This is a genomic window from Martinezella sp. CNPSo 3732 (assembly GCF_057784515.1).
In genome coordinates, this window is the sequence record NZ_JBXSOO010000013.1 from 56,494 (window position 1) to 111,155 (window position 54,662).

Consider the following 54,662-nt stretch of genomic DNA (forward strand, 5'->3'; position numbering starts at 1 on the left):
CGGCAGCGAGGCGAAGGTAGCGATCACGCAGTTCGCCGTTCTCGGCCTTCAGCAGCTCAACCGGATCTGGCTGCGACGGCTCAGCCGCATCAATGGTTTCCGCTGCATCCTGCGCGAAATCCGCTGACGTGTCAGCCGCCGTGGCGTCAGGTCCGGTTTTTGTTGTTTCGTCGGTCATGACGGTCTCCGAATTGCTTGGTCTTTGGATGTGCCCGATATCGAGGTTTGGCCGGAAAAAATCAAGGCTTTGTCGAGAAGAACAGCCAATTTGCGGCTTTGCGACGGCGGCAATACCTCTCCCTGCTCATGGCTGCCGCTTGTGACATCGACTGTTCAGCCCTCCTCGCCGGTGGTATTCTGAAATGCATCTCAGCACAGCGGGGGTGACATCAATGTCTAATGGCAAATCCCTTTCAGGCAAGTGTTTCTGTGGCGCGGTGGAAATCGCAGTCGATGGCGAGCCAATGGCGATGGGTTACTGTCATTGTGACTCCTGCCGGGAATGGTCGGCAGGGCCGGTCAATGCCTTCTCGCTCTGGCCGCCGGAAGCCGTGCACGTCACCAAAGGCACGGACAAAATCGGCAGCTACCAGAAGACCGAGAAGAGCGTGCGCAAGTGGTGCACGGTCTGCGGCGGCCATCTTCTGACGGAACATCCGCCGTGGGGCGTGACCGATGTCTACGCGGCCGTCCTTCCCGGCCTCGATTTTCAGCCGGGCGTGCATGTCAACTACGAGACGACGGTGCTGCATCTGAAGGACGGGCTGCCGAAGCAGAAGGATTTACCAGCCGAAATGGGCGGATCGGGAACCTTGCTTCCCGATTGACGGTTATCGTCAGATCGCTTTTCTCACATTCCAGGCCGCGACAGTCTGGAGATCAGCTGCGCGGTATAATCGACCATGGGCACGATGCGGGCGTAGTTCAGCCGCGTCGGGCCGATAACGCCGACAGCACCGACGATGCGATCATCATCATCGCGATAGGGCGCAACGATCAACGAAGAGCCGGACAGCGAGAAGAGCTTGTTTTCCGAGCCGATGAAGATGCGCACACCCGGTCCGCTTTCGGCGAGATTGAGAATCTCGATCAGGCTGTCCTTCTTCTCGAGATCGTCAAAAAGCAGGCGCAGACGATCCAGATCCTCCGCGCCGCCGATTTCGGCAAGCAGGTTGGAATGGCCGCGCACGATGAGCTGCGTCGGCTTGCCGTCGTCATCGCCGCCGGACCAGACGGCAATGCCGCGCTCGACCAGCTGATGGGAGAGGCTGTCCAGCTCCTGGCGCACGCTTTCCTTGAGGCTCTGCAACTGCCGTCGCAGTTCCGGCATCGTCTGGCCGGTCATATGGGCGTTGAGGAAATTGGCGGCTTCCATGAGCTGCGACGAGGTCGTCCCGGCCGGTAGTTCGATGATGCGGTTTTCGACCTGATCGTGCTCGCCGACGAGCACGGCGAGCGCCTTGGTCGGCTCCAGCCGGATGAATTCCACATGCTTGAGAACGGGATCGCTCTTGGAGGTGATGACGAGACCGGCGCCGCGCGAGATGCCCGATAGGACCCGGCTTGCCTCCGACATCATCGATTCCACCGGCTGATCGCGATTGCTGCCGCGCACCTGCCGGTCGATACTGGCGCGGTCCTCGGCAGAGAGATCGCCGACCTGCATGAAGGCATCGACGAAGAAGCGCAGGCCGACCTGGGTCGGCAAGCGCCCGGCGCTCACATGCGGCGAATAGATGAGTCCTAGCTCTTCCAGATCGCTCATGACGTTGCGCACGGAAGCCGGCGACAGCGACATGGGCAAGAGGCGCGAGAGATTACGCGACCCCAGCGGCTCGCCGTTTTCAAGATAGCCTTCGACGATGCGACGGAAGATTTCCTTGGAGCGTTCGTCCAGTGCAGCAATGACATCCGAGACCGACGATGTCGTGAATACCATTTCGCTGTCAGATCCATTCCGTTGAGCCTTAGGCAAAATATAATCATTCAGTTAGCAATGGCAAAAGGGAAAAATGTCGCCAAGTCTGCCGAGGGGCTTTGCAGCCTGCTTTTCCTTTGCAAAAGCGGCCTGTGGGTCGTAGAAGCGGTCAACGAACATTCAGGAGAGTGGAATGCGGCCTTCAGGCAGAAAAACCGACCAGATGCGCAAGGTGTCGTTCGAGCGCAATTTTTCCAAGCATGCGGAAGGCTCCTGCCTGGTGAAATTCGGCGATACGCATGTGCTCTGCACGGCAAGCCTGGAAGACAAGACACCGCCATGGCTGCGCAACAGCGGCAAGGGCTGGGTCACGGCCGAATACGGCATGCTGCCGCGCGCGACCGGCGAGCGCATGAAGCGCGAGGCTGCCGCCGGCAAGCAGGGCGGCCGCACACAGGAAATCCAGCGCCTCATCGGCCGGTCGCTGCGCGCTGTCGTCGATCTCAAGGAACTCGGCGAGCGCCAGATCACCGTCGACTGCGACGTCATCCAGGCCGATGGCGGTACGCGCACAGCCTCGATCACCGGTGGCTGGATCGCGCTTTACGACTGCCTGAAGTGGATGGAAAGCCGCAACATGGTGAAGGTCGAGCGCGTGCTGAAGGATCACATCGCCGCTATCTCCTGCGGCATCTTCGCCGATCAGCCTGTCATCGATCTCGACTATCTTGAGGATTCTTCGGCCGAGACCGACGCCAATTTCGTCATGACGGGCAAGGGCGGCATCGTCGAGATCCAGGGAACGGCTGAGGGTGCCCCCTTCAGCGAAGAGGAATTCGCCACGCTGATGCATCTGGCCAAGAACGGCATTGCCGAACTGGTGGAGCTGCAGAAGCAGGCTATCGCCTGAGGATATTTTGAATGGCTGACCCGGCCCTCGCAGGCGTCCTTGAAACCGCACTCTATGCGGACGATCTCGATGCAGCCGAGGCCTTTTATGGCGGCATACTCGGATTGCAGAAGATCTCGCGCGGCGGCAACCGTCATGTCTTCTATCGCTGCGGACCGGGCGTATTGCTGATCTTCAACAGCGAAGAAACGGTCAAGGCGCATGAGCCGGGTTCCCTGCCCGTGCCGCCGCATGGGACCAAGGGGCATGGTCACGTCTGCTTCCGCGTCGATGGCAATGATATCGAGGCCATGGCCGAAAGGCTGAAGGCGGCCGGTGTCGATATCGAAGCCGATTTTCACTGGCCGAATGGCGGCCGTTCGATCTATTTCCGCGATCCGGCCGACAACAGCCTGGAATGCGCCGAACCCCGTATCTGGGGCCTATGACAGGACAACACATGCGCAAGCTCGACACCAAGACCATTGTCGTCGCCAGCCACAATGCCGGCAAGATCCAGGAAATCCGCGATCTGATCGGTCCGCTCGGCTTTGCCGCCAAGTCCGCCGCCGATCTGAACTTCATCGAGCCGGACGAGACGGGCACGACTTTCGAGGAAAATGCTGCGATCAAGGCACTTGCGTCCGCCAACGCTTCCGGTCTGCCGGCACTCTCGGACGATTCCGGCCTGGTGATCGATGCGCTCGGCGGCGATCCCGGCGTCTATACCGCCAATTGGGCCGAAACGGCTGACGGCACGCGTGACTTCGCCATGGCGATGCAGAAGGTCGAAACCGCCCTGGAAAAGGCCGGTGCCAACACCTCGGAGAGCCGGACGGCTCGCTTCGTCAGCGTGCTATGCCTCGCCTGGCCGGACGGGCATACCGAGCTTTTCCGCGGCGAAGTGGAAGGCACGGTCGTCTGGCCGCCGCGCGGCACCCAGGGCTTCGGCTACGACCCGGTCTTCCAGCCCAAGGGATACGAGACCACATTCGGCGAAATGAGTGCCGAGCAGAAGCATGGCTGGAAGCCCGGCGACGAGCAGGCGCTCTCGCATCGCGCCCGCGCCTTCAAGATCTTTGTCGAAACCTGCCTGGAGGCGTAAGCTAACCCCGTGGAAATCGTGGACACACAGGATCTGATGCGCGGGGCGCAATTGCTGCCCGATACCGGCGAACCCGGTTTCGGCGTCTATGTGCATTGGCCCTTTTGCGCGGCAAAGTGTCCCTACTGCGATTTCAACAGCCATGTCCGCCATCAGCCTGTCGATCAGGAGCGTTTCGCCGCCGCCTTTTTGAAGGAAATGGCGACGATGCGGATGATCAGCGGCCCTAAAACCGTGACCAGCGTCTTCCTCGGCGGCGGTACGCCGTCGCTGATGAAGCCCGAGACGGTGGGCGCGATCCTCGATGGCATTGCCAAGACCTGGCATGTGCCTGACGGCATCGAGATCACCATGGAGGCCAATCCGTCGAGCGTCGAGGCAGAGCGCTTTCGAGGCTACCGCGCCGCCGGGGTCAATCGCGTATCGATGGGCGTGCAGGCGCTCAACGACCGCGACCTGAAATTCCTCGGCCGACTGCACAATGTCGAGGATGCGCTGAAGGCAATCAGACTGGCGCGCGAGATTTTTCCGCGCATGTCCTTCGACCTCATCTATGCCCGCCCAAACCAGACCGTCGAGGAGTGGGAACGCGAGCTGAAAGAGGCGATCTCCTATGCGGTCGATCATCTCTCGCTCTATCAGCTGACGATCGAGGAAGGCACGCCCTTCTATGGCCTGCACAAGGCCGGCAAGCTGATCGTGCCCGATGGCGATCAATCGGCGCTGCTCTATGAGGCGACGCAGGAGATTACCGAGCGTGAGGGCATGCCGGCCTATGAGGTTTCCAATCACGCGCGTCCCGGCGCCGAGAGCCGGCACAACCTCACCTATTGGCGCTATGGCGACTATGCCGGCATAGGTCCCGGCGCCCATGGCCGCCTGACGCGTGGCCCACAGAAGCTGGCGACGGCCACCGAACGCAAGCCGGAGAGCTGGCTCGAGATGGTCGAGCGCGACGGCCACGGCATGATTGACCAGGAAATGCTTGACTTCGACGAACAGGCCGACGAATTGCTGCTGATGGGCTTGCGGCTGCGGGAGGGCGTGGATCTCGCTCGCTGGCAGCAGCTGTCCGGGCGCGATCCCGATCCGCAGCGCGAGGCGTTTTTACTGGAACACGGTTTCATAGAACGGATCGGTAATTCCCGCTTGCGCTGCACGCCGGCGGGAATGCTGGTTCTCGACTCGGTCGTCGCCGATCTCGCTTGCTGACTATCCCCTCCTTGAGGGCAAGGCTATCGCATATGAGCTGAAATCGCGGCCACCCCCTTCTCCCCTCGGGGAGAAGGTGCCGTCAGGCGGATGAGGGGGTGCCCGCCAAGACTACGAAAATCCATGAATTCAAATCGATAGCCCCCTCATCCGACCCTTCGGGCCACCTTCTCCCCAAGGGGAGAAGGAATTTCCGGTGCCGATCCACCCCATAGGCGATACCCCTGCCCTTGAGGGGAGGTCGCCGCAAAGCGGGGGGTGATCCCCGTGTGTGCGATGATGTTCCGGTTCTTGCCGACATCACCCCACCCCGGCACTACGTGCCGACCCTCCTCCTCAAGGGGCGGGTAAGTAAGCGCCCATCGATTGCGGCAAGGCCGACCGCGATCAGCGCCATGCCGATGAAATGTTTCGGCTGCAGGCTTTCGCCGAGGATGAGCGCGCCGAGCAGGATTGCGCTGACGGGGATCAGGAAAGTCACCAGCATCAGGTTGGTGGCGCCGGCCGTCGCCAGGATGCGGAAGAACAGCATATAGGCGATGGCGGTCGACAGGATGGCCAGGCCGGCGAGCGCCAGCCAGGTCTCGGTGGACGGCATTGCCAGCGCCCAGGGGCGATCGACGAAGAGCGCGATCGGCAGAAGCATTATCGCCGAGCCCGTCACCTGGCCGGCGGCGGGAATGATCGGCGCCAGCCCCATACGGCGGAAACGGCGGCCGAATATGCCAGCCAGCGAGTAGCTGAAGGCGGCACCCAGTACGGCAAGCTGCGCCAGCACGTTGGAACCGAGGCTTGCCAGCACCGACGGGCCGATCATCAGGGCGACGCCGGCAAAGCCGACGATGACGCCGATCAGGCGATTGCCGGTCATCTTCTCATCCTCGGTCAGGAAATGGGCGACCACGACAGCAAAGAGCGGCGTGGTGGCATTGAGGATGGATGCGAGGCCGCTGGCGATATGGGTCTGTCCCCATACGATCAGCAGGAAGGGAATGACATTATTGAGGAAGCCCATGCCGAAGAAGGCGAGCCAGGTCTGGCGGTCTTTCGGCATGGCATGGCCGGTGGCGCGTACGATGACATGCAAGGCAATGGCGGCGAGCGCGACGCGTGCGGTGACGATGGTGAAGGGCGGCAGTTCGCGCACCAGAATGCCGTTGAACAGGAAAGAGCCGCCCCACAGGATGGACAGACCCACCAGCATGCCCCACTCGACCGCGCCCATGGATTTCTGTGCCATCTGACCATCTCCAGCATCAGCTGATTGAGTTTTACTTATTGGTGGCCAACCGCGACAATTGCCAACCATCGCCATTGCTGGAATAATCTCGCTATATCGAGCCTCTGGCAAACGAGTCTTTTTCAAATCATGGTTTAGCTGAGCTCAATCATCATGGATCAACTGCCATCCCTTTCGGCGCTGCGCGCCTTCGAAGCCTCCGCCCGGCATCTCAGCATGACACTGGCGGCAAATGAGCTGCATGTGACGCCGGGCGCCATCAGCCTTCAGATCCGCGACCTCGAAAGCGCGCTCGGCGTGCGCCTTTTCGAGCGGCGAGCCCGCAGCCTGGCGCTGACGAGTGAAGGCGCTGAATATTTCGCGACGATGCGAACGGCATTCCGCCTTATCCGCGAAGCAACTTCGGCGCTGGCCATGCGCGCCAAGGATACGGTGCTGACCCTTACCTGCACAGCCGGCTTTGCCACGCACTGGCTGGTGCCGCGGCTGCGACGCTTCGAAGAGGCCCATCCCGATATTGATCTGCGCATCAGCGCCTCCTACCGCATGATGGATTTCCAGCGGGATGGGATCGATATCGCCATTCGCCACGGTCTCGGCGGCTACGAGGGGCTGGCGAGCGAGAGATTTCTCGATGACGAATATGTTCCGGTCTGTACGCCGGAGATGGCGGCCGCACTCGGCCCCTCCCCCGCGGTTGACGATCTCGCCACCCTGACGTTGATCCATGATGTCTACCGGCGTGACTGGGAGCTCTGGCTGAAGGCGGTCGGGGCAACGCGGGTGGATGCCATGCATGGGCCGGTCTTCACCGACGGCATGGGCGCCTACCACGCCATGAAGGCTGGCCTTGGCATTGCGCTGATGCGCCGCTCCTTCGTGGAGCAGGAACTGGCGGATGGCACGCTCGTTGCGCCCTTCCCGACCGGATTTGCAAGCGCGCTTGCCTATCACCTTGTCTATCAACCCGGTGCACTCGAAAGGCCGGCGATCGCGGCGCTGCGCGCCTGGCTATTTTCCGAGGTATCACGCGCGACGCCGCCGACCTAAAGCGCTTGGAGCGCAAAAAGAAACGGCCGGCGATCAAGCCGGCCGTGGACGATGTGATGAATGCTGACGCTCAGCTTACTCGTTGATGAGGCGCTTCAGCAGCTCGATCTCGTGCGACAGCTTGCTGTCACCGGAGATCAGTTCCTCGATCTTACGCACCGCATGCAGCACAGTCGTATGATCGCGGCCACCGAAGCGGCGGCCGATTTCCGGGAAGGAACGCGGCGTCAGCGTCTTCGACAGATACATGGCGATCTGGCGCGGCTTGACGATGACGCGCGTGCGACGGTTCGAGACCAGTTCCTGACGCGAGACATTATAGTGGCGAGCAACGATGCGCTGGATGTCCTCGATGCGGACGCGGCGCGGTTCGCCGGAGCCGACCAGATGCGCCAGCAGCTCGTCGACGCGCTCGACCGTCAGGTTCGGCTCGAAGGAGCGACGGAAGATGAGCTGGTTGAAGGCTCCTTCCAGCTCGCGGCCGCTGGCAGTCACGTTGCGGGCGACATGCGAGAGAAGCTCAGCCGGGATCTCCAGCGAAGGATCGTCCTGGCGGGCAGCATCGAGACGGCGCTTGAGGATCTCAAGACGCATCTCATAGTCCGGCGCCTCGACTTCGATCGCCACGCCGCCCTGCAGGCGCGAACGCACCCGCGGATCGAGCGATTCCAGCTCCCAAGGCGCGCGATCGGCGGCGACAACGACCTGCTTGGCGCTGTCGAGCAGCATGTTCAAGAGGTGGCAGAATTCGTGCTGGATCATCTTGCCCTGCAGGAACTGCATGTCGTCGATGATGAGCAGGTCGATATTGCGCAGCGAGTCCTTCAGCGTGAGTGCGTCATTGTCGCGGATCGCGGTTGCGAAGCGCCACATGAAGTATTCCGCCGTCAGATAAACGACACGCAGGCCGCGCGGGTTCTGTACCGCCGCATTGGCGATCGCCTGCAGCAGATGCGTCTTGCCGAGGCCGACCGTCGCATGGACGAAGAGCGGGTTGAAGCGCACGGCGCCGGAGCCAGCTTCGGCGATGGTCTTCGCAGCGGCCAGGCTGACACGGTTCGAGCTGCCTTCGACAAAGGTGTCGAAGGTGAAGCGGGAATCGAGCGGAGAGCCGAAGAGCGGCGTACCCGCCGTTGCAGGCCGCGCAGCCGCAGCCGCACTCACGGCCTGGGCAACGACTTGCCCAGCGGGCTGGGCGACGGCACGACGGATCGGTGCGACAGCCGCCTGATCCGGCACCGCCGGCTGCTGTTCATCGGCGCTTGGCTTCGTGCCCTGACGGGTCGCGGTGCGCACCAGAATTTCGACTTTGAGAATCTCGGCATCCTCAGCCTGGTACAGGCTGGTGATGAGATCGAGATAGCGATTGTTGATCCAGGACTTAAGAAATGTCGTCGGGACCGTGAGACGAACAACGCTCTTCGATACCGAATGAAGCTTGAGCCGCGCAAACCAGCTGGCATAGACATCGGGTCCGACCTGAGCCTTCAAGCGCGCGCTGACGCGCTCGAACAAATTACTTTGCGCCACGTCGCCCTTTTCCCCCGCCGCTTCTAAGCAAACCGCACCGAACGCCTGCGCATTGTCCCCATTTTCCAACGCACCCGTCGCCCTCGTATGTATCTGCATATAGTGCCGCCTTCCACAGTCTCTTTATAGGGCGGGAGCAGATCACTGCCGCCCTTGGTTCTTCGCCATGGCATGACGATCACGCTCGTTGTCCCAAGCTGCGCCGCATACCGGTTCATCAGCCACGCCCGGCCAGCGGGCTTTACAGGAACACTGTGGCAAAAACCGCTCTTTAAAGCAGTCTTCGTCCCGGCGTCTGTAACCGGAGCATCAATCGGCCCTCGTACTCCGACTGACCGCTCCAATGGCTGTCAATTTTTCTCCCCTCCCCGCAGCCGCGCCAATGATTTGGGCCGCAAAGGACAGACAAGCTTCCTCGTTCCGCAAGCGTCGCCGCTTCCGGTTCTTACTCGTCAACTGTTTGAAAAAACGGAACTGAACCGCTCCGTCACAAGAGACAAAACCACCTCCACCGCCATACGTAACGGTGTTTGCCGAAGCCGTTTAAGGTGAAATCCGCGCCCCTTGTTGAAATCCATTTAGGCAGGATCGAAGGCAGATATCAACGATGAATTTTACACAAAATTAAGAGGCGGCCATTGACTCCGGAGGCCATTTTTGACTGTCACAAGCCCTTCAAAAAAGAATCGCTGTTGAATCAAAGAGATTCCTATCGAACGCGATTCCCACAGCTTTCAAAAGAAAAAAAATAAAAAATCCCTTGACTCAGTTGTGAGCCGGCAATGCGTCATGCAGATCACCCAGCGCTGGGATATCCTGTCGCAAGCCTTTGTTTTCAAAGGCATATTTCTGTCACGTCAATGACATGAACGGCCGGCCATTTTTGGCAATGCGGCATTTTTTTGGCCGAATCCAAAAAGCCCGGCGCGAGGGCCGGGCTTAACTCTAACGATTAAATCGTTAACGAAAGATTACGCGGTCGGGGCCGAAAGAGCCTTCACACGCTTGGCAAGACGCGAAACCTTGCGGGAAGCGGTGTTGGCGTGAAGCACGCCCTTGGTGGCTGCGCGAGCCAGTTCCGGCTGAGCAGCAACGAAAGCTGCCTTTGCGCGATCTGCATCACCCGATGCGATGGCTTCTTCGACCTGGCGAACGAACGTGCGAACGCGCGAGCGACGAGCCTTGTTGACATCGGTGCGGCGGGCGATCTTGCGGGTCGCTTTTTTCGCCGAGGTAGTATTGGCCATGTATGCCTCTCTTAGAATTCGAACAAAACTCCATCGTTGCGGCGTAGGCCCCATGGCCACTTCATCCAGCAATGCGGGAGCAATTGCGGAAAACCAGAGCGGCTTTCCAAACTGTGGCGGGCATATAACCGGAATGAGCCGCGGCGTCAACGCGGATTCTCGCCAAACCCGCGTAATTCCTGAATCCCGGCCTTAGCGGTTCTTGAAGGCTGGCTTGCGCTTCTCGACGAAGGCCGCCATGCCCTCCTTCTGATCCTCTGTGGCAAACAGGCTATGGAACAGGCGGCGCTCGAAGCGCAACCCCTCCTCGAGCGTGGTTTCGAAAGCGCGGTTGACCGCTTCCTTGGCCATCAGTACCGAAGGACGAGAATGAGAGGCGATTTTAGCGGCGGCGGCCAGCGCTTCGTCCAAGAGCTTGTCTGCCGGCACGACGCGCGCCACGAGGCCTGAACGCTCCGCCTCTGCCGCATCCATCATCCGACCCGTCAATACAAGATCCATCGCCTTCGCCTTGCCGACCGCGCGCGTGAGACGCTGTGAGCCGCCCATGCCGGGAATGACGCCGAGCGTAATTTCCGGCTGGCCGAATTTGGCGGTCTCCGAGGCGATGATGAAATCGCACATCATCGCCACCTCGCAGCCGCCGCCGAGCGCGAAGCCGCTCACCGCCGCGATGACAGGCTTGCGGGCATTGGCGATCTCGGCCCAGCCGCTGAAGAAGTCATTCTTATAAGCGTCGACGAAATCGAGCGATTGCATTTCCTTGATGTCGGCGCCGGCAGCAAAGGCCTTTTCCGAACCGGTGAGCACGATCGCACCGATGGCATCGTCAAGATGAAGAGCGGCATAGGCTTGCTTCAGCTCGGACAGGACCGTTGAATTCAGCGCATTCAGCGCCTGCGGCCGATTGATCCGGATGAGGCCGACAGCCCCATGTGTTTCGACGATGAGGGTTTCGTAAGCCACTTCTCTCTCCCTTTAAGTCAGCTCTGGCCCTTTAAATCAGCTTTGGCCCTTCACTCAGTCTTGGCAGGAAGCGCAGTAGAAAGAAGAGCGCCCCGCCTGGACGATGCGACTGACCGTACCGCTGCAGCCGGGCGTACTGCAAGGCTGGCTTTCACGATCATAGACAGAAAAGGAATGCTGGAAATAGCCGAGCGAGCCGTCCGTCTGGATATGATCACGCAGCGACGAGCCGCCAGCGGCGATCGCATCGGCAATGACCTCGCGGATCGCTTCGACCAGCACCAGCAGCGCTTCCGTCGGTTTGCCCGTATCCGCAACCAGCGTGCCGGCGGCGCGCAATGGCGACAGGTGGGAGCGCCACAGCGCCTCGCACACATATATATTGCCGAGACCGGCGATGTTCTTCTGGTCCAGCAGCGCGCTCTTCAGCGGCTGCGCCTTGCCGGCAAAACGCTTAGCCAGGTAATCGGCATCGAGCTCATTGCCGGTGGGTTCCGGGCCGAGGTCGCGGAAGAAGGGGTGACTCACCATGTCGGTCCGTCTAACAATGTCCATAAAGCCGAAGCGACGTGGGTCATTATAGATGACGCGCGCCTCGCCGCTTGTGCCCTCCAGATGGAAGAGGACATGATCGTGCTTCTCGTCCTTGGAGCGGGGGTGATGGAATTCGCCCGACGCTTGTGCCTCCCGACCGGCCTCGACCCGAAACGAGCCGGACATGCCGAGATGCGCGACGATCGTCTTGCCATCGTCGAGATCGATCAGTAGGTATTTGGCACGGCGCGACAGCGACGCGATGCCGCGGCCCGAAACGGCTTGCACGAAATCGGCCGGGAAAGGAAAGCGCAGATCGTTGCGGCGCAGCTCCAGTTCCTTCAGAACGGCACCTTCCATGGTAGGCGCAAGGCCCCGTCTGACAGTTTCGACCTCTGGTAATTCCGGCATGGCTATCCATCTTTATGTTTCAACCGCTTATGATCTGAGCTATAGCCCAAGGCATTGCGGCTGGTGATCTGGCTGATGAGATAGCGTGGCAAACGCGATTTCGCTATGGTCCGCCGCTGAATACTGCATAATTCCTTAGATCGGAATCGATTTAAGAGATCGGAATCGATTTAAGGAGAGAATTATGCAGCAAGTTTAAAGTGTTACAGCGACCTTTGCGCGCCATAAATGACGCGCGGCGCTGTAATGTAACGGAGTTGAGCCGATGGCAGAAAGCCGCACCTCCGCCGATGGCGGCATGGAAACATCCTATGGCTTCCGCGAAGTAGCCGATGGCGAAAAGCAGGGTCTCGTCAACGAGGTATTCCACAAGGTCGCCAAGCGCTACGACGTCATGAACGATGTCATGTCGATGGGCATGCATCGCGCCTGGAAGGACGGGATGATATCAGCGCTCAATCCGCGCAAGGACCCTGCCTACAAGGTGCTCGACGTCGCCGGCGGCACGGGCGATATCGCCTTCCGCATCGTCGAGGCCTCCAACCGGCTGGCGCATGCGACGGTGCTCGACATCAACGGCTCGATGCTGGCCGTCGGCGCCGAGCGTGCGGAGAAAAAGAAGCTTTCCGACAACCTCACCTTCGTCGAGGCGAATGCCGAGGAGCTGCCTTTCGAGCGGAACTCCTTCGACGCCTATACGATCGCTTTCGGTATCCGCAACGTGCCGCACATCGATGTGGCGCTGAAGGAGGCCTATCGCGTCCTGAAGCGCGGCGGTCGGCTGCTCGTGCTCGAATTCTCCGAAGTCGACCTGCCGCTGCTCGACCGCGTCTACGACGCCTGGTCCTTCAACGCCATTCCGAAATTCGGCAAGGCGCTAACAGGCGATGCCGAACCCTATCAGTATCTGGTGGAATCGATCCGCAAGTTCCCGAACCAGCAGGATTTCGCGACGATGATCCGCGAGGCCGGCTTCTCGCGCGTGAGTTTCACCAATTACACCGGCGGCATCGCGGCGCTGCACTCCGGCTGGAAGCTCTGAAGCATGATGTCGAGCCATATCATGCGGCTGACGGCCTCCTCTCTTCGAGACCTTGAGACGCTATGAGTGCTTTCAGCGCATATTTCGGCCTTGTTCGGGTCGGCTGGGTGCTCGTGCGCGAAGGCGTGGTCATGGCACTGCCATCGGAAGGGCTGCCGCCCTCCGTCAGTCTCGCCAAGTCCTTCGTCAGCATCTTTGCGCGCAGGAAGGCGAAGAGCCAAGCGCGCAGCGACCGGCTCGCCCAGGCGGTCGAGCGGCTCGGGCCCTCCTATGTGAAGATCGGCCAGTTCCTGGCGACCCGACCCGATGTCGTCGGCGTCGACATGGCCAATGACCTGTCGAAGCTGCAGGACCGGATGGCCTTCTTTCCGCATGAAACGGCGACGGCAGCCATCGAGTCTTCGCTCGGGCGGCGGATAGATGACCTCTATGCCAGCTTCGATGAGCCGATCGCCGCCGCTTCGATAGCGCAGGTGCATCCGGCGGAGGTCGACACGGCCGAAGGGCGCAAGCGCGTTGCCGTGAAGGTGGTCCGGCCTGGCGTGCGCCAGCGTTTTTCCAACGATATCAAGGCGATGTATCTCGTGTCACGGCTGCAGGAGCGCTTCATGCCGTCCAGCCGGCGCCTTCGTCCGGTGGAGGTGACGAAGACGCTCGAGCAGACCACGAAGGTCGAGATGGATCTGCGGCTGGAAGCAGCCGCGCTGTCCGAAATCGCCGAAAATACCGAGAAGGATCCGGGCTTCCGCGTTCCAAAGGTCGATTGGGAACGTACCGGCCGCGACGTCATCACCATGGAGTGGATCGACGGCGTCAAGATGTCCGACGTTGAGGGGCTGAAGGCGGCCGGCCACGATCTCAACGCGCTCGCCGATACGCTGATCCAGTCCTTCCTGCGCCATACGCTGCGCGACGGCTTCTTTCATGCAGACATGCACCCGGGCAATCTCTTCGTCGATGCGACCGGCATGATCGTTGCCGTCGACATGGGCATCGTCGGACGCCTGGGGAAGAAGGAACGCCGTTTCCTTGCCGAAATTCTCTACGGTTTCATCACCCGCGATTATATCCGGGTGGCCGAAGTGCATTTCGAAGCCGGCTACGTACCTGCCCATCACAATATAGAAAGTTTTGCGCAGGCTATCCGTGCCATCGGGGAGCCGATCCACGGCCAGCCGGCCGAAACCATCTCCATGGGCAAGCTTCTGACCCTGCTCTTCGAAGTGACCGAACTCTTCGACATGGAGACTCGGCCCGAGCTGGTCATGCTTCAGAAGACCATGGTCGTGGTCGAGGGCGTATCGCGCATGCTCAATCCACGCTTCAACATGTGGAAGGCTTCCGAACCGGTCGTCGGCGACTGGATCCGCACCAATCTCGGCCCGAAGCGGATCATGACCGATCTGAAGGATGGTTTGAAAGCGGCTGTGAAGCTTGCCGAAGCCGCACCCGAGATTGCGGCGAAGACCGAGAAATTCCACCACGAACTGCTGCATATGAGCGAAAACGGCCTGCGTTTCGATCCGCAGACTGCCGAAGCAATCGGCAAGGCCGAGGCCAAGCACAGCCGTTCCGGCCGCTTTGCGCTTTGGGTAATTGCGCTGACGCTGCTCTATGTCGCCTGGCACCTGAGCTGATCGCGAAGTTTTCGGATGCTTCGTCCTCGTCTCGGCCAAAATAGCTGGCCGGTGCAGGAAGCCCCATGCGCGCGCAAAAACATAGAGTTGCGCAACGTACGCACTCGCCTCAAAATCAGTCTGTCCGGCACGGATCGAGGTGTTCGCCATTTGGGATATCCCATTGACGACAAGGCTCGCATAGCCTTGCAAAAAAGGAGAACAGCAGAGATGGAGCGTCAGAGAGCCGGCATCGAACTCACCGGGCAGCCCCTTGGGTTCAGCGATCTGGTGCGGATCGGTGCGGGAGCCGTCCTACCATCGGCGTCGGAAAGCGGCATGGCCAGGGTGCGGCTGGCGCGCGGCGTTCTCGAAAGCACCATTCAGTCGGGCATGCCCGTCTATGGCTCCACGACCGGTGTCGGCGCCATGAAGGATGTCGAATGGTCCCCCGAAGATCTCGATGCCTTCAATCTCGGCCTCGTGCGCGCTCATCATTTCGGCACTGGCGCGCCCTTCTCCATGTCGGTCGTCCGCAATGCGATGGCGATCCGGGTCAACACCGCGCTCACCGGCCAAGTAGGTTGTTCGCAGGAGCTGATTGAAGCCTATCTGCAGCTGTTGAGCTCGGATGTCATTCCCGTCGTCAGGCGTACGGGCTCGATCGGCTGCGCGGATATCGGCCTGATGGGCCAGATCGGCGCGGTTCTGACCGGCGTTGGCGAGGCCGTCTATCGCGGCCGCCGCATGCAGGCTGCCGATGCCTTCGATGCCGCCGGCATCGCTCCCGTCAGGATGATGCCGCGCGACAGCCTGGCCTCGCTCAGCGTCAATGCGGTCAGCTTTGCCGCCGCCGCCGAGACGACCCGCAATGCCGCCGCCTCTATCCGCGTGCTGCTTGCGACGGGCATGATGGCGGCCGGTGCACTCGGCGCCTCGCGCGATCCGTGGATTGCCGTGCGCCATGTCGGCACCGCCCGCGAGGCACTGATCGGTGCGTGGCTCTGCAACGCTTCGGATGAATGGCCCTGGCCGGTCGCGACCCATGTGCAGGACCCGCTGAGCCTGCGCATGATCGCCCAGGTCTTTGGCGCCGTCATCGAAAACCTTTTGACGGCCGGCCACAAGATCCTGGCAGCCACCGGCCGCTCGGATGACAATCCGGTCATCGTCGATGGCCGTGTGATGACGTCAGGCGGCTCCCTTCCGCTCGATGTCACCGTACTTCTGGAAGCGGCCGTGATCTGCATGGCCCATGCGGCCCGCAATGCCTTCAATCGTTGCGTCCTGCTCGGCAACGGCCAACGGCGCGGCCTTCCCGTCAATCTCGTGCCGGAAGGCAGGATCGCGACTGGCTTCGGCCCGATCATCAAGCTTGCCGGCGAGATCTTCTCGCGTGTTCTGTCCATGTCCAATCCGGTCTCGGCGCAGTCCCTCGTTGTGGCAGCCGGGATGGAAGATGAGGCCGCCTTCCTGCCGCTGGTCATCGAACGTTTCGAGCGGCAGATGCGGGCACTGAAGCGTCTGGCCGCTCTTGAAGCCCTGCTGTCGGCCCAGGCGATGGACATTCTCGGCGACAAGCCGGAAGGCGTGGCGCGCATGCTCTATGACGTCGTGCGCAAGCATGCCGATTTCTATGTGGTCGATCGGCCGCTATCGGCCGAAGTGGAGGCGATCGAGGAGGAGCTGGGCTCGGAGGCTTTCGTTTCAGAGTTGATCGCTCACAAGCCGATCCTCGCCTATGATGATTTCTTCGCACTCGGCTCGCTGGAGCGGGTCGAAGAGCGGCTTTATCGCGACACCGTTGCTATCTGAACCCACCGACGAGCGGAGAGAATGCACATGGCCGATTTCGATCTTGTTCTGCAAGGCACCGTGGTGCTGCCTGAACGCATCGTGGAAGCCGGCTATGTCGCCGTGCGCGACGGTAAGATCGCCGAGATCGGCATCGGCGTGCCGCCGACCGCACGCGAGCGGCACCTGCTCGGCAAGGCGCTGATCCTGCCTGGCGCCATCGACGCACAGGTTCACTCCCTCTCGCAGAAGGACCAGGAGGATTTCATCTGGTCGACGCGTTCGGCAGCCGCCGGCGGCGTCACCACCATCGTCGACATGCCCTATGACGAAGGCAATCTCGTCTGTTCGGCAGCGGCGGTGAAGAAGAAGATCGACCACGCCGCGCCGCAATCGCGCGTCGACTTCGCCCTATACGGCACGGTCGATCCCGAAGAAGGCCCGGCGCGCATCGCCGAGATGGTCGAGGCCGGCGTGGCCGCCTTCAAGTTCTCCACCTTCGGCACCGATCCCAAGCGCTTTCCCCGCATTCCGCCCGCTCTCCTCGATGCCTGCTTTGCCGCTATCGCTCCGACGGGCCTGACCGCCGGCGTCCACAACGAAGACGACGAAGCGGTGCGCGCCTATATGGAGCAGGTGAAGGCAAGCGGCGTGACAGACTATCGCGCCCACGGCCTTTCGCGACCACCGATCACAGAGCTACTCGCCATGCACACGATCTTCGAGACGGGTGCGAATACCGGCTGCCCGGCTCATGTCGTGCATTGCTCGCTCGGCCGCGGCTACGACATCGCGCGCGCCTATCGCCGCGACGGCTTCGAGGCGACGGTCGAATGCTGTATCCATTACCTGACGCTCGACGAGGAAAACGATGTGCGGCGTCTCGGCGGCAAGGCGAAAATTAATCCGCCCATCCGCCCGCGCGCCGAAGTGGAAACCTTGTGGCGCAAGGTGGCGGAAGGCAATGTCTGGCTTGTCTCGACCGACCATGTCAGCTGGTCGGAAAACCGCAAGACCAATCCGGACATGCTGGCGAATGCTTCCGGCGTGCCGGGACTGGAGGTTATGGTGCCGCTCTTCCTCAAGGGGGCCCTCGAACGCGGCGTGCCGCTGACCTGGGCCGCAAAGCTGATGGCGGAAAACCCGGCTAAGCATTTCCGCCTCGACCACATCAAGGGCGCGCTGACGCCGGGCAAGGACGCCGATATCGTCGTGCTGGAACCGCGAGAAACAGTTTATGACGCAGCCGCGAGCGGCAACAACGTCGTGGGCTGGAGCCCCTATAACGGCATCCGCCTGCCCTGGACTGTGTCCGCCGCCTACCTTAGAGGCAAGCAGATCACCGAGGGACAGAAGGTGTTGGCCGAACCCGGCTCCGGCAACTTCGTCCGCCCCTTGCCTCGCTAAATTCTTGCCGGAGAAACTGCCTGATGACCGACGCCAAGCGCCACAACCTGCCCGTCAACGCCGACCGTATCGCCGAGGATATCGATGCGCTGGCCGGCATCACCGATCCGGGCCATCCCTGGACACGCCGCGCCTTCTCGCCGCTCTTTCTGGAAGGCCGCGCCTATATCGACGCGCGGATGAAAGCTGCAGGACTTGAGACGCGCATCGATGCCGCCGGCAATCTGATCGGCCGGCGCGCAGGCACGAAACCCGGCCTCGGCACGATCCTTGTCGGCTCGCATTCCGACACCGTTCCCGATGGCGGCCGCTTCGACGGCATCGCCGGCACGATTGCGGCGCTTGAAGTGGCGCGCTCCTTGAAGGATCGCGGCATCGAGCTCGATCACGATCTGGAGATCGTCGATTTTCTCGCTGAGGAAGTCAGTATCTTCGGCGTATCCTGCGTCGGCAGCCGCGGCATGACCGGGCAGATCCCAGAGGCGTGGCTCTCCCGCACAAGCGGCGACCGCACGCTTTCGCAGGGCATTACCGAGGTTGGTGGCAATCCTTCGGTGCTACTCGCCCAGAAGCGCCCGGATCTTGCCGGCTTCCTGGAACTGCATATCGAGCAAGGTCCAGTGCTGGAAGCCGAGAACAAGGATATCGGCATCGTCACCGCGATCGCCGGCATCACCCGCATCGAAATCACAGTTGAAGGGCGCGCCGACCATGCCGGCACGACGCCGATGGACCGCCGCGCGGATGCGCTGGTGGCTGCTTCACAGCTGGTCCTCGACATTCGCCAACGCGCCACCGAGCAGGCAAAGACGCCGGGTCATTTCGCTGCGACCGTGGGCGAATTCCGTATCGAGCCGAATGCGGCCAATGTCGTGCCGTCCAAGGTCGTGCTCCTGATCGACGGCCGCGCCGAAATCCGCAGCGACATGGAAGATTTCCTCGCATGGATCGACGGTGAGGTGAAGACCATCGCCGCCGATTATGGCGTGACGATCAACCCGCCTGTGCGCGTCTCCGACAATATGCCGACGCCGGGCGCTCCGATGCTGCTCGAAACGCTCGAGCGCGCCTGTGACACGGTTGGTGCCAAGCATCGCCGCATGGCCTCCGGCGCCGGCCACGACACGGCCTGGATCGCCAAGGTCGCGCCGGCCGCCATGATCTTCGTGCCCTGCAAGGAAGGCCGCAGCCATTGCGCCGAGGAATGGGCCGAGAATGACGACATCGCCATGGGTGCCGCCGTTCTTTTCGAAGCGGTGCGCGACATGGACAAGAATCTCAAACAGAACCGGGAGTAGCCAATGGGACGCGTACTCGTTGCCAAGGATGTGGAAGCGGCCGTCAAGGGCGGCTCCGTTTACGCCGCGGGCGGTGGCGGCTGGGCCGATCACGGCCGCATGCTCGGCTATGCGGCCGTGAACGTCGGCAAGCCGGAACTGGTGTCGATCGAGGAACTCAACGACAACGACTGGATCGCCACGGCAGCCGCCATCGGCGCACCGGCCTCCACGACCCCTTGGGAAATGCAGGGCATCGATTACGTAAAGGCCGTACAGCTGCTGCAGGACGAGCTCGGCGAAAAGCTTTCCGGCTTGATCATCGGTCAGAACGGCAGGTCTTCGACGCTGAACGGCTGGCTGCCGTCGGCGATCCTCGGAACGAAGGTGGTAGACGCGGTCGGCGACATCCGCGCCCATCCGACTGGTGATATGGGCTCGATCGGCATGGCCGGTTCGCCCGAGCAGATGATCCAGACCGCCGTCGGCGGCAACCGCGCCGAAAACCGCTATATCGAGCTTGTGGTGAAGGGCGCGACGGCGAAGATCTCGCCGATCCTGCGTGCGGCATCCGACCAGTCCGGCGGCTTCATCGCCTCCTGCCGCAATCCCTTGCGCGCTTCCTACGTCCGTACACATGCGGCGCTCGGCGGCATCTCCATGGCGCTTTCGCTCGGCGAAGCGATCATCGAGGCGGAAAAGAAGGGCGGCAGCGCCGTCATCGACGCCATCTGCAGGACGACCGGCGGCCACATCCTGGCCGAAGGCACGATCAGCAGGAAGGATGTCGTCTACACGAAGGAAGCCTTCGATATCGGCACCATCACGGTCGGCAGCGGCGACAAGGCCGTCACCATGCATGTGATGAACGAATACATGGCCGTCGAGGATGTCGGCGGCAAGCGCCTCGCAACCTTCCCCTCCGTCATCACCACGCTGTCGCCGGAAGGCGAACCCTTGAGCGTCGGCCAGCTGCACGAAGGCATGAAGGTTTTCATCCTGCATGTGCCGATGGATATCATTCCGCTGTCTGCCAGCGTGCTCGACCCCACGGTCTATCCCTCCGTCGAAAAGGCTATGGGGATCGAGATCGCGAAATACGCTCTGGCCGGCAAGAAAGGCTGAAAGGCGCGGGAGGCGCAGATGGCACGTGACGCTGGTCTCGAAGAATTGCTGAGAGAAGAGCTCGGACCGCGGCCCGGGCTCAGCGAAAAAGGAATGTTCGGCGGTTGGGCCTTTCTGCTCAATGGCCATCTATTCTGCGGTGCCCGTATCGACGGGATGTTGATTCGTCTCGGCAAGGGCAATGATAGCTGGGCGCTGGAGCAGCATGACGTCAAAACCATGTTGATGGGCGGCCGCGAGATGAAGGGGTGGCTGCGTGCCGGGCCGGAAGCCTATGGTAACGACATGCTGCGCAAGCGGCTGCTTCTGGCCGCGCTGGACTTTGTCGAAGGCCTGCCGCCGAAATAGCCGAGCCGCCAAAATAACAATTGAGACAGGGAAGGGAAATCCATGCCGAAAGCCAATCCACGTCACCCGAAATTCCCCATTCCGGGCGGCCCGGAGCTGCGAGCCAAAGGCTGGCGGCAGGAGGCTCTGCTGCGCCTCCTCGAAAACGTGCTCTCGGTCGGCGAAGATCCGGACAATCTCGTCGTCTACGCAGCCCTCGGCAAGGCGGCCCGCAACTGGGCGGCGCATAAGGGCATCGTCAAGGCACTCACCGAAATGGATGAGAACCAGACGCTGCTCATTCAGTCCGGCAAGCCGATCGGCCTGATCCGCACGCATGACAAGGCGCCGCTCGTCATCATGGCGAACTGCAACATCGTCGGGCAATGGGCGAAGGCGGAAGTCTTCTACGAGCTGCAGCGCAAGGGCCTGATCTGCTGGGGTGGTCTGACGGCCGGCGCCTGGCAATATATCGGCAGCCAGGGCGTGATCCAGGGCACCTATGAAATCTTCATGCGCATTGCCGAGCGCCGCTTCGGCGGCGACCTCTTTGGTCGCTTCGTACTCACAGCCGGTCTCGGCGGCATGGGCGGCGCGCAGCCGCTTGCCGGCCGCATGGCGGGTGCTGCGATCCTCTGTGTCGATATCGATGCCGAGCGCGCCAGGAAGCGCAAGGAAATCGGCTATCTGCAGGAAATCGCACCTGATCTCGATTCCGCGCTGGCGATGATCGATGCCGCCGTCAAGGAGAAGCGGGCGCTTTCCGTCGGGCTGGTCGGCAATGCGGCGGAGATCTATCCCGAGATCGCGCGGCGCGGCATCGTGCCCGATATCGTCACCGACCAGACCTCGGCGCACGATCTCGTCTATGGCTATGTGCCGAAGGGCATGAACCTGCAGCAGGTTCGGGACTTGCGCGACGATGGCCAGGGCCAGCTCATGGCGGCCAGCCGCGCTTCGATCGTCGAGCATGTGAAAGCCATGCTGGATTTCCAAAAGAAGGGTTCCGAAGTCTTCGACAACGGCAACCTGATCCGCACCCAGGCGAAGGAAGGCGGCGTTGCGAACGCTTTCGATATTCCGATCTTCACCGAAGCCTATCTGCGGCCGCTCTTCTGCCGCGCCATCGGCCCGTTCCGCTGGATGGCGCTTTCGGGCGAGGAAAGCGATATTGCCCGCGTCGACGATCTGCTGCTGGAAATGTTCCCCGACAACAAGATCATCACCAACTGGATCAAGCTTGCCCGTCAGCATGTACCCTTCGAAGGACTGCCGGCACGCATCGCGTGGCTCGGCCACGGCGAGCGGACGGCGCTGGCCCGCCGCGTCAACGAGCTTGTGGCGAGCGGCGAACTCAACGGTCCGATCGCCTTTTCGCGCGACCATCTCGATGCCGGCGCCATGGCGCATCCGAACATCATGACCGAGCGCATGAAGGACGGCTCCGACGCCATTGCCGACTGGCCGCTGATCGACGCCATGATGCTCTGCTCGTCCATGGCCGATCTCGTCGTCGTCCATTCCGGCGGCGGCGGCTATGCCGGCTATATGACGAGCTGCGGCGTCACCGTGGTTGCCGACGGCACGCAAGCGGCCGACGAACGGCTCGACCACGCGCTGACCAACGACACGGCGCTTGGCGTCATGCGCTATGCCGATGCCGGCTATGAGGAAGCGCTGGACGAAGTTGCGAAAAAGGATGTGCCCTATATCCGGCTGGGGTAAGGCGCGTCTGTTCTTAGCAGCCTCGAGAGATTATGGTCCCGGGCAATTCGGAACAAGTTTTGAGAGTCGCCCGTGATCCCCTGGACCTTGCTCGACACTGCGAAAATCCCTGGCGGCGGCGAGCTGCGTTTGAAGCAGCGCGGCCAGGAATTTTCCATCATGCTCGGCACCAACGAGCTGATGAACAGCCGCCTGAGCGGCTCCGAGCGGGCGCTTGCCACGCTTTCCTGCGAGAAGATCAGGGGCCGGAAGGCGCCGCATATACTGATCGGCGGCCTCGGCATGGGCTTCACCTTGCGCGCGGCCCTCGGCGAACTCGATGCGGATGCCAAGGTAACGGTTGCCGAGTTGGTTCCGGCTGTCGTGACTTGGGCGCGCGGGCCGATGGCAACGGTCTTCGACGGCTGTCTCGATGACCCGCGCGTCGCCATTCATGAGGGCGATGTGCGTCCGCTCATCCGCGCCCGCAAGGCGTCTTACGACGCTATCCTGCTCGATGTCGACAACGGCCCAGATGGCATCACGTCAGAGGCCAATGACGGGCTTTACGACTATCAGGGCCTCAAGGCGGCGCGTGACGCCTTACGCCCGGGAGGTGTGCTCGCGGTCTGGTCTTCAGGACCTGACGAGCGCTTCACAAGGCGGCTGCGCGACAGCGGTTTTGCTGCCGAGGTGGTCAATACGCGCGCCAATGGCAAAACGGGCGCGCGTCATGTCATCTGGCTCGCGATAAAATCGGGATCATAACGCCTCGAATTGAAATAGCGCCCAAGACGCTATATATCAATGTCATATCTCAAAGGAGCTATGGCATGGACACCGCAAAGATCTTCTGGTCGGGCCGCTCGCAGGCCGTACGCTTGCCGAAGGAATTCCGCCTCGATGGCGAAGAAGTACGCATCCGCCGGCAAGGAAAGGCAATCATTCTGGAGCCGATCGCCGAAGATTGGGATTGGCTGGAAGCTGTTACGGGGCCGGTTGATCAAGACTTCGCAGAAGCGACCGAAGAAGAGCCCGCTGAACAGCAAGGCCCCGAGCTGGATATCTTCAAGTGAAGTATCTGCTCGACAGCAATGCCGTCATCGCCCTGATGAAAGGACATTCCGGCTTCGTCAGCGAGCTTCGCAGGCACAAGCCGCAGGATTTTGCCATTCCGGCCATCGTCGCACACGAGTTGTTTTACGGTGCCTATAAGGGGCAACGCGTTGCCGACAACCTAGCGCGTGTAGATGCCCTTCAATTCGAAACGCTGGATTTCGGTAAGGAAGATGCCCGTGTAGCCGGCGAAATTCGCGCAAGCCTCGCTTCCCTTGGCACACCGATCGGTGCCTATGACGTTTTGATCGCGGGCCAGGCCGTCGCCCGCGATCTGATCCTGATAACGCACAATGTCAGGGAATTCGAGCGCGTTCCCAAGCTACGTTTCGAAGATTGGGAGTCCTCGCCGAGCGGCTAAAGATAACGCGTTTCCTCCGGCGCGCGATCGAAGCGGTCGTCGCGGCCGTCGAAGTAGCCGACGGGAAGCGAGGCGAGTTCTTCATCGGTGGCATCGTCCAGGCAGCTGATACTGATCGCATAGAACTTGCCGCCGAGTGCGGGATTTTCACCCCAGTTGAAGGAGCTGATGCCGCAATTTTTGCAGAAGAGGTGATGCAGGATGCGCGGGCCGAACTGATATTCGCCGATGCTGTCCTCGCCCGAGGTCAGGCGGAAATCGGCGGGTGTGGCGACAGCCAGCCAGTTGCGTTTCTTCTTGCAGATCGAGCAATTGCATTTGAAGGTACCGCCCTGCAGGTCGAGATCGGCTTCGTAAGCGACGGCACCGCAATGGCAGCTTCCGTGATAGGTCTTCTTCATCACTCTCATCCTTCCCTTGAGGTGGCTTCTGCGTAAGCGACGTATTTGTCGAGGGCCTGCTCCCAGCCGCCGGTCTGCAATCTCAGCTCTGTATCGTCAGGCAGCTCGACCTTGCGGAAGACGAGGCGCGTCTTCTCGCCAAGCTCATGGAATTCCACGGTCACCTGCATCGGGTGTTCGGGCCGACCCTCCTGGTTTTCCCAGGCAAAGGTGAAGACGAGGCGCTCGGGCGGGACGATCTCCAGATAGCGACCGTGGCTCCAATATTCCTTGCCCTCCGGCGTGAGAATGCAGTGCCGCCAGGCGCCCCCTTCCCGCAGGTCGACGGAAACGGATGGGGCCGTCATGTTTTGCGGTCCCCACCAGCGCATCAGATGTTGCGGTTCCGTCCAGAGGCGAAACAGCAGGGCACGCGGCGCGGCAATCTCGCGGGTTAGCACGATCTCGCGCGGCGGCCGCATGCTGCCGCCCTCAGTTGCTGGGGTCATTCTTTCCTCCATTTTGCAATAGTGCCGCGTAGGCTTCCAGGCGATCGAGATTGTCGTTCCAGAACTGGCGATAGCTCTCCAGCCAGTCATCGACCTGCCGCAGCGGTTTCGCTTCCAGCCGGCAGGGCCGCCATTGCGCCTCCCTCCCCTTCGAGATCAGGCCGGCTTTCTCCAGAACCTTCAGATGTTTGGAGACGGCAACCAGCGACATGTCGAAGGGTTCGGCCAGCTCGGAGACGGATGCCTCGCCGCTTGCCAGCCGCGCCAGGATTGCCCGGCGGGTTGGATCGGCTAGGGCCGAAAGGGTCGTGCTCAACGCGTCCATTTTATAAACCATATAGTTAATTAACTTATTGGTTTAATATATGACGCAAGCGAGCGATGTCAAGAAGCTGCTGCCGCCACGCAATCTCAGGAAATGATGTTGGACACTTCGATCAGGTTCTGGTCGGGATCGCGGAAATAGACGGAGAGAATGGGGGCGGTCGCGCCGGTTCGGCGCACGGGGCCTTCCTCGATCACGACATCCTCGGCCTGCAAGTGAGCGATGACGTCATCCAGCGGCGTGGTGCTGATGAAGCAGAGGTCGGCCGAACCCGGTGTCGGCCGCTCGGCCTTCGGCTCGAACTCATGGCCGGCTTGATGCAGATTAATCTTCTGATTGCCGAAGGTGAGAGCCTTGCGGCCTTCCCTGAAAGTTTCGACGCCCATACCGAGGACGCGGGTATAGAAATCGCAACTCTCCTCGATGCTCGCAACCGTGAGAACCAGATGATCGAGATGGTCGATACGGATCATGGCAGCCTCCTGGGCTCAACGACGCGCGAGCCTGGCAACGGCAAGGGCGCTGGCGAGACAGAGTGCCAACATGACGAGGATGAAAGCAACCACGGCATTCCAGCCATCGGCAAGCCAGAAATAGCCGCCGACCGAGCCCGCTATACTGGAGCCGAGATAATAAGCGAGCAGGTAGAGCGAGGAGGCGTGTCCCTTGAAGCCATGGGCCAGCCGTCCCACCAGCGCACTGGCGACGGAATGGGCCATGAAAAAGCCGATCGTCACCAGAACGATACCGAGAATGATCAGCGGCAAGGAGCTGGAAAGCGTCACCGCCGCACCGAGCGCCGTAATCAGCACGCCAATCGGCAGCACGATGAAATGGCCGATACGATCGCCGAGGAGACCTGCCGCCCAAGAGGCGACGATGCCGAAGAGATAGGCGGTGAAGATCAAGCCCAACTCGGTCTGGTTGAGATCATAGGGATCGGCGACGAGACGGAAACCGGCATAGTTATAGACCGTGACGAAGGAGCCCATAATCAGGAAACCGATGGCAAAGAGCAGCGGCAGCGCCGCATTGCCGAAGTGCCCGCTCCAGGCCTTCAGGTGGAAGGCAACATCAAAACCCTTGCGCGGGGTGAAATTGCGCGACGGCGGCAGGAGATAGAGGAAGCCGATGGCCGCGATCAGGCCGAGAATGCCAACCGTTGCCAAAGCCGGCCGCCAGCTCAGATATTCGGCGATCGTGCCCGTCACCACGCGACCGGCCATGCCGCCGAAGGCGTTGCCGGCGATATAGAGGCCCATGGCGCCGCCGAGGCCGCGCGGTTCGATCTCTTCGGCCAGATAGGTCATGGCGACGGCCGGGACGCCACCCAGCAGAAAGCCTTCGAGCGCGCGAACGGCAAGCAGCATATGCCAGCTTGGCGATACCGCGCAGACGAGCGTACAGATGGCGGCGCCGAGCAGCGAGATGAACATCAGGCTGCGGCGGCCGAGGCTTTCGGAAACGGCGGCGGCGCCGAAGATCGCGAAGGCCAGGAAGCCGGTCGAAAGTGACAGCGACAGCGAGCTTGCAGCCGGTGTGACACCGAAATCTTCGGAGAAGATCGGCATCAACGGCTGGACGCAATAGAGCAGCGAGAAAGTGGCGAAACCCGAGAGAAACAGACCAATGGTCGCGCGGCGGAAGACAGGCGTGCCGCGCGTCAGAAATTGGCGGGCCTCGGTCGGGGGCTCGTTCCTGACGAGCGACAATTCGGGGCGTGAGGGAACTTCGGACGCGGTGGTTTGCTGCTTACTTGCGGCGCGAAACATTGGTGGCACCTGACCTTTCTTGCCCTGGAATCTAGCCAGACCAGCTCCATTAGTCCAATATATGGAACAGGCGATCTCAATAGCTTTTGGAGATAGCGATGGAGCTGCGTCATATCCGCTATTTTCTGGCGCTGGCCGAAACAGGGAACTTCACCCGCGCGGCGGCCAAGCTCGGTATCGGCCAGCCGCCGCTCAGCCAACAGATCCGAGACCTGGAAAACGAAGTGGGTGCGCAGCTGTTCCACCGCGTGCCACATGGCGCGGAGCTGACGGCGGCCGGCGAGGCCTTTCTCGCGGAAGCGAAAATGGCGGTCGATGCGGCGGAAAAGGCAAAGCTTGCCGCCCAGCGCGCCAATCGCGGCGAGATCGGCCGCCTCTCGCTCGGCTTCACCGCCTCCTCCGCCTTCAACACCATCGTCACCTCAACCATTCGCGAGTTTCGCCGGCACTGGCCGGAAGTGCTGATATCGCTGACCGAGATGAACACCAATGCGCTGATGGAGCGGCTGATGCGCGGCGAGATCGACGCGGCCTTCATTCGCCCGGGCCTGGAAGACCCCAGAGATGTGCGCCTGAAACGTTTTGCCGATGAGCCGATGTTGATCGCGCTTCCGGCCCATCATCCGCTCGCAAGTAAGGAACGCCTGCCGATCGCGGAGCTCGCCGGCGAACCCTTCATTCTCTTCCCGCGCATGGTGGGGCTCAGCCTCTACGACGATATCGTCGCCGCTTGCCGCGAGGCGGGCTTCGATCTCGTGGTGACGCAGGAGGCGCCGCAGATCCCATCCGTCGTCAATCTCGTCGCCGCAAACCTAGGCGTTTCCATCGTTCCGGCTTCGATCGCACAGATCAAGCTCGATGGCGTCGCCTATCGGCGAATCGACGGGCCGCCGGTCGTGGCGCGTCTCGGCCTTGCCAGTCTCAAGGCGCAGCGATCGCCCGTCATCGCCAATCTCATGAGCCTGATTGCCTAGAGCCGGATGATTTTAGGCCTGTTCGGCCTAAAACCTGAATCTGCTCTAAGATCGAAGAAGTGGAGCATGATGCCGTCCGAAAACCGCTCACACTTTTCGGCATCATGCTCTAATTACTTGCTCCGCTCCCAATAAGGCGGATCGCCGAACGCCTTCTTCAGATGATCGGCGATGGCGCGCAGCTTGACCGAGGGATTGCGGCCTTCCGGATGCGCCATGAAGATGAATTCCGGCTCGGGCCGATAGCCGACATCGATCTCGACAAGCCGCCCTTCCCTCACCGAAGGTCCCGCGATGAAGGCGGGCAGCAGGGCGATGCCGAGGCCGGCAATCGCGGCATCGTGGAGGACATCCCCGTTGTTGACGCCCAATGCCAGCTTCGCACGGATGACGATGGCGCTCTCCGGTCCCTCGAAACGCCAGTCCGCGACGCCGCGATTCGTGTAGAAAATCCCGCGGTGATCATCGAGATCGGATAGCGACGCGGGGTTACCGTGGCGGCTGAGATAATTCGGCGAGGCCACGAGAAGGCGGCGGCTGCGGGCAAGCTTCCAGGCGACGAGGCGCGAGTCGGCGATCAGGCCATGGCGTATGATCGCGTCGTAACCGTCCGAGGCGGCATCGACCCTGCGGTCGTCGAGATCGAGCGTCAGCTCGATTTCCGGATGCGCGGCAAGAAACGGATAGAGGGCCGGCCCCAGATGCAGGCGGCCGAAGGTGACGGGAGCTGCGATGCGCAGAGGCCCCATCAGCTTGCCGCGCCGTTCGGCGAGATCGGAAGCCGCCTCACGTACTTCCTGCGCGATGCGGGTCGCGCGCTGCAGAAAGGCGGCACCATCCTCCGTCAAGGTCAGCTTGCGGGTCGTGCGGTGAAGCAGGGTTGCCCCCAACGCTTTCTCCATTTCCGACAGGCGTTCGCTGACGACGGATTTCGACAGGCGCAGGCGTCGCGCCGCCTCACTTATCGAGCCGGCCTCTGCTACGGTCACAAACGTCACGATCCCATCGATCTTCAACATCGTTCGGCAATTCCGAATTCGAATTCCATTATTTGAAGACTAATCCGAACGATCGGAAAAGGCCATCTTCCACGTATCGGACAAACCGAAAGACACGTCCTCACATAGGAGATGGAACAATGAATCGCTTGAATGGAAAAGTTGCAATCGTGACCGGCGCCAGCTCCGGCATCGGCCGCGTCACGGCCAAGCTCTTCGCCGCCGAAGGCGCCAAGGTCGTCATCGGTGCTCGTCGCACCGCAGAACTGGAAAGCCTTGTCGCCGAGATCAAGGCCGCCGGCGGTGAAGCAGCCGTCTTGGCCGGCGACGTACGCTCGGAAGACTATCACAAGGCGCTGGTCGCCCTTGCGGTCGAGCGCTACGGCAAGCTCGATATCGCCTTCAACAATGCCGGCACGCTCGGCGAAGCCGGTCCCAGCACCGAGGTTTCGGAGGCAGGCTTTACGGACGCGCTGGCGATCAACCTCACCGCGTCGTTCCTGGCTGCCAAGCATCAGATCGGCGAAATGATCAAGCACGGCGGCGGTTCTGTGATTTTCACGTCGACCTTCGTCGGCCACACCGTCAGCTTCCCCGGCGTTGCCGCTTATGCCGCCAGCAAGTCTGGCCTGATCGGTCTGACGCAAACTCTCGCCGCCGAATTCGGCGCGCAGAATGTGCGTGTCAATGCCGTACTGCCGGGTGCCGTCGATACCGACATGTATCGCGACATGAACGACACCGCCGAAAAGCAGGCTTTCATCACCAATCTGCATGCGTTGAAGCGCGTCGCCGGCCCGGAAGAGATCGCTCGCTCGGTCCTCTATCTCGCCTCCGATGACGCAAGCTTCGTCAGCGGCACGGCTTCGCTCGTCGACGGTGGCTTGTCGATCACGCGGACCTGACCGAGTGTTTAGCCGACGCAATTGTCGCGTCGGCAGCTTCGGAACGCGGACATGATCCCGCAACATATAAATGGCTGCGGGAGCATGTCGCTCAAATGCTTCGAATGAGCCCCGGCCTTTCCGCTCAGAACATCGTATTGCTATTCTTCGAGGTTTCAGGGATCGGCTGCACTGAATCCCAATGTTCCTGGATCTTGTTATCCTCGACGCGGAAGATATCGACGATGGCGCTGCCGAGGTCGCCCGGCTGGCGAATGGCATGGACGCGCAGGATCACATAGTCGCCGTCGACCATCACCCGCTTGATCTCGCTCTTCGACTGCGGATAGTTTTTCTTCAGGTACTCAAGGAAACCACGCAGGCCTTCGGGCCCATCAGCGGCAAGAGGATTGTGCTGGATGTATTTGCCGAGATATTTGGAAGCCGCGTCGAAATCCTTGTCGTTCAGCGCCTTCTGGTAGAAATCCAGAACGATCTCCTTGTTCTTCAGCTCCTGCGGCGAATAAGCGCGCTCGGCAAAGGCCGGCATGGCAGCGGCCATGATTGGCAGGGCGATGACAGCGACTTTCATCAATTTCAAGGCGTTGCTCCTTTTGTCGTTAACGTGCTCACTTTTGTCGAGGGCGAAGATGCCCGCAAATGACAAGTCGGTGATGCCTACGTGATCATTTGCGGCAAATAGCGAAAAATCCGATCGCCTGCATCGCAATCACCAACACGCCGAGCTCGATGGAAGCACGCGGCGATTGCCTATGACACACCAAAGGCTTAGGCTTATCGGCAAAAGAACAGGCGACGGGTTCAGGCATGGTTCTCGCAGGAAAGCGCATCCTTCTCATCATCTCCGGCGGCATCGCGGCCTATAAGAGCCTCGATCTCATTCGCCGGCTGCGCGAGCGCGGCGCAAGCGTGCGGCCCGTCATGACATCGGGCGCCCAGGAGTTCATCACGCCGCTTGCCGTCGGCGCCCTTGCTGCCGACCATGTCTTTACCGATCTGTTTTCGCGAGAGGATGAGCAGGATGTCGGCCATATCAGGCTGGCGCGCGACTGCGACCTCGTGCTGATCGCCCCGGCAACGGCCGATCTGCTCGCCAAGATGGCAAACGGGCTGGCCGACGATCTCGCCTCGACCATATTGCTCGCCACCGACCGGCCTGTACTCGCAGCCCCCGCCATGAACCCGAAGATGTGGGCACATCCGGCGACCAAGCGCAATGTTGAGACGCTCCGTGGCGACGGTATTGCCTTCGTCGGGCCGATGACGGGCGAAATGGCCGAGAGCGGCGAGAGCGGCGCTGGCCGGATGGCGGAGCCGCTCGATATCGTCGCGGCAGCCGAGCGTCGGCTGGATGACGGCGCCAAGCCGCTTGCCGGCAAGAAGGCGGTCGTCACCTCCGGGCCGACACACGAGCCGATCGACCCGGTGCGCTATATCGCCAACCGCTCGTCGGGACGGCAGGGTCATGCGATCGCCGCAGCACTTGCGGCGCTGGGCGCGGACGTCACCCTCGTTTCAGGCCCTGTCACCATACCCGACCCGGTTGGTCTTACCGTCATCCATGTCGAGCGAGCTGATGAGATGCGCGATGCCGTTCTGGCTGCTCTGCCAGCTGATATCGCCGTGATGGTGGCCGCGGTTGCGGACTGGCGCGTCGCCTCCGCATCCGATCAGAAGATCAAGAAACATCCGGGCGAGTCGATCCCGACGCTGGCGCTTACCGAAAACCCCGACATATTGAAAACCGTCGGCCACCATACGCAGCGGCCGAAACTCGTGATCGGCTTTGCCGCCGAGACGCAGGATGTCGAGAGCAATGCCCGCGCGAAGCTCGATCGCAAGGGCGCCGACTTCATCGTCGCCAACGACGTCTCGCCCGCAACCGGCATTATGGGGGGTACACGAAACCGCGTGAAGATTGTCAGTCACGGCGGCGTAGAGCAGTGGCCCGATCTCGACAAGGATGAAGTGGCGGTGCGGCTGGCGGCGCTGATATCGGAACAGTTCAAGCAGGGATAGCAGCCGGCGTCCGGATCTCTCCGACGGCATGCTCTTCCGGCTGGAAGGGCGTGACATGGACGCCCGTGTCGTCGATCAGAACGGCGCTGCCATTGGGGATCTCGCGCCAGGCATCGACATCGTCGTTCAGCGGCTCCGATACGAGGCAGTAGCCTGACCCGACAGGCGAGGCATAAAGCGTCGGCGCCTTGCGGTCGGTCGCATAGCGGATGGCGTAGAGCGACTTTCCGTCGGAGAAGGCCGCCGTGAAGCGCACCAGCACCGAGCCCGTCAGATGCAGCGACAAGCCCTCGACGAAACCAATGGTCTGAGCGATCGCCGCCGTCGGGTTCGTCGTAAGACCGAACTGCATCGCCAACAGGAACAGGAGCTCGGAATCGGTTGTGCCGCTGCGGGCATGGAACAGCCGGTCGTCGAGCATGGCTTCCATCGGCCGGCGCAGGCGGTCGAAATTGGAAATCTGGCCATTGTGCTGGAACGACCAGTTCTCGAAGACGAAGGGATGGCAATTGTCGCGCCGCGTGCCGCCGCCGGTCGCCGCGCGGACATGGGCGAGAAAGAGCGGCGAACGGATCTGCCGCGCCAGGCTCTTCAGATTGCAATCGGACCAGGCCGGCAGGATATCCCGGTAGCGGCCCGGTTCCGGCCGGTCGCCATACCAGGCGATACCGAAACCGTCACCGTTGGTCGCCGTCTTGGCGCGCGTTGCGCAATGGGATTGTTCGATCAGGGAGTGGGCGGGCGAAGACACCAGCTCCTCCAGATAGAGGGGGTCTCCACGATAGGCTGCCCAGCGACACATGCGTCTCTTACTCCGATTCCCGCTGTCTTCCTGTCCCGCGGGAGAATGGCAAATCCAGAGCGTGATGCCGAAAAGTGTAGGCGGTTTTCGGACGACATCACGCTCTACTTCTTCGATTCTAGAGCGGATTCAGATTTTAGGTCGAGCAGACCTAAAATCATCCGGCTCTAGGACGATTGTTTATGCGGAATGGGTAATAAAGTCTTAATTTTCCATCGCCTGCAGCGCAAGATGACAGATATTTGACGCGTCGTCCGATCACGTTTGGCGTCGCAACATTTTCTTCGTGAAGCGCGATGTCATAGCGCTTTTCGCGAGGAGGCACCGAGCATAAGCATTTCAATGCGACAATAAGTGTGAAGCTCCCGTGGATCGCACCTCTTGCATCACGTCAAATTTGAGCTACGTTTAGCTTGTCTGAAACGTAACGAAAGGAAGGTGATCCAATGTCTAGTGAGATTTCGGTCTTTGTATACGGCATGGAAATGGTTGTGAGCGTTGCGAGGCAGCCCTCGCTCTGATCAACACCTTCCCGAAGCGTTCGCCGCTTCAGGCCAGTTACGGGCCAAAGCTCATGGGGGGTCGCTTAAGGCGGCCCCTTTTGATTTTCAGCTATTATTTTTTGCCTTGCCAAATGGGAAGAGCGCCTTAGCTAAACCAGCATGTCTTCTCAGGAACAGCCCGAAAAGGGTGAAGCCAAGCCGAGGCCGCTGAACGAGCCGGCCCTTACCGCACTCTCATTGTATCCGCAGGACTGGGCCTTGTTCCTCGATATCGACGGAACCCTGCTCGATCTCGCCGAAAGACCGGAAGCGATTGTCGTTCCGGACTATTTGCCCGGCACGCTGCATGCGCTCTCCCGCCAGCTCGGCGGCGCGCTGGCCTTGGTCACCGGCCGCGCCATCGAATTCGTCGATCCTCTTTTCGCGCCATTTCGTTTTCCCGTTGCAGGCCTGCATGGCGCGGAACGTCGCGATGCAGGGGGACGGCTGCGGCGCGCACATATTCCGCCTGCCTTCCAGGAGATGAAGCAGATCATTCGGCGCGAAGCGCTCGCCTGGCCCGGCGCCATCGTGGAGGATAAGGGAGCTGCCGTTGCGGTCCACTTCCGCCATTCGCCGGCAAACGAGGCCGAGATCGGCGAAGTCATGCAGCGCCATCTGGAGGAAGCCGGTCCCGACTGGAACCTGCAGCGCGGCAAGATGGTGATCGAAATCTGCCCTTCCCATGCCAGCAAGGGACACGCCGTCGAGGCGTTTCTTGCCGAAGAGCCGTTCGAGGGACGCCGTCCGGTCGCGATCGGTGACGACGTGACCGACGAGACCATGTTTGCCGCCGCCAACCGCCTCGGCGGCCAATCCGTACGCATCGGCGATGCCAACGGAAAAACACTGGCGCGTGCATCCATTGGCTCACCTGCGCGTTTAAGGGACGTGCTGGGAACGCTCGTCAAGTAATTTTCGATCATGGCGATGTCTACCAGCCTTCTCGAAAGGAAGAATTCGTGAGTCGACTGATCATTGTTTCTAATCGCGTTTCCGTGCCCGACCATAAAGGTGCCGCCGCGGCGGGCGGCCTTGCGGTGGCGCTGCAGGCGGCGCTCGCCGAGCGCGGCGGCATCTGGATGGGCTGGTCCGGCAAATCGAGCGGCGATGTGGAGCCCGAGCCGCTGCAGATGACGCAGGACGGCAACATCACCTATGCGCTCACCGATCTGACCCAGACCGATGTCGAGGAATACTATCAGGGCTTTGCCAACCGTGTTCTCTGGCCGATCTGCCACTACCGGCTCGATCTTGCCGAATATGCCCGCAAGGAAATGACCGGCTATTTCCGCGTCAATCGCTTCTTTGCCCACCGGCTCGCACCGCTGATCGAGCCTGACGATATCATTTGGGTGCACGACTATCACCTCATCCCACTGGCCGCAGAGCTGCGGCAGATGGGCCTGAAGAACCGCATTGGCTTCTTCCTGCACATTCCCTGGCCGCCTGCAGACGTCGTGCTTGCCATGCCGGTGCATGAGGAGATCATGCGGGGCCTCTCCTCCTACGATCTGCTCGGCTTCCAGACGGACCATGATCTTGAGAACTTTGCAGGCTGCCTGAAGCGCGAGGGCATGGGCATCGAGAAAAGCCCCGGCCATTTCAGTGCGCACGGCCATGATTTTCGCGGCGGCGCCTATTCGATCGGTATCGAGACGGCAGGCTTTGCCGAATTCGCCCGCAGGGCAGCGTCGCACAGCATGGTGCAGAAAGTGCGTCAAAGCATCGAAGGCCGCGACCTGATTCTTGGGGTCGACCGGCTGGATTATTCCAAAGGCATCACCCAACGCATCGACGCTTTCGAACGTTTCATCACCAACAACCCCGCTCACCAGCGCAGCATCACCTATCTGCAGATCACGCCGAAATCCCGCTCGGAAGTCCCCGAATATGAGGCGATGCAGAATGCGGTTGCCGAGCAGGCCGGCCGGGTCAACGGCGCGATCGGCACGGTAGACTGGGTACCCATCCGCTACATCAACCGCTCGATCAGTCGGCCGATCCTCGCGGGTCTCTACCGGATTGCGAAGGTCGGGCTGGTGACGCCGCTGCGCGACGGCATGAACCTCGTCGCCAAGGAATATGTCGCGGCGCAAGATCCTGAAAACCCAGGCGTGCTGGTGCTTTCGCGCTTTGCCGGTGCCGCGCGCAAGCTGAAGGGTGCCTTGCTGGTCAACCCTTATGATGTCGACGGCACCGCCAATGCACTGGCGCGCGCCATCAACATGCCGCTGCAGGAGCGGCAGGAGCGCTGGCGCGGCATGATGGATTATCTCCTCGAAAATGACGTATCGCGCTGGTGCGAGACGTTTCTTGCCGATCTTACGGCGGAATAGAGCATGATGATCATCCGGCGGCGGCTTCAGTGAGCAGCCATTGCGCCAGTTGCTCCGCCTCCGGGTTTGCGTCGGCCGGCGGCAGCAGCCAGTAACCTCGCTCCGGCGCCTCCCGCATCGGACCGGCCGTCACCAGCGTCCGGGTGGCAAGCAGGGAATCGACGAGGCCCATCCAGCCGATGGCGACGCCCTGCTCGCTGAGGGCTGCCTGCACGACGAGCGAATAGGTATTGAAGCGCAGGTCGCCGCGGCCGGCATAGGCATCCCGGGCAACGCCGAAGGCGGCAAGATAGCTCTGCCAGTCGAACCATGACGACGGCATCTCCGAATCGAGATGGACGAGCGTAGTGCCTGCGAGCTGGGAGAGATCGGTGAACGGGCCGTGGCGCTCCGCAAACCCCCTGGTGCAGATCGGTACGACCTTTTCTGGCAGAAGCAAGGTGGCGGCAGGACCGAATTCACTGCGCGTGCCGAAGAATACGGCTAGATCGCCACTTTCCGGCGCACCGCGATCCAGCCGTTGCGTGGCAACGATCTGGATATCCACTTCGGGATGAAGCTGCCGGAATGCATGCATGTGGGGAATCAGCCAGAGGGCGGAAAAGGCATAGTCCGTACGCAGGCGAACGGATGGCCGCTCTGATTCCACGCGGAAGCTGCGCACTAGATGGTCGACGCTGCCGACGGATTTTTCGACGATTTCGAAGAGGCGCTGCCCTTCCGGCGAGAGCGCCACGCCGCGATGCTGGCGCCGAAACAAGGGCACGCCCATCTGCTCCTCGATGCGGCGGATCTGGTAGCTGACGGCCGGTTGCGTCAGACCAAGCGCTGCAGCGGCGGCAGAGAGGCTGCCGGAACGGCCTACTTCCAGGAATATCCGCAGCCAACCAAGATCAACGAGACGTTCAGCCATAAAATTTCCTTTTGGCATCTATCGAAAAATGCCCGCTTCACAGCAGGAACTCTAGTGATGTTCAATAAAATAATCCAATAACAAGAGGGAACCATCGTCATGTGCATCTCTGCAATGGGACGGCTCGCCGCCGGCGCTCTTCTTTCCGTCCTTTCCCTTGCCGGCATCGCCCGGGCCGACGGCGACAGCTGCAAGACGATCCATCTTTCGGACCCCGGCTGGACCGATATCACTTCGACCAATGGGGTGACCGGCGTACTGCTGACCGCCCTTGGCTATGAACCCGACATCAAGACGCTTTCCGTGCCGATCGGCTATCAGGCAATGAAGACAGGCGAGATCGATGTCTTCCTCGGCAACTGGATGCCGGCGCAGAAGGCCTTCGTCGACGATCTGAACAAGGCGAAAGCGGCCGAGGTGCTGAACCGCAATCTTGAGGGCGCCAAGTTCACGCTGGCCGTTCCGACCTATGTTGCCGACAAGGGCATCAAGGACTTTTCCGACCTGCAGAAGCAGGCCGACGATTTCGGCCGCAAGATCTACGGCATTGAACCAGGTGCACCGGCCAATGCCAATATCCAAAAAATGATCGACGCCAACGATTTCGGTCTGAAAGGCTGGGAATTGGTGGAATCGAGCGAGCAGGCGATGCTGTCGCAAGTAGAGCGCGCCTCCAAAGACAAGCAGGCGATCGTCTTCCTCGCCTGGGCGCCGCATCCGATGAACGAGCGCTTCAAGATCGCCTATCTTTCCGGCGGCGATGCCTATTTCGGCGCGAATTACGGCGGCGCCGAAGTCTATACGCTGGCGCGCACCGGCTGGGCCGCCCAGTGCCCGAATGCCGCCAAGCTCTTCCATAATCTCACCTTCGACATCGGCATGGAGAATTCGCTGATGGGCTCGATCCTCGGCGGTGAGAGCGCCAAGGACGCAGCGACTGCCTGGCTGAAGGCGCATCCGGATGCCTTGACGCCCTGGCTTTCCGGCGTCACCACTATCGACGGCAAGCCTGGCCTCGACGCCGTCAAAGCCGCCATCGGCCTCTGAGTTTCGTGAAAGACACCAGCATGTCCCGCCCGAATATCCTCATCCTCATGGTCGATCAGTTCAACGGGACGTTCTTTCCCGACGGCCCGGCCGAGTTCCTGCATGCGCCGGTCCTGAAAGCCCTGGCGAAGCGTTCCGTGCGTTTTGCCAACAGCTATACGGCAAGCCCGCTCTGCGCGCCGGCACGCGCCTCCTTCATGTCCGGGCAGCTACCGAGCCGCACGCGCGTCTACGACAATGCCGCCGAATTCTGCTCGGATATACCGACTTTCGCTCATCACCTGCGCGCCGCCGGTTACCAGACAGCGCTGTCGGGCAAGATGCATTTCGTCGGCCCGGACCAGATGCACGGCTTCGAGGAGCGGCTGACCACAGACATCTACCCCGCCGATTTCGGCTGGACGCCGGATTATACAAAGCCCGGCGAGCGCATCGACTGGTGGTATCACAATCTCGGTTCGGTCACCGGAGCCGGTGTCGCCGAGATCACCAACCAGATGGAATATGACGACGAGGTTGCCTATCACGCGACCCGCAAGCTCTACGATCTCTCCCGGCGCCAAGACGAAAGGCCCTGGTGCCTGACCGTCAGCTTCACGCATCCGCACGACCCCTATGTCGCACGCCGGCGCTTCTGGGATCTCTATGAGGATTGCCCGGCGCTCGACCCGCAAGTCGGCGAAATTCCCTTCGAGCAACAAGACCCGCATTCGCAGCGGCTGATGAAGGCCTGCGACCACACCGCCTTCGACATCACGCCGGAGCAGATCCGCCGGGCACGCCGCGGCTATTTCGCCAACATCTCCTATGTCGACGAGAAGATCGGCGAGATATTGGACACGCTCGAGCGCGGCCGCATGGCCGACAACACCATCATCCTCTTCGTCTCCGACCACGGCGATATGCTTGGCGAACGCGGCCTCTGGTTCAAGATGAACTTCTTCGAAGGCTCAGCCCGTGTACCGTTGATGATCGCAACCCCCGGCTGGCAACCGAAGCGGATCGATCAGCCGGTCTCGACGCTGGACGTTACTCCGACGCTGGCAGCCCTTGCCGGGATCGACATCGCATCGCTGCGCCGTTGGACCGATGGCGAGGACCTGACGCCGCTGGCTCTTGGAACCGGAGGCCGTAGCCCCGTGCCGATGGAATATGCGGCGGAAGGCTCGGAAGCGCCGCTCGTGGCCTTACGCGACGGCAATTATAAGCTGATCCTTTGCGAGAAAGACCCGCCCATGCTCTTCGACCTAAGCGAGGATCCGCAGGAGCTGACCAACCTGGCAGGCAACCCGGCCTATGCGGAAACGCTGGAGAGACTGACGGCGCAGGCCATGGCACGCTGGAACCTCGCGAGCTTTGATGCTGCCGTGCGTGAAAGCCAGGCACGGCGATGGGTTGTCTACACGGCGCTTCGCAACGGCGCGTATTATCCCTGGGACTACCAGCCCTTACAGAAGGCTTCGGAGCGCTATATGCGCAACCATATGGACCTCAACGTGCTGGAGGAGAACCAGCGCTATCCGCGAGGCGAATAGGATTTCGATGGTAGACTGATGGCAATGGCTTGGAGCGGTTTCACGAAGCGCTCTAAGCATCTCGCTTCTGGCAGTAATGCGCCGTCTCGCCGTCGCCGGTCTGGAAATCTCCAGGCTGCGGCGGCGCGATCGGTTTGAACAGGGTGCGATCGGGCTTCAGATCGAGCAGCGGCGTACCATCCAGGCAATCGAGGCCGCGCACCAGCAGTACGGCCCCCTCGACCGCTTCCAGTTTGACAATGGATGTGCCGATGGGATTGGGCCGCACAGGCGAGCGCAGCGAAAAGGTGCCGTGTACCTTGCCGCTGTTGGCCGGGCTCTGCAGCACGAGATCCCTGCGCGAACGATCCAGCCAATAGAGAACCTCCAGACGCTCGAAAGCTTCCACGCCCTGCAGCGCCGCCACCCAGGGCTCGAAGATTTCGATCCGGCAGATCGGGCCATCATGCCGGCCCTGGCGCGGCGTTTCCATGCGCGAGGTCCAGGGTGTCGAAATGTGGCCGATGAAGGTGAGGCCGGCGTCCGAGGCTGCAGGCGGCTCGACGGCCACCTCGTTTTCGCGAATTTCGTTTTCCCGAACCATGAACGCCTTTCTTATCAGAGTGGTTATTTCATGCCCTTCAGCAATGCCGCCAGCTGATCGTTGGTCAGATCGACCTGGTAGAACAGCTTGTAGAATTCCTTCACATCGTCGGAAAAATCGCTGCGGAAGAGCTTTGGATAGAGCAGTTTCTCCATCCAGCGCACGCCGAGCAGCCGGTTGACGCCGGGCGGAGAATCGAACCAGCCGAAAGGCAGAGACGGCGGCACGAAGATCTTGTCGTCCTTGACGGCCTTGATGCCGGCCCATTGCGGGTCGCTCTTTACCAAAGCAGCGAAAGCCGGGCTCTCGGCGATGATGATATCTGGATTCCAGCCGACGACCTGCTGCACGGTCACCTTGGCAAGTCCACCCTTGCCGGCAGCGGCGGCGACATTCATCGTGCCGACGGCATCGAGGATTTCGAGATTGATCGAGCCGGAAAGCCCGGTTTCGAGGCCATCGGCACCACGGCCGTAATAGACGCGCGGTCGCGGATCATTCGGCAGCGTCGCGAGCTTGTCGTTCAGATCCTTGATCGCGGAATCGGCATAATCGGCAAGCTTGTTGGCGCGATCCTCGACACCGATCAGCGCGCCTACGTCGCGAAGCGTATCGGCGGTGCGGGCAAAGCTGCCATCGACCAGGACATAGGGAATATGTGTTTGGGACTGTACCTTGTCAGCCAGAGCCTTGTAGGTCGGATCGACCGTGCCGGCATCGAGGATGATATCAGGTTTGGCATCGATGACTGCCTGTGCACTGATCGTGCCGTCCTTGCCCGTCAGGCGTCCGATTGTCGGCAGCGACCGCACCGACGGCATCAGATAGACCTTGGCGGCATCATCAGGCGCATGCACCCAGCCCACCAGCTTCTCCGGCGCCAGCACATAAACCAGGACGGCGGCTGGCGGCCCGGCCACCAGAATGCGGTTGATCTTATCCGGCACGGACACCGTGCGTCCGGCCGCATCGGTGATGATTCGCGCCTCGGCTGCGACCGGCATCAGGCCGACGAAGGCCAGAGCAAGAACCGCAAGAAATTTCATCATGAAAGCTGCTCATTCTGATCGAGGGGACCTCGGGGCGGCACTATGGCATAGCGCTATATTGGATGGAACATCGCGATGGCAGTATTCCAAAACGAAACGCATCCGAACCGATCGGATCAGCATGAGACACAATCGGCCGGTCTTCATTACATCTGATGTAATTGAGGGCGGCATTCGTCCCGGTGTATTTAAAGACCATCTTCTTGCAGGAAGAGCTTTTCAGCCCTTCAACGAAAGAGAGCCTTTGCCCGGCATGGCGTCGATGGCCACGACATCATTCCAAAGGCAGGCTCAGGAGAAATCCATGACGACTATGTCATTCACCAAAAAAGACGCCCCGCAATGGCTGCTCGCCTTCTGGCGCGAAATCGACGACAAGACCTTCGGCGAAGGCTTTGATTGCCTTGCGGAAGATGCCACATGCAATCTCGGCATTGCCGACTGGAAGGGGCGCGAAACCATTCGCCGGAACTTGCGCGCCTTCATCGACACCGGTTTCACGGCATTACATGATGTCACCGAATATTGGGACGCCGGATCGCTGAAAGTGTTCCGCGGGACCGTGACCATGACGCCCAATGACCGCACCCAAGCGGCGGTCAAACCGGGTATGACGCACTTTTTCTACATGGACGAGGCAGACCCGACGAAAGTGCGCCGTTGGTACGGCTCGGTCGGGCCGGTCGCTTTCTCATAACAACTGAAGCTGGCGGGGCTGCCCAATACGGCCCCGCCACACCAAACGAACGAAGCGAGGTTTTACAGAATGAGTTCCCTTCGCGCCGAACCGAGATTGTCGAACGAGTTGGGACCGCAGCTGCGCGCATGGCGCGACACGCGCGGCAAGAGCCAGCTCGAGCTTTCGCTCGACACCGGCATCTCGCAGCGCCAGATCAGCTTTATCGAAAGCGGCAGGAGCACGCCTGGTCGCCAGAATGTGTTGCGTCTCGCCGATGCCCTGGACGTGCCGTTCCGCGAGCGCAACACGCTGCTGCTCGCCGCCGGCTATGCGCCGATCTATTCCGAGGGAAGTTTTGACGATCAAGAGATGCAGGGCGTCACCAATGCGCTGAAACGCATGCTCCGTCAGCACGAGCCATTCCCGGCTGTCGTGATGGATCGCTACTGGAATGTGCTGATGTCCAATGATGCAACGCTTCGCTTCTTCGGCCACTTCACCGATATGGCCGCACGTCCGAAACCGCGCAATCTCTTGCATCTCATGTTCGACCCCTCGGGCATGCGGCCTTTCATTGCGGATTGGGAGAAGACTGCGGAAAGCCTTATGGGGCGTGTTTTCCGCGAGTCCGTCGGCCGCGTCATCGACGGACGGACGAAGGAGCTTATCGACAGTCTGCTCGCCTATCCGGATGTCAATACCGAATGGCAGACATCGCCAGCGATCGCGAATGCGCCGCTGATTCCTTTGTCCTTCGTGAAGGACGGGCAAGTTCTGAGATTTTTCTCACTGGTGACGACGGTTGGAACCGCGCAGATGATTACGACGCAGGAGCTGCGGGTCGAATGCATGTTTCCGCTGGATGACGCCACCGAGGCGCGCTACGCGGAGCTGATGAATACAGCAGCGCAATAGTAGCATTATGAGCCACAGGCCGGTTGCCTGTGGTTGCAACGTCTCCGATATCAGGCCGCCTTGACGGCGTGATATTCCTTGATCGCGGCCATCTTGATAGCCGGGTAACGTTCCGCTTCATAACGCAGCGAGAAGCCGTCCTGCGCAAGGAAGACCGGATCGCCGTCGAGGTCGCGGGCGATATCGCCGCGACGTGCGGTGACGAACTTTTCGAGGTCGGCGGGCTGGTCGGCCGAGATCCAGCGGCAAACGGAGAAGCGCGACATTTCGAAGGAAACCGGCAGGCCGTATTCGGCCATCAGCCGCTCTTTCAGCACATCGAGCTGCAGGGCGCCGACGACGCCGACAATGGCGGGAGAGCCGTCTTCGGGCGAAAAGAGCTGCACGACGCCTTCTTCGGCCATCTGCTGCAGCGCTTCCTTGAGCTTCTTTGCCTTCATCGCGTCTTCGAGACGAACGCGGCGGAGGATTTCCGGCGAGAAGTTCGGCACGCCCTGGAAGACGAGAGATTCGCCTTCCGTCAGCGTGTCGCCGATGCGCAGCGTGCCGTGGTTCGGGATGCCGACCACATCGCCGGCATAGGCTGTGTCGGCGAGCTGACGCTGCGAGGCGAAGAAGAATTGCGGCGCGGTGAGACCGAGCTGCTTGCCGGTGCGCGACAGCCGGGCCTTCATGCCGCGCTCCAGCTTGCCGGAGCAGATGCGGGCGAAAGCGATACGGTCGCGATGGTTCGGGTCCATATTGGCCTGGATCTTGAAGACGAAGGCCGTCATCTTGTCGTCGGTCGCATGCACTGTCCTGATATCCGCGACCTGATCGCGCGGCGGCGGCGCAAAGTCGCCGAGCGCGTTGATGAGGTCGCGAACACCGAAATTGCGCAGCGCCGAGCCGAAGAAGACCGGCGTCATATGACCTTCGAGGAAGGATTCCCGATCGAAAGGACGGCAGGCCTCGATCGCCAGTTCCGTCTCATCGATGAAGGCCTGCCGCTCGTTTTCCGGCAAGCGGTCGGCGACAGCTTGCGGACCATTTACCTTGGTCGCCTCGACCTCGGTATCGGAGCCGCGCACGGTGTTGGCGGCAATATGATAGGAGCCGCAGAAGGTCTTGGAGCGGCCGATCGGCCAGGTGATCGGAGCCGTATCCAGCGCCAGCTTCTCTTCGACTTCATCGAGGATTTCGAAGGGATCGCGGCTTTCGCGGTCCATCTTGTTGATGAAGGTGATGATCGGGATGTCGCGCATGCGGCAGACCTCGAACAGCTTCAGCGTCCGCGGTTCGATACCCTTGGCGGCATCGATGACCATGACCGCGGCATCGACGGCCGTCAGCGTGCGATAGGTGTCGTCGGCGAAGTCTTCGTGACCGGGTGTGTCGAGAATGTTGAAGACGTTACCATCATATTCGAAGGTCATGACTGAAGTCACGACCGAGATGCCGCGTTCGCGCTCGATCTTCATCCAGTCGGAGCGCGTCTGCATGCGATCCTTCTTGGCCTTGACTTCGCCGGCGAGCTGAATGGCGCCGCCGAACAGCAGCAGCTTTTCGGTGAGCGTCGTCTTGCCCGCGTCCGGGTGAGCGATAATAGCGAATGTGCGGCGGCGGGAAACCGCCTCGGCGAGACTTTCAGCCATGCGTGTGAATCCTGTGAATTGCGGCCGTATCTAGCGACTCAAAGCCCTAAATGCAATTGACCTACGGCTTTCGAACGCAAACTATTGGCGTATGACCATTCACACCGATATCACTCCGACCCTGAACCTCATCCGCCTGCCGCATGGGGAGGGCTTGGAATTGCCCGCTTACGAGACCAAGGGCGCGGCCGGTATGGACCTGCGCGCCGCCGTCGACGACGGTGCGACGCTGACGGTCGCGCCGTGGAATCGGGTTCTCGTTCCAACGGGTTTTATTTTCGAAGTTCCTGAAGGCTTCGAGGCGCAGATTCGCCCGCGTTCCGGGCTTGCCTTCAAGCATGGGATTACTTGCCTGAATTCGCCCGGCACGGTTGACCGCGACTATCGCGGCGAAGTGAAGGTGCTGCTGGCCAACCTCAGCGAGGAGCCGTTCGAGATCACCCGCGGCATGCGGATCGCGCAGATGGTCATAGCGCCAGTCATGCAGGTGCGTGTCGCCGAGATTGCGGAGATCAGCGAAACCACGCGCGGCTCAGGCGGTTTCGGCTCGACCGGCGTGTGATGTCGGATGTTGTCCAGGCGCATGGCCTGACCCTGCGGCAGGATTATTTCGGCGATCCTTCTGCATGGAAGGGCCTTGTCGGCCTGCTGGAAGACACGTTTTCGATCGATGTCGGCGTCCAGGATCGATTGGGCGGCCCCGATCCCACAAGCATGCCGTTCGGCTATTTCGATGCCGATGGCCGTTGCGTCGCCAATTTCACCGCCTTCTCCATGCCGCTGATCGTCAACGGTAAGCCGGTGAAAGCGGCGGGATATCAGTCCGGCGCGGTACGGCCGGAATGGCGCGGACGCGGCCTCTATCGCGACCTCATGCAGCGTGCCTTTGCCCACACCGCGGCGGAGGGCTACGAGCTCGATCTCCTGCTCACGGACAAGCCTGCGCTTTATGAGCGTTACGGCTTTCGCTCCCTACCGCAGCATGTCTTCGTTGCAGGGATGCCGAAACTTGAAAAAGCCGACCCAACTGCCCGGCAACTCTCTCTCGAAGCACCTGACGATCTCCGCCTGATCAAGATGCTGCTGCAAAACCGGCAGCCGGTCTCCGCCCAATTTGCCGTTGTCAGGCAGATGGAGATGTTTCTCCTGAATGCCTCCTTCAACTCCGCGATCCGCCTGACGGCGCTTGGGGATGAGGTGGTCATCGCATGGACGTTCGATGGCGCGACTCTCTGGCTTCTCGATGTCGTGTCAATGGCGATCCCTTCGCTGGCGACCATCGTCTCCGCGCTTGCTATCGAACCCGATCGCATCGAGATCTGCTTTTCTCCGGATCGGCTGGATTGCCAGGTATTGCTGCAGCCCTACGAGGGTTACACGACGCTAATGGCGCGCGGCAAAGCGGCAGAGGATATTGCCGGGCCGCTCATGCTCTCGCCAATGGCGGAATTTTAGCGCGATAACGGCGGCAGGCGGCGCTTGACCGGCGTCGCCTTAATCATCGACGTGTTCGTCTCTGCCCGCTCGGTGATCTTGTCCAATATCCCATCGAGTTCACCCATCGAGCGCACCACCAGCCGACCGATAAAGCAATCGTCGCCGGTGACCTTGTCGCACTCGATGAATTCCGGCGTCTCCTGAATGATCCGCTCGACGACGTGCAGCTGGCCGGGCAGAGGCCGGATGCGGACGATCGCCTGCAGGGGATAGCCGATCGCCTCCGGCGCGATATCCACGGTGAAGGCCGAGATGATGCCGCGCTCCTCGAGCCGGCGCAGACGTTCCGCCGCACTCGGCGACGACAGGCCGGCCGCTTCCGCCAGTTCCTTCAGCGATATGCGGGCATTGCGCGCCAGCGCCTCCAGCATCCGCTGGTCGACCTCATCAAGACCAAGGCTCGCATTAGGAGCACTCATCGTTCAACCTCAGTTATTTAGGTCTTTCGGCGAATTTACCTTACTAAATCTATATCACCAGCGCCGATGCCGCAATATGATTGGGGTAGATAGACAGGAGCCAGGGCAATGAACGAGATTAAACGCGGCACGGTGGAAATGACGGCGGCGATGCTGATTTCAGGCACGATCGGCTGGTTCGTGTTGATGTCCGGGCAGGCGGTGACCGGTGTCGTCTTCTGGCGCTGCTTCTTCGGCGCGCTGACGCTGCTCGTTATCTGCGGCGCCATGGGCCTACTGCGCCCAGGCATCCTCAGTCTCAAGACATTTTCCATCGCCGTCGGCGGCGGGATCGCCATCGTGCTCAACTGGCTACTGCTTTTCGCCGCCTATTCCCACGCCTCCATTTCCATCGCCACGACGGTCTACAATACGCAGCCTTTCATGCTGCTGGGACTCGGCGCGTTGTTCCTCGGCGAACGGATCACTTTCACCAAGCTCTTCTGGTTAGGCCTCGCCTTCGCCGGCATGGCCGTGATCGTCGAAGGCAAGCCGGCGGAGGCAGCGGGTGGTGGAAGCTATGCGATCGGCATCCTGCTTTCGCTGGGCGCGGCCTTCTTCTATGCGCTGGCAGCAATCGCCGCCAAATGGCTGAAGGGCACGCCGCCGCACCTGATTGCGCTGATCCAGGTGTCCACCGGCATCCTGATGCTGGCGCCATTCACCGATTTCTCGGCCGCACCCCGGGATGTCGGCGGATGGTCGATCCTCATCACCATGGGCATTGTGCATACCGGCGTGATGTATGTGCTGCTCTATGGCGCGATCCAGAAGCTGCCGACGCACCTGACCGGCGCTCTCTCCTTCGTCTATCCGATCGCGGCCATCGTGGTCGACCGTTTCGCCTTCGGCCATGTGCTTGGCCCGGCGCAGATCCTCGGCGCAGCCATCATTCTCGCGGCTGCTGCCGGCATGAATCTCGGCTGGACGCTCCCCCTGCCCTGGAATAGAAATCACCATCTTTCCAAGGGGGCCGCCGAATGATCACCTGCTATCTTCGTTACGTCATCGACCCTTACAAGCTTGCCCAGTTCGAGCATTACGCCAAGCTCTGGATTCCGCTGGTCAACCGGATGGGCGGCACGCATCACGGCTATTTCATGCCGCATGAGGGTGCCAACAACATCGCCTTGGCGCTTTTCAGCTTCCCGAGCCTTGCCGCCTATGAGGAATATCGGCTCAAAATACCCGGGGATGCGGAATGCCAGGCCGCGCTTGCCTATGGCGAGGAAACGCGCTGCATCATCAGCTACGAGCGCAGCTTCATGCGCCCGGTGCTCTAAGACTATTTAGCCGGATTCGGACAGACATCGGAGCGACCATCGAGGCCTTCGGCCACCTTCTCGAAGGTCGCGCCTGATCCGGCCTTAGCCCCGCCGATGCGCAGCACGTAGAGGCTATCGAAATCCTTGCCATGCCATTTCGGCACCGCTTTTTCATCGCCGCCATTCTCGCTCATCAGCTGGCGGGCGAGATCGACGATCTGCTTGTGCTCCCAGGCGACGAAGATCAGCTTGCCGGCATAAGCAGGCTTCTTCAGCTCGGCTTTCAGATCATCGATATCCTCATAGCCGAAGCTGGTATCGACGGGCATTCCAAGGGCGATTGCCGTCGGCTCGATGGTCGCGAGCGGCCGGATATAATCGTAGGAAGTGCCGGAATCGTCCTTTCGCTTCGATGGATCAGGCGCAAAGATCGCCGCCGGTTTGCCGAAGAGCTTTGTCAGCACCGGCGGCAAAGCCAGCGCCCGGTTGAGACCCTGGCAGCTCAATTGGCCGAAACCAGCCTCGGGCTTTTCGCCATGGCGCATGAAGACGATCGTCTGCGTTCCCGCCTCCGCCGCCGAAGCGGCACTCCAGTGCGATGCGAGCACCAGAAGGCCGGCGGCGAACGGCAGCGAAACGCTCCACATCAACGCTGCGCCTCGAAAGCCATGCGCACGGCGAGCCCGGCGAGCACCGTGCCCATCAACCAGCGCTGCACCAGCGCGAAGGATGGGCGCTGGGTGAGAAACATTGCGATCCAGCCGGCACTCAGCGCGAAGATGGCATTGAATGTTACGCTGATGATGATCTGGGCAAAGCCGAGGACAATGGATTGAGTGAAGACGCTGCCGGCGGCGGGATCGATGAACTGCGGCAGCAGCGACAAATAGAGGATCGCGACCTTCGGGTTCAGCAGGCTCGTCACCAGCCCCATCGTGAAAAGCCGGCGGGTGCTGTCCTTTGGCAACTCGCGCACCTGAAAGGCCGAGCGGCCGCCGGGCTTCAACGCATTCCAGGCGAGCCAGGCGAGATAGGCGGCACCCGCCAGCCGCAGCGCATCATAGGCGAAGGGCACGGCAAAGACGAAGGCGGTAATGCCGAGCGCGGCCGAGAACATGTAGAAGAGAAAGCCGCAGGCGACACCGCCAAGGGAGATCAATCCTGCCGCTGGCCCCTGCGAGATCGAGCGCGAGACCAGATAGATCATATTCGGCCCGGGGGTCAGCACCATGCCGAGAGCGATCAGGGCAAAGGTGATCATGCTGGTCAGATGCGGCATGGAGGCTCCGGCGGAGAAAGGGCTTCAGAAGGAGATTTCGGTGGATGCAACCAGCTTGATTTCATGCGACCCGGCATCGAAGCCGTCAAGCAGCATATTGTGATGGGTGACAATGTCTTCGAAGCTCAGTTTGCCCATATCCGCCGTCGTGTGACCGTCCGATGTCAGCGAGACGTCGAAGCCGAGCGAAACAGCACGCCGCACGGTCGTATCGACGCAGAACTGCGTCATGCAGCCGCCGACGATAAGATGAGTGACGCCGCGCGCTCGCAGCTTTGCCTCCAGATCCGTCTCGAAGAAGGAATCACAACTCGTCTTGTGCACGACGGCATCGCCGGCTTCCGGCGCGATTTCCCGGCGCAGCTGCCAACCTTCGCTGCGCTTGGCCAGGCGATGCCCTGGCGTGCCATCATGCTGGACGATGAAGGTCGGAATGCCGGCGGCACGCGTCTTGTGCTTCAGCGCCGCCAGCCTGGTGACAACCCCCTCCAATGCGGCATCTATCACGGGCTGACGCTCCGGCGTGGCAAGGCCGGTCAGGATGGAGTTCTGAAGATCGATCAGGAGCAATGCGGAAGACATGATATCCTTGGGCAAAGCAGTTGCGATGGGCCGTTAACACCTTGGTAATATGTTCGCTGCATCGGCGCAATCGCTTGAAAACGCAAAGGTGGTGCGATAGAGCCAATACCATCTCAGGAGGAAAGCTTCATGACGCTCGCGGCCCTGTTCGCCTATTGCGGCGCCCTCTTCATCGCTGCCGCCATTCCCGGCTCGGACCTCGCCACCACCGCCGCCTTCATCGCCGTGCGCGCCGCCTGAAAAAAACATCCTCAAGGAAGGCCTTCGGGAGATTCTTTTCTCACGTGCTTCCCGCGAGGAACGGGTGCGCACTCTGGTTTCCGCGCGCGTTTGATCCTATTGTCGTTGCATAATTCCAATATAGGGAGAGCTACCCATGTCCGACACCCGCAAACCCGGCCGCGGCCGCGTCTATGCCTCGATCACCGAGACCATCGGCGATACGCCGCTCGTCCGCCTCGACAAGCTGGCGAAGGAGAAGGGCGTCAAGGCCAACATCTTGGCAAAGCTCGAGTTCTTCAATCCGATCGCTTCCGTGAAGGACCGCATCGGCGTCGCCATGATCGAAAGCCTGGAAGCCCAGGGCAAGATCGCTCCCGGCCGGTCCGTGCTGATCGAGCCGACCTCGGGCAACACAGGCATTGCGCTCGCCTTTGCCGCCGCCGCCAAGGGTTATCGCCTGATCCTCACCATGCCGGAAACCATGTCGATCGAGCGCCGTAAGATGCTGGCGCTGCTCGGCGCCGAGCTGGTGCTGACAGAGGGACCGAAGGGCATGAAGGGCGCGATCGCCAAAGCGGAAGAGCTGGCCGCGTCGCTGCCGGATGCGATCATTCCGCAGCAGTTCGAAAATCCCGCCAACCCGGAAATCCATCGCAAGACGACGGCCGAGGAAATCTGGAACGACACCGAAGGCAAGGTCGATATCTTCGTTTCCGGTATCGGCACCGGCGGCACGATCACCGGTGTCGGCCAGGTGCTGAAGGCCCGCAAGCCCGATATCAAGGTCGTCGCCGTCGAACCGGCGGATTCGCCCGTTCTTTCCGGCGGCAATCCCGGACCCCACAAGATCCAGGGCATCGGCGCCGGCTTCGCACCGAAGGTTCTCGATACGCATGTCTATGACGAAGTGGTGACCGTCAGCAACGACGAGGCGTTCCAGCAGGCGCGGCTCGTCGCCAAGCTCGAAGGCGTGCCGGTCGGCATCTCATCCGGCGCCGCTCTGACGGCGGCCATCAAAATCGGCCAGCGTCCCGAAAACGAAGGCAAGACCATCGTCGTCATCATCCCGTCCTTCGCCGAGCGTTATCTCTCGACGGCGCTGTTCGAAGGACTTGGCGGCTGAGTTAACGGCAGCAATTGATTGGGAAAGGGGTGCTGCGGCACCCAGTCACTTACTCAAATGTGGAATCGATTTGTGTGGCGGTTCCACATCGCCGAAAAGTTTTCGTCGGTGCAATTTCGCGTTCGACAGCTTGTAGTCGAGCGCCTTATGGCTCTTGAAAAACCCAAGTTGTTAGGTTATTTTCGAGCATGGTCACCGTTCTCCGCGAAGCAGGAATGCGATTTGTTATTTACACGGATGACCACGAACCGGCGCACACCCATGTCTATGGAGATGGGGAAGCCCGCATCAATATCCTTGATCTCACCGTGATATCAAACCGGGGAATGAAGAAGCGGGATTTAAGCGTCGCCCTTGCCATTGTTCAGGCGAACAAGCGCCTCTTCATCGAAAAATGGGAGAGCATCCATGGGTGAAGTTGTCTTTGAAGATCGTCACTACCGAGAAGCTACCGTGAAGGGGGAGGCGGAACGCGCCCGCGCGCCCGTCCCGGCATCAGCCCGTTTCGATGAGGCGTCCGGCCGCATCGTCGTGGATTTTACCAACGGCGCTGCGTTCATGGTGCCTGCCCGATCGATACAGGGCCTGGAGAATGCAACCGTTGCGCAGTTGGCGGAGGTCGAACTTCTCGGCGGCACCGGCCTGCATTGGGAGAGCTTGGACGTGGATTTTACCATCTCCGGGTTGATGAACGGCATATTCGGCACTGCGAAGTTCATGGATGCGCAGCGCCGAGGCGGTCAGTCCCGTTCAACGGCCAAGGTAGAGGCAAGCCGTGCTAACGGTGCCAAGGGCGGACGCCCCCGGAAGAACGGCTAGGCGCTTGCAGATAGCTGATGCAAAGCCCCGCCGTCACGAGCGCTCGACGACGTTGTCACTCCCAGTCGCCAAACTGTTAGCTGCCAGGATAAGACTCTGGCGTAGATGAAAGGTCGCCTGCGGCCCAACCCGGTCATTACTGTGTGGGCAAGGGCATACCCGCGATTTACGCGTAGTTGTCATCGCACTCACGGACAAAGACAGGCCCATCCCCAACTCTTCGCGCTTGGTGACTATTCGAAGTGCAAGTCCGCCAGGGTGAGTCGAAGCCGCTTTGGGTCTTCCGCAAAAATCTCCGGCATCAGCAATACCCCCCGACAACCAATGCTGTAACGGACATTGCTACCGATCATTCAAACGACTCCACATTTAGGTAAGTGGCTGGGCTGCGGCGCCCTTTTCTATTTGGCCAGGCTGAAGACGATCAGGCGCTGCCAGAGTCTCGAATTTTCAGGCATGCGCGGCCAGCCGCTCTCCGGCGATGCGATAGGAGATGGCTTCGGCAAGATGGATTCGTCCCACGGTCGGTTTATCGTCGAGATCGGCGAGGGTGCGCGCCACCTTGAGGATGCGATGATAGCCACGGGCCGAAAACTTCATCTTCTCGGCCGCATCGCGCAGCAATTGCAGCCCGGCGGCGTCCGGCTCGGCGATGGTTTCGATCATTGCCGTCGAGCAGCGGGCGTTGGTGGCGACGTCCTTCATGCCGGCTCGTTCGAAGCGTTCTCGCTGTCGTTCGCGGGCACCAGCGACACGGAGCGCGACATCGACACTGCTCTCCGCTGATGTCGGACGGATGAGGTCAGCGGCGGAGACTGCCGGCACGTCGATGCGGATATCGATGCGATCGAGCAGTGGACCGGAAATGCGCCCCTGATAATCGGATGCGCAACGTGGTCCACGGGCGCAGGTGTGGCCCGGTTCACCGGCCATGCCACAACGACACGGGTTCATTGCCGCGACAAGCTGGATGCCAGCCGGATAGGAGACACGGTGGTTTGCTCTCGCAATGACGCACTCCCCGGTTTCGAGCGGCTGGCGCAACGCATCGAGCGCCTGCGGCGAAAATTCCGGCAGTTCGTCGAGGAAGAGAATGCCGTGATGGGCGAGCGAGACTTCGCCGGGCCTGGCGCGCATGCCGCCGCCGACGAGTGCTGCCATCGTGGCGGAGTGATGCGGCGCGCGATAGGGGCGACGATCGGAGAGCTTGCCGCCGGAAAGCTGGCCAGCGATCGAATGGATCATCGACACCTCCAGCAACTCGTTCGTCGACAAGGGCGGCAGGATCGACGGCAGGCGCGAGGCGAGCATGGATTTGCCGGAACCCGGCGGTCCGACAAACAACAGATTATGGCCGCCGGCCGCCGCCACTTCCAGGGCGCGCTTGGCACTTTCTTGCCCCTTGATATCGGCAAGGTCGGGTAGATTGGCGGCATTGGCACGGACTGACGGTTCCGGTCGCGACAGGACCTGCGTGCCGCGGAAATGATTGGCGAGCGCGATCAGGCTGCGTGGCGCCAGAATATCGATCTCCTTGCCGGCCCAGGCGGCTTCCGGCCCGCTTTCGGCCGGGCAGATCAGCCCCTTGCCCATGGCATTGGCGGCGATCGCCGCCGGAAGCGCGCCGGCAACGGGCGCGATCGTGCCGTCGAGATTGAGTTCACCGATGACAGTGTAAGACGACAGGGCATCCGCGGGGATCGCGCCAAGCGCCGCCATCAGACCGAGCGCGATCGCGAGATCGAAGTGACTGCCCTCCTTGGGCAGATCCGCCGGCGCGAGATTGACCGTGACCTTCTTTGGCGGCAGGGCGAGACCAGAGGCGTGCAATGCCGCTTGAACCCGCTCCCGACTCTCGGCCACGGCCTTGTCCGGCAGGCCGACGATGTGCATCAGCACCTTGCCCGGCGCGATCATCACCTGCACTTCGACGGGTACGCCCTCAATGCCCTGAAACGCAACCGTACTGACGCGCGCTACCATGCTTATCCCCTGTCGCCAAACCCGTTTGCCGTTATGTGCCCCGATCAGCAAACTTCGGGTTGCAATCTGGCACAAGACAAGGAATGAAACAAGAACAATAAACGAACAAAATTTCACCCCGCATATCGAAATCAACGACATACGGGAGATGAATAGATCGTTCAGCTGAAAGCGTGGCGGGAACTGTTGATCAGGCTCGCTTGGCTTCGATCGCATCCCAGAGCAGGCTGGCGATATCGGCGCCACCGAAGCGCTTGACTTCGCGGATGCCGGTCGGCGATGTCACGTTGATCTCGGTCATATAGTCGCCGATGACATCGATGCCGACGAGCAGGAAGCCGCGTTCCTTCAGCGCCGGTCCGATGCGGGCGCAGATTTCCTTTTCGCGCGCCGTCAGCTCGGTGGCTTCGGCACGGCCGCCGACATGCATGTTGGAGCGGGCGTCATGCTCAGCGGGCACGCGGTTGATCGCGCCGACTGCCTCGCCATCGACAAGGATGATGCGCTTGTCGCCCTTGCGCACGTCGGGCAGATATTGCTGGGCGATGAAGGGTTCGCGGAAGAGCTGACCGAACATTTCGAGGAGAGACGAGAGATTGCGGTCGTCACGTGTCGAGTGGAAGACGCCGGCGCCGCCATTGCCGTAAAGCGGCTTCAGGATGATGTCGCCCATCTCATCGCGGAAACGACGGATTTCAGCCGGATCGCGGGTGATCAGCGTCTTCGGCATGAGATCGGCGAATTCGGTGACGAAGATCTTTTCCGGCGAATTGCGCACCCAGGCCGGATCGTTGACGACGAGCGTCTTCGGGTGGATGCGCTCGAGCAGATGCGTCGAGGTAATATAGGCCATGTCGAAGGGCGGGTCCTGGCGCAGCAGCACCACGTCCATGGTCGAGAGATCGACGCGCTCCGGCTCGCCGAGCTCGAAGTGATCGCCTTTGACGTCGCGCAGGATCATCGGCTCGACGGAGGCATAGACCTTGCCATCGCGCATGCTCAGCCGCTCCGGCGTATAGTGGAAAAGCTTGTAGCCGCGGTTCTGCGCCTCGAGGCTCATGGCGAAGGTGGAGTCACCCGCAATGTTGATGCTTTTCACATGGTCCATCTGGACCGCAACATTCTTGATACCAGCCATAGTCAACCCTCGCTCGAATTTGCGGACAGATGTAGGTCGACCCGCATGCAAACGCAACGGCTATTCAATGGCTTCCCTCAAGTGGCCCCGCTCAGGCAGCCAGTCCTTGTGCGCCGCCCTGACGGACAAAGTTGCGCAGGCGATAAGCCATGGTCAGAGGCTTCGGGAACGGCTTGCGCAGAAAGGCGACCTTGCGCAGGTAGCGATCGATGCGCCATGTCGCCCAGGTACCGCCGGCAAAATAAGCGACATCGCCGGCACTGAGCGTGCGCTCGACACCATCTTCCGTGGTGATATGCACCTCGCCTTCGAGGATCATCACGGTTTCATCCCAGCCGAAATACCAGCGGAACTCACCCGCGGTGCAATCCCACAGCGCCGTCATCGCGGCATCGTCCTGGCCGCGCGAGTGCTCGGCGATACGGGCGACCGGATTGCCTGATAAAACCCAGGAGGGTTCGATCGGCGACGGCTTCATTTCCATTTCGTTGCTGGCGCCTGCCAC

The 54,662-nt window shown here is 61.1% G+C and carries 59 protein-coding genes (2 of these 59 only partly in view); 33 read left to right on the forward strand and 26 right to left on the reverse strand.

What is annotated here, in order from left to right; all coding sequences use genetic code 11:
- Window positions 1-178, reverse strand: partial view of a nucleotide exchange factor GrpE gene (grpE, locus tag AC13RM_RS20325; RefSeq protein ID WP_374820641.1) — the 5' end (the start) only. The gene continues 464 nt to the left of window position 1, outside the view; the window shows 178 of its 642 coding nt (coding positions 1-178); it begins with the start codon at window positions 176-178; its stop codon lies beyond the left edge, outside the window.
- Window positions 179-392: 214 nt separating this feature from the next.
- Between grpE and AC13RM_RS20330 the strand changes: the two genes are divergently transcribed.
- Window positions 393-827, forward strand: a complete 435-nt coding sequence (locus tag AC13RM_RS20330) for a GFA family protein (protein WP_113231844.1) — start codon at window positions 393-395, stop codon at window positions 825-827.
- 23 nt (window positions 828-850) lie between these two features.
- Here the strand turns inward: AC13RM_RS20330 and hrcA are convergent, their stop codons facing one another.
- The gene (gene hrcA / locus AC13RM_RS20335; RefSeq protein ID WP_488555454.1) at window positions 851-1,939 is read right to left on the reverse strand and encodes a heat-inducible transcriptional repressor HrcA; all 1,089 of its coding nucleotides are present in this window, start codon (window positions 1,937-1,939) and stop codon (window positions 851-853) included.
- A gap of 172 nt (window positions 1,940-2,111) precedes the next feature.
- Between hrcA and rph the strand changes: the two genes are divergently transcribed.
- From rph to hemW, 4 genes are read left to right on the forward strand one after another with little or no spacing between them, the layout of a single operon-like run.
- Window positions 2,112-2,828 (forward strand): ribonuclease PH, encoded by a 717-nt coding sequence (gene rph, locus AC13RM_RS20340; RefSeq protein WP_015338597.1) that lies wholly within the window; start codon window positions 2,112-2,114, stop codon window positions 2,826-2,828.
- An 11-nt stretch (window positions 2,829-2,839) separates the two neighbouring features.
- Window positions 2,840-3,256 (forward strand): VOC family protein, encoded by a 417-nt coding sequence (locus tag AC13RM_RS20345; RefSeq protein WP_374820650.1) that lies wholly within the window; start codon window positions 2,840-2,842, stop codon window positions 3,254-3,256.
- An 11-nt stretch (window positions 3,257-3,267) separates the two neighbouring features.
- Window positions 3,268-3,912, forward strand: coding sequence for an RdgB/HAM1 family non-canonical purine NTP pyrophosphatase (gene rdgB, locus AC13RM_RS20350; protein WP_374820653.1), 645 nt, complete (start codon window positions 3,268-3,270; stop codon window positions 3,910-3,912).
- A gap of 36 nt (window positions 3,913-3,948) precedes the next feature.
- Entirely contained in the window at window positions 3,949-5,124 is a 1,176-nt protein-coding gene (gene hemW, locus AC13RM_RS20355; protein ID WP_374820900.1) for a radical SAM family heme chaperone HemW, read from the forward strand.
- Between the two features lie 316 nt (window positions 5,125-5,440).
- Here hemW and AC13RM_RS20360 read toward each other — a convergent pair whose 3' ends face one another.
- Window positions 5,441-6,364 carry a DMT family transporter gene (locus AC13RM_RS20360; RefSeq protein WP_374820656.1) on the reverse strand — a complete coding sequence of 308 codons (924 nt, stop codon included), beginning with the start codon at window positions 6,362-6,364 and terminating at the stop codon, window positions 5,441-5,443.
- A 153-nt stretch (window positions 6,365-6,517) separates the two neighbouring features.
- Here AC13RM_RS20360 and gcvA point away from each other — a divergent pair, with 153 nt between their 5' ends.
- Entirely contained in the window at window positions 6,518-7,414 is an 897-nt protein-coding gene (gcvA, locus tag AC13RM_RS20365; RefSeq protein ID WP_374820659.1) for a transcriptional regulator GcvA, read from the forward strand.
- A gap of 75 nt (window positions 7,415-7,489) precedes the next feature.
- Here gcvA and dnaA read toward each other — a convergent pair whose 3' ends face one another.
- The 4 genes from dnaA to mutM all read right to left on the reverse strand — a co-directional run bounded on the left by dnaA (window position 7,490) and on the right by mutM (window position 12,102).
- A complete protein-coding gene (gene dnaA / locus AC13RM_RS20370; RefSeq protein ID WP_113231839.1) occupies window positions 7,490-9,043 on the reverse strand; it encodes a chromosomal replication initiator protein DnaA in 1,554 nt (517 codons plus the stop codon).
- A gap of 872 nt (window positions 9,044-9,915) precedes the next feature.
- On the reverse strand, window positions 9,916-10,191 hold the full coding sequence (gene rpsT / locus AC13RM_RS20375; RefSeq protein WP_004108374.1) for a 30S ribosomal protein S20: 276 nt from the start codon (window positions 10,189-10,191) through the stop codon (window positions 9,916-9,918).
- Between the two features lie 192 nt (window positions 10,192-10,383).
- Window positions 10,384-11,157: an enoyl-CoA hydratase gene (locus tag AC13RM_RS20380; protein ID WP_113231838.1), complete on the reverse strand. Its 774-nt coding sequence runs from the start codon at window positions 11,155-11,157 to the stop codon at window positions 10,384-10,386.
- Window positions 11,158-11,211: 54 nt separating this feature from the next.
- Window positions 11,212-12,102 (reverse strand): bifunctional DNA-formamidopyrimidine glycosylase/DNA-(apurinic or apyrimidinic site) lyase, encoded by an 891-nt coding sequence (mutM, locus tag AC13RM_RS20385; RefSeq protein WP_374820664.1) that lies wholly within the window; start codon window positions 12,100-12,102, stop codon window positions 11,212-11,214.
- Between the two features lie 265 nt (window positions 12,103-12,367).
- Here mutM and ubiE point away from each other — a divergent pair, with 265 nt between their 5' ends.
- The 11 genes from ubiE (at window position 12,368) to AC13RM_RS20440 (ending at window position 23,871) form a co-directional block, all read left to right on the forward strand.
- Window positions 12,368-13,144 (forward strand): bifunctional demethylmenaquinone methyltransferase/2-methoxy-6-polyprenyl-1,4-benzoquinol methylase UbiE, encoded by a 777-nt coding sequence (gene ubiE, locus AC13RM_RS20390; RefSeq protein WP_374820667.1) that lies wholly within the window; start codon window positions 12,368-12,370, stop codon window positions 13,142-13,144.
- 62 nt (window positions 13,145-13,206) lie between these two features.
- Window positions 13,207-14,781, forward strand: coding sequence for a 2-polyprenylphenol 6-hydroxylase (gene ubiB / locus AC13RM_RS20395; RefSeq protein ID WP_374820670.1), 1,575 nt, complete (start codon window positions 13,207-13,209; stop codon window positions 14,779-14,781).
- Window positions 14,782-14,991: 210 nt separating this feature from the next.
- On the forward strand, window positions 14,992-16,575 hold the full coding sequence (locus tag AC13RM_RS20400) for an aromatic amino acid lyase (RefSeq protein WP_374820673.1): 1,584 nt from the start codon (window positions 14,992-14,994) through the stop codon (window positions 16,573-16,575).
- A gap of 27 nt (window positions 16,576-16,602) precedes the next feature.
- Window positions 16,603-17,961 (forward strand): hydantoin-5-propionate amidohydrolase, encoded by a 1,359-nt coding sequence (gene ertD / locus AC13RM_RS20405; RefSeq protein ID WP_374820676.1) that lies wholly within the window; start codon window positions 16,603-16,605, stop codon window positions 17,959-17,961.
- A gap of 23 nt (window positions 17,962-17,984) precedes the next feature.
- Window positions 17,985-19,259 carry a Zn-dependent hydrolase gene (locus tag AC13RM_RS20410; RefSeq protein ID WP_374820679.1) on the forward strand — a complete coding sequence of 425 codons (1,275 nt, stop codon included), beginning with the start codon at window positions 17,985-17,987 and terminating at the stop codon, window positions 19,257-19,259.
- A 3-nt stretch (window positions 19,260-19,262) separates the two neighbouring features.
- Window positions 19,263-20,363 carry a thiohydantoin desulfurase gene (ertC, locus tag AC13RM_RS20415; RefSeq protein WP_374820682.1) on the forward strand — a complete coding sequence of 367 codons (1,101 nt, stop codon included), beginning with the start codon at window positions 19,263-19,265 and terminating at the stop codon, window positions 20,361-20,363.
- A gap of 18 nt (window positions 20,364-20,381) precedes the next feature.
- Window positions 20,382-20,711 (forward strand): TfoX/Sxy family protein, encoded by a 330-nt coding sequence (locus AC13RM_RS20420; protein WP_374820684.1) that lies wholly within the window; start codon window positions 20,382-20,384, stop codon window positions 20,709-20,711.
- 42 nt (window positions 20,712-20,753) lie between these two features.
- A complete protein-coding gene (ertB, locus tag AC13RM_RS20425) occupies window positions 20,754-22,415 on the forward strand; it encodes a thiourocanate hydratase (protein ID WP_374820687.1) in 1,662 nt (553 codons plus the stop codon).
- 72 nt (window positions 22,416-22,487) lie between these two features.
- Window positions 22,488-23,162 carry a spermidine synthase gene (locus AC13RM_RS20430; protein ID WP_113231829.1) on the forward strand — a complete coding sequence of 225 codons (675 nt, stop codon included), beginning with the start codon at window positions 22,488-22,490 and terminating at the stop codon, window positions 23,160-23,162.
- A 65-nt stretch (window positions 23,163-23,227) separates the two neighbouring features.
- Window positions 23,228-23,470, forward strand: coding sequence for an antitoxin (locus tag AC13RM_RS20435; protein WP_113231828.1), 243 nt, complete (start codon window positions 23,228-23,230; stop codon window positions 23,468-23,470).
- Window positions 23,467-23,871, forward strand: coding sequence for a type II toxin-antitoxin system VapC family toxin (locus AC13RM_RS20440; protein WP_374820691.1), 405 nt, complete (start codon window positions 23,467-23,469; stop codon window positions 23,869-23,871). The genes AC13RM_RS20435 and AC13RM_RS20440 overlap by 4 nt, the downstream gene beginning before the upstream one ends.
- Here the strand turns inward: AC13RM_RS20440 and AC13RM_RS20445 are convergent.
- The 5 genes from AC13RM_RS20445 to AC13RM_RS20465 form a co-directional block, all read right to left on the reverse strand.
- Complete coding sequence (locus AC13RM_RS20445; RefSeq protein ID WP_285175509.1) at window positions 23,868-24,272, reverse strand: GFA family protein; 405 nt, start codon at window positions 24,270-24,272, stop codon at window positions 23,868-23,870. The genes AC13RM_RS20440 and AC13RM_RS20445 overlap by 4 nt on opposite strands.
- 5 nt (window positions 24,273-24,277) lie before the next feature.
- Window positions 24,278-24,760, reverse strand: coding sequence for an SRPBCC family protein (locus AC13RM_RS20450; RefSeq protein ID WP_184367514.1), 483 nt, complete (start codon window positions 24,758-24,760; stop codon window positions 24,278-24,280).
- Window positions 24,744-25,085 carry an ArsR/SmtB family transcription factor gene (locus AC13RM_RS20455; protein ID WP_488555455.1) on the reverse strand — a complete coding sequence of 114 codons (342 nt, stop codon included), beginning with the start codon at window positions 25,083-25,085 and terminating at the stop codon, window positions 24,744-24,746. Before AC13RM_RS20455 ends, AC13RM_RS20450 begins: the two co-directional genes overlap by 17 nt.
- 86 nt (window positions 25,086-25,171) lie before the next feature.
- Window positions 25,172-25,558, reverse strand: coding sequence for a VOC family protein (locus AC13RM_RS20460; RefSeq protein WP_374820698.1), 387 nt, complete (start codon window positions 25,556-25,558; stop codon window positions 25,172-25,174).
- Between the two features lie 15 nt (window positions 25,559-25,573).
- Window positions 25,574-26,857 (reverse strand): MFS transporter, encoded by a 1,284-nt coding sequence (locus AC13RM_RS20465; RefSeq protein WP_374820701.1) that lies wholly within the window; start codon window positions 26,855-26,857, stop codon window positions 25,574-25,576.
- A 98-nt stretch (window positions 26,858-26,955) separates the two neighbouring features.
- On the opposite strand from AC13RM_RS20465, the gene AC13RM_RS20470 reads away from it, so the two are divergent.
- On the forward strand, window positions 26,956-27,831 hold the full coding sequence (locus tag AC13RM_RS20470) for a LysR family transcriptional regulator (protein WP_113231821.1): 876 nt from the start codon (window positions 26,956-26,958) through the stop codon (window positions 27,829-27,831).
- 113 nt (window positions 27,832-27,944) lie between these two features.
- Here AC13RM_RS20470 and AC13RM_RS20475 read toward each other — a convergent pair whose 3' ends face one another.
- Complete coding sequence (locus tag AC13RM_RS20475; protein ID WP_374820705.1) at window positions 27,945-28,850, reverse strand: LysR family transcriptional regulator; 906 nt, start codon at window positions 28,848-28,850, stop codon at window positions 27,945-27,947.
- Window positions 28,851-28,969: 119 nt separating this feature from the next.
- Here AC13RM_RS20475 and AC13RM_RS20480 point away from each other — a divergent pair, with 119 nt between their 5' ends.
- Window positions 28,970-29,734, forward strand: a complete 765-nt coding sequence (locus AC13RM_RS20480) for an SDR family oxidoreductase (RefSeq protein WP_374820708.1) — start codon at window positions 28,970-28,972, stop codon at window positions 29,732-29,734.
- 124 nt (window positions 29,735-29,858) lie between these two features.
- Here the strand turns inward: AC13RM_RS20480 and AC13RM_RS20485 are convergent, their stop codons facing one another.
- Complete coding sequence (locus AC13RM_RS20485) at window positions 29,859-30,305, reverse strand: nuclear transport factor 2 family protein (RefSeq protein ID WP_374820903.1); 447 nt, start codon at window positions 30,303-30,305, stop codon at window positions 29,859-29,861.
- A 236-nt stretch (window positions 30,306-30,541) separates the two neighbouring features.
- Between AC13RM_RS20485 and coaBC the strand changes: the two genes are divergently transcribed.
- Window positions 30,542-31,753: a bifunctional phosphopantothenoylcysteine decarboxylase/phosphopantothenate--cysteine ligase CoaBC gene (coaBC, locus tag AC13RM_RS20490; protein WP_285175503.1), complete on the forward strand. Its 1,212-nt coding sequence runs from the start codon at window positions 30,542-30,544 to the stop codon at window positions 31,751-31,753.
- Here coaBC and AC13RM_RS20495 read toward each other — a convergent pair.
- Complete coding sequence (locus tag AC13RM_RS20495) at window positions 31,740-32,555, reverse strand: class II glutamine amidotransferase (RefSeq protein ID WP_374820712.1); 816 nt, start codon at window positions 32,553-32,555, stop codon at window positions 31,740-31,742. The genes coaBC and AC13RM_RS20495 overlap by 14 nt on opposite strands.
- 662 nt (window positions 32,556-33,217) lie before the next feature.
- Here AC13RM_RS20495 and otsB point away from each other — a divergent pair.
- The gene (gene otsB, locus AC13RM_RS20500) at window positions 33,218-34,012 is read left to right on the forward strand and encodes a trehalose-phosphatase (RefSeq protein ID WP_113231815.1); all 795 of its coding nucleotides are present in this window, start codon (window positions 33,218-33,220) and stop codon (window positions 34,010-34,012) included.
- A 47-nt stretch (window positions 34,013-34,059) separates the two neighbouring features.
- A complete protein-coding gene (gene otsA / locus AC13RM_RS20505; RefSeq protein ID WP_069611101.1) occupies window positions 34,060-35,436 on the forward strand; it encodes an alpha,alpha-trehalose-phosphate synthase (UDP-forming) in 1,377 nt (458 codons plus the stop codon).
- A gap of 10 nt (window positions 35,437-35,446) precedes the next feature.
- On the opposite strand, the gene AC13RM_RS20510 is transcribed toward otsA, so the two are convergent.
- The gene (locus AC13RM_RS20510) at window positions 35,447-36,349 is read right to left on the reverse strand and encodes a choline sulfate utilization transcriptional regulator (RefSeq protein WP_440477994.1); all 903 of its coding nucleotides are present in this window, start codon (window positions 36,347-36,349) and stop codon (window positions 35,447-35,449) included.
- Window positions 36,350-36,448: 99 nt separating this feature from the next.
- Here AC13RM_RS20510 and AC13RM_RS20515 point away from each other — a divergent pair, with 99 nt between their 5' ends.
- A complete protein-coding gene (locus tag AC13RM_RS20515) occupies window positions 36,449-37,396 on the forward strand; it encodes a choline ABC transporter substrate-binding protein (RefSeq protein ID WP_488555456.1) in 948 nt (315 codons plus the stop codon).
- 20 nt (window positions 37,397-37,416) lie between these two features.
- Complete coding sequence (gene betC, locus AC13RM_RS20520) at window positions 37,417-38,931, forward strand: choline-sulfatase (protein ID WP_488555457.1); 1,515 nt, start codon at window positions 37,417-37,419, stop codon at window positions 38,929-38,931.
- Between the two features lie 52 nt (window positions 38,932-38,983).
- Here the strand turns inward: betC and tsaA are convergent, their stop codons facing one another.
- On the reverse strand, window positions 38,984-39,514 hold the full coding sequence (gene tsaA, locus AC13RM_RS20525) for a tRNA (N6-threonylcarbamoyladenosine(37)-N6)-methyltransferase TrmO (RefSeq protein ID WP_488555458.1): 531 nt from the start codon (window positions 39,512-39,514) through the stop codon (window positions 38,984-38,986).
- Between the two features lie 23 nt (window positions 39,515-39,537).
- Complete coding sequence (locus AC13RM_RS20530; protein ID WP_488555459.1) at window positions 39,538-40,563, reverse strand: iron ABC transporter substrate-binding protein; 1,026 nt, start codon at window positions 40,561-40,563, stop codon at window positions 39,538-39,540.
- A 304-nt stretch (window positions 40,564-40,867) separates the two neighbouring features.
- Here AC13RM_RS20530 and AC13RM_RS20535 point away from each other — a divergent pair, with 304 nt between their 5' ends.
- On the forward strand, window positions 40,868-41,260 hold the full coding sequence (locus tag AC13RM_RS20535) for a nuclear transport factor 2 family protein (RefSeq protein ID WP_488555487.1): 393 nt from the start codon (window positions 40,868-40,870) through the stop codon (window positions 41,258-41,260).
- Window positions 41,261-41,329: 69 nt separating this feature from the next.
- Window positions 41,330-42,157 (forward strand): helix-turn-helix domain-containing protein, encoded by an 828-nt coding sequence (locus AC13RM_RS20540; RefSeq protein WP_488555460.1) that lies wholly within the window; start codon window positions 41,330-41,332, stop codon window positions 42,155-42,157.
- Between the two features lie 50 nt (window positions 42,158-42,207).
- On the opposite strand, the gene AC13RM_RS20545 is transcribed toward AC13RM_RS20540, so the two are convergent.
- Complete coding sequence (locus AC13RM_RS20545; protein WP_113231808.1) at window positions 42,208-43,791, reverse strand: peptide chain release factor 3; 1,584 nt, start codon at window positions 43,789-43,791, stop codon at window positions 42,208-42,210.
- A gap of 91 nt (window positions 43,792-43,882) precedes the next feature.
- On the opposite strand from AC13RM_RS20545, the gene dut reads away from it, so the two are divergent.
- Both dut and AC13RM_RS20555 read left to right on the forward strand, forming a co-directional pair.
- Complete coding sequence (gene dut, locus AC13RM_RS20550; RefSeq protein WP_488555461.1) at window positions 43,883-44,353, forward strand: dUTP diphosphatase; 471 nt, start codon at window positions 43,883-43,885, stop codon at window positions 44,351-44,353.
- Window positions 44,353-45,246, forward strand: a complete 894-nt coding sequence (locus AC13RM_RS20555; protein WP_488555462.1) for a GNAT family N-acetyltransferase — start codon at window positions 44,353-44,355, stop codon at window positions 45,244-45,246. Before dut ends, AC13RM_RS20555 begins: the two co-directional genes overlap by 1 nt.
- Here the strand turns inward: AC13RM_RS20555 and AC13RM_RS20560 are convergent.
- Window positions 45,243-45,707, reverse strand: a complete 465-nt coding sequence (locus AC13RM_RS20560; protein ID WP_488555463.1) for an Lrp/AsnC family transcriptional regulator — start codon at window positions 45,705-45,707, stop codon at window positions 45,243-45,245. The two genes, AC13RM_RS20555 and AC13RM_RS20560, sit on opposite strands and share 4 nt — an antisense overlap.
- 108 nt (window positions 45,708-45,815) lie before the next feature.
- Here AC13RM_RS20560 and AC13RM_RS20565 point away from each other — a divergent pair, with 108 nt between their 5' ends.
- Window positions 45,816-46,730, forward strand: a complete 915-nt coding sequence (locus AC13RM_RS20565; protein ID WP_488555464.1) for a DMT family transporter — start codon at window positions 45,816-45,818, stop codon at window positions 46,728-46,730.
- Window positions 46,727-47,029: an NIPSNAP family protein gene (locus tag AC13RM_RS20570; protein ID WP_488555465.1), complete on the forward strand. Its 303-nt coding sequence runs from the start codon at window positions 46,727-46,729 to the stop codon at window positions 47,027-47,029. Before AC13RM_RS20565 ends, AC13RM_RS20570 begins: the two co-directional genes overlap by 4 nt.
- A gap of 2 nt (window positions 47,030-47,031) precedes the next feature.
- On the opposite strand, the gene AC13RM_RS20575 is transcribed toward AC13RM_RS20570, so the two are convergent.
- Genes AC13RM_RS20575 through AC13RM_RS20585 form a run of 3 tightly spaced genes read right to left on the reverse strand, consistent with a single transcriptional unit; the run spans window position 47,032 to window position 48,872 of the window.
- A complete protein-coding gene (locus tag AC13RM_RS20575) occupies window positions 47,032-47,658 on the reverse strand; it encodes a hypothetical protein (protein WP_488555466.1) in 627 nt (208 codons plus the stop codon).
- Window positions 47,658-48,290 carry a LysE family translocator gene (locus AC13RM_RS20580; protein WP_488555467.1) on the reverse strand — a complete coding sequence of 211 codons (633 nt, stop codon included), beginning with the start codon at window positions 48,288-48,290 and terminating at the stop codon, window positions 47,658-47,660. The genes AC13RM_RS20575 and AC13RM_RS20580 overlap by 1 nt, the downstream gene beginning before the upstream one ends.
- Window positions 48,291-48,314: 24 nt before the next feature.
- Window positions 48,315-48,872 (reverse strand): cysteine hydrolase family protein, encoded by a 558-nt coding sequence (locus tag AC13RM_RS20585; RefSeq protein ID WP_488555468.1) that lies wholly within the window; start codon window positions 48,870-48,872, stop codon window positions 48,315-48,317.
- 376 nt (window positions 48,873-49,248) lie between these two features.
- On the opposite strand from AC13RM_RS20585, the gene cysK reads away from it, so the two are divergent.
- The 3 genes from cysK to AC13RM_RS20600 all read left to right on the forward strand — a co-directional run bounded on the left by cysK (window position 49,249) and on the right by AC13RM_RS20600 (window position 51,036).
- Window positions 49,249-50,217, forward strand: coding sequence for a cysteine synthase A (gene cysK / locus AC13RM_RS20590; RefSeq protein WP_488555469.1), 969 nt, complete (start codon window positions 49,249-49,251; stop codon window positions 50,215-50,217).
- Window positions 50,218-50,405: 188 nt separating this feature from the next.
- Window positions 50,406-50,633: a DUF4160 domain-containing protein gene (locus AC13RM_RS20595; RefSeq protein WP_007535288.1), complete on the forward strand. Its 228-nt coding sequence runs from the start codon at window positions 50,406-50,408 to the stop codon at window positions 50,631-50,633.
- Window positions 50,626-51,036 (forward strand): DUF2442 domain-containing protein, encoded by a 411-nt coding sequence (locus tag AC13RM_RS20600; RefSeq protein WP_113231798.1) that lies wholly within the window; start codon window positions 50,626-50,628, stop codon window positions 51,034-51,036. The genes AC13RM_RS20595 and AC13RM_RS20600 overlap by 8 nt, the downstream gene beginning before the upstream one ends.
- 450 nt (window positions 51,037-51,486) lie before the next feature.
- On the opposite strand, the gene AC13RM_RS20605 is transcribed toward AC13RM_RS20600, so the two are convergent.
- The 3 genes from AC13RM_RS20605 to AC13RM_RS20615 form a co-directional block, all read right to left on the reverse strand.
- Entirely contained in the window at window positions 51,487-53,019 is a 1,533-nt protein-coding gene (locus tag AC13RM_RS20605) for a YifB family Mg chelatase-like AAA ATPase (protein ID WP_488555470.1), read from the reverse strand.
- A gap of 190 nt (window positions 53,020-53,209) precedes the next feature.
- Window positions 53,210-54,157 (reverse strand): glutathione synthase, encoded by a 948-nt coding sequence (gene gshB, locus AC13RM_RS20610; protein WP_285175483.1) that lies wholly within the window; start codon window positions 54,155-54,157, stop codon window positions 53,210-53,212.
- Window positions 54,158-54,248: 91 nt separating this feature from the next.
- Window positions 54,249-54,662 carry the 3' portion of a cupin domain-containing protein gene (locus AC13RM_RS20615; protein WP_488555471.1) on the reverse strand. The gene runs 90 nt beyond the window's last position, so 414 of the gene's 504 nt are visible here — the last part of the coding sequence; its start codon lies off the right edge, out of view; it ends in the stop codon at window positions 54,249-54,251.

Excerpts from the sequence above, each read along its gene's own strand:
- AC13RM_RS20330 (WP_113231844.1), top strand. The coding sequence starts at position 393 with ATGTCTAATGGCAAATCCCTTTCAGGCAAGTGTTTCTGTGGCGCGGTG.
- hrcA (WP_488555454.1), bottom strand. The coding sequence starts at position 1,939 with ATGGTATTCACGACATCGTCGGTCTCGGATGTCATTGCTGCACTGGAC.
- rph (WP_015338597.1), top strand. The coding sequence starts at position 2,112 with ATGCGGCCTTCAGGCAGAAAAACCGACCAGATGCGCAAGGTGTCGTTC.
- AC13RM_RS20345 (WP_374820650.1), top strand. The coding sequence starts at position 2,840 with ATGGCTGACCCGGCCCTCGCAGGCGTCCTTGAAACCGCACTCTATGCG.
- rdgB (WP_374820653.1), top strand. The coding sequence starts at position 3,268 with ATGCGCAAGCTCGACACCAAGACCATTGTCGTCGCCAGCCACAATGCC.
- hemW (WP_374820900.1), top strand. The coding sequence starts at position 3,949 with ATGCGCGGGGCGCAATTGCTGCCCGATACCGGCGAACCCGGTTTCGGC.
- AC13RM_RS20360 (WP_374820656.1), bottom strand. The coding sequence starts at position 6,364 with ATGGCACAGAAATCCATGGGCGCGGTCGAGTGGGGCATGCTGGTGGGT.
- gcvA (WP_374820659.1), top strand. The coding sequence starts at position 6,518 with ATGGATCAACTGCCATCCCTTTCGGCGCTGCGCGCCTTCGAAGCCTCC.
- dnaA (WP_113231839.1), bottom strand. The coding sequence starts at position 9,043 with ATGCAGATACATACGAGGGCGACGGGTGCGTTGGAAAATGGGGACAAT.
- rpsT (WP_004108374.1), bottom strand. The coding sequence starts at position 10,191 with ATGGCCAATACTACCTCGGCGAAAAAAGCGACCCGCAAGATCGCCCGC.
- mutM (WP_374820664.1), bottom strand. The coding sequence starts at position 12,102 with ATGCCGGAATTACCAGAGGTCGAAACTGTCAGACGGGGCCTTGCGCCT.
- ubiE (WP_374820667.1), top strand. The coding sequence starts at position 12,368 with ATGGCAGAAAGCCGCACCTCCGCCGATGGCGGCATGGAAACATCCTAT.
- ubiB (WP_374820670.1), top strand. The coding sequence starts at position 13,207 with ATGAGTGCTTTCAGCGCATATTTCGGCCTTGTTCGGGTCGGCTGGGTG.
- AC13RM_RS20400 (WP_374820673.1), top strand. The coding sequence starts at position 14,992 with ATGGAGCGTCAGAGAGCCGGCATCGAACTCACCGGGCAGCCCCTTGGG.
- ertD (WP_374820676.1), top strand. The coding sequence starts at position 16,603 with ATGGCCGATTTCGATCTTGTTCTGCAAGGCACCGTGGTGCTGCCTGAA.
- AC13RM_RS20410 (WP_374820679.1), top strand. The coding sequence starts at position 17,985 with ATGACCGACGCCAAGCGCCACAACCTGCCCGTCAACGCCGACCGTATC.
- ertC (WP_374820682.1), top strand. The coding sequence starts at position 19,263 with ATGGGACGCGTACTCGTTGCCAAGGATGTGGAAGCGGCCGTCAAGGGC.
- AC13RM_RS20420 (WP_374820684.1), top strand. The coding sequence starts at position 20,382 with ATGGCACGTGACGCTGGTCTCGAAGAATTGCTGAGAGAAGAGCTCGGA.
- ertB (WP_374820687.1), top strand. The coding sequence starts at position 20,754 with ATGCCGAAAGCCAATCCACGTCACCCGAAATTCCCCATTCCGGGCGGC.
- AC13RM_RS20435 (WP_113231828.1), top strand. The coding sequence starts at position 23,228 with ATGGACACCGCAAAGATCTTCTGGTCGGGCCGCTCGCAGGCCGTACGC.
- AC13RM_RS20445 (WP_285175509.1), bottom strand. The coding sequence starts at position 24,272 with ATGAAGAAGACCTATCACGGAAGCTGCCATTGCGGTGCCGTCGCTTAC.
- AC13RM_RS20450 (WP_184367514.1), bottom strand. The coding sequence starts at position 24,760 with ATGACCCCAGCAACTGAGGGCGGCAGCATGCGGCCGCCGCGCGAGATC.
- AC13RM_RS20455 (WP_488555455.1), bottom strand. The coding sequence starts at position 25,085 with ATGGACGCGTTGAGCACGACCCTTTCGGCCCTAGCCGATCCAACCCGC.
- AC13RM_RS20460 (WP_374820698.1), bottom strand. The coding sequence starts at position 25,558 with ATGATCCGTATCGACCATCTCGATCATCTGGTTCTCACGGTTGCGAGC.
- AC13RM_RS20465 (WP_374820701.1), bottom strand. The coding sequence starts at position 26,857 with ATGTTTCGCGCCGCAAGTAAGCAGCAAACCACCGCGTCCGAAGTTCCC.
- AC13RM_RS20470 (WP_113231821.1), top strand. The coding sequence starts at position 26,956 with ATGGAGCTGCGTCATATCCGCTATTTTCTGGCGCTGGCCGAAACAGGG.
- AC13RM_RS20475 (WP_374820705.1), bottom strand. The coding sequence starts at position 28,850 with ATGTTGAAGATCGATGGGATCGTGACGTTTGTGACCGTAGCAGAGGCC.
- AC13RM_RS20480 (WP_374820708.1), top strand. The coding sequence starts at position 28,970 with ATGAATCGCTTGAATGGAAAAGTTGCAATCGTGACCGGCGCCAGCTCC.
- AC13RM_RS20485 (WP_374820903.1), bottom strand. The coding sequence starts at position 30,305 with ATGAAAGTCGCTGTCATCGCCCTGCCAATCATGGCCGCTGCCATGCCG.
- coaBC (WP_285175503.1), top strand. The coding sequence starts at position 30,542 with ATGGTTCTCGCAGGAAAGCGCATCCTTCTCATCATCTCCGGCGGCATC.
- AC13RM_RS20495 (WP_374820712.1), bottom strand. The coding sequence starts at position 32,555 with ATGTGTCGCTGGGCAGCCTATCGTGGAGACCCCCTCTATCTGGAGGAG.
- otsB (WP_113231815.1), top strand. The coding sequence starts at position 33,218 with ATGTCTTCTCAGGAACAGCCCGAAAAGGGTGAAGCCAAGCCGAGGCCG.
- AC13RM_RS20510 (WP_440477994.1), bottom strand. The coding sequence starts at position 36,349 with ATGGCTGAACGTCTCGTTGATCTTGGTTGGCTGCGGATATTCCTGGAA.
- AC13RM_RS20515 (WP_488555456.1), top strand. The coding sequence starts at position 36,449 with ATGTGCATCTCTGCAATGGGACGGCTCGCCGCCGGCGCTCTTCTTTCC.
- betC (WP_488555457.1), top strand. The coding sequence starts at position 37,417 with ATGTCCCGCCCGAATATCCTCATCCTCATGGTCGATCAGTTCAACGGG.
- tsaA (WP_488555458.1), bottom strand. The coding sequence starts at position 39,514 with ATGGTTCGGGAAAACGAAATTCGCGAAAACGAGGTGGCCGTCGAGCCG.
- AC13RM_RS20530 (WP_488555459.1), bottom strand. The coding sequence starts at position 40,563 with ATGATGAAATTTCTTGCGGTTCTTGCTCTGGCCTTCGTCGGCCTGATG.
- AC13RM_RS20535 (WP_488555487.1), top strand. The coding sequence starts at position 40,868 with ATGACGACTATGTCATTCACCAAAAAAGACGCCCCGCAATGGCTGCTC.
- AC13RM_RS20540 (WP_488555460.1), top strand. The coding sequence starts at position 41,330 with ATGAGTTCCCTTCGCGCCGAACCGAGATTGTCGAACGAGTTGGGACCG.
- AC13RM_RS20545 (WP_113231808.1), bottom strand. The coding sequence starts at position 43,791 with ATGGCTGAAAGTCTCGCCGAGGCGGTTTCCCGCCGCCGCACATTCGCT.
- dut (WP_488555461.1), top strand. The coding sequence starts at position 43,883 with ATGACCATTCACACCGATATCACTCCGACCCTGAACCTCATCCGCCTG.
- AC13RM_RS20555 (WP_488555462.1), top strand. The coding sequence starts at position 44,353 with ATGTCGGATGTTGTCCAGGCGCATGGCCTGACCCTGCGGCAGGATTAT.
- AC13RM_RS20560 (WP_488555463.1), bottom strand. The coding sequence starts at position 45,707 with ATGAGTGCTCCTAATGCGAGCCTTGGTCTTGATGAGGTCGACCAGCGG.
- AC13RM_RS20565 (WP_488555464.1), top strand. The coding sequence starts at position 45,816 with ATGAACGAGATTAAACGCGGCACGGTGGAAATGACGGCGGCGATGCTG.
- AC13RM_RS20570 (WP_488555465.1), top strand. The coding sequence starts at position 46,727 with ATGATCACCTGCTATCTTCGTTACGTCATCGACCCTTACAAGCTTGCC.
- AC13RM_RS20575 (WP_488555466.1), bottom strand. The coding sequence starts at position 47,658 with ATGTGGAGCGTTTCGCTGCCGTTCGCCGCCGGCCTTCTGGTGCTCGCA.
- AC13RM_RS20580 (WP_488555467.1), bottom strand. The coding sequence starts at position 48,290 with ATGCCGCATCTGACCAGCATGATCACCTTTGCCCTGATCGCTCTCGGC.
- AC13RM_RS20585 (WP_488555468.1), bottom strand. The coding sequence starts at position 48,872 with ATGTCTTCCGCATTGCTCCTGATCGATCTTCAGAACTCCATCCTGACC.
- cysK (WP_488555469.1), top strand. The coding sequence starts at position 49,249 with ATGTCCGACACCCGCAAACCCGGCCGCGGCCGCGTCTATGCCTCGATC.
- AC13RM_RS20595 (WP_007535288.1), top strand. The coding sequence starts at position 50,406 with ATGGTCACCGTTCTCCGCGAAGCAGGAATGCGATTTGTTATTTACACG.
- AC13RM_RS20600 (WP_113231798.1), top strand. The coding sequence starts at position 50,626 with ATGGGTGAAGTTGTCTTTGAAGATCGTCACTACCGAGAAGCTACCGTG.
- AC13RM_RS20605 (WP_488555470.1), bottom strand. The coding sequence starts at position 53,019 with ATGGTAGCGCGCGTCAGTACGGTTGCGTTTCAGGGCATTGAGGGCGTA.
- gshB (WP_285175483.1), bottom strand. The coding sequence starts at position 54,157 with ATGGCTGGTATCAAGAATGTTGCGGTCCAGATGGACCATGTGAAAAGC.